Source organism: Pantoea sp. BS_8, assembly GCF_041954965.1.
GTDB classification, from domain to species: domain Bacteria; phylum Pseudomonadota; class Gammaproteobacteria; order Enterobacterales; family Enterobacteriaceae; genus Pantoea; species Pantoea stewartii.
The window spans coordinates 56,631-113,662 of the sequence record NZ_JAVAXU010000010.1; the positions used below are offsets into that span (position 1 = coordinate 56,631).

53 protein-coding genes, 1 other RNA gene and 2 pseudogenes (2 of these 56 cut by a window edge) are annotated in these 57,032 nt (G+C 55.0%); 18 read left to right on the forward strand and 38 right to left on the reverse strand.

The features are described from left to right. Nucleotides 1-104, forward strand: the 3' end of a protein-coding gene (locus RAC65_RS17025; RefSeq protein ID WP_006118315.1) for a glutathione S-transferase family protein. The gene continues 871 nt to the left of window position 1, outside the view; the window shows 104 of its 975 coding nt (coding positions 872-975); its start codon lies off the left edge, out of view; it ends in the stop codon at nt 102-104. 58 nt (nt 105-162) lie between these two features. Here RAC65_RS17025 and tdcC read toward each other — a convergent pair whose 3' ends face one another. From tdcC to rsmI, 5 genes are all read right to left on the reverse strand, one after another. Continuing rightward, a complete protein-coding gene (tdcC, locus tag RAC65_RS17030) occupies nt 163-1,491 on the reverse strand; it encodes a threonine/serine transporter TdcC (RefSeq protein ID WP_054633048.1) in 1,329 nt (442 codons plus the stop codon). Between the two features lie 10 nt (nt 1,492-1,501). Further along, on the reverse strand, nt 1,502-1,648 hold the full coding sequence (locus RAC65_RS17035; protein WP_367143613.1) for a hypothetical protein: 147 nt from the start codon (nt 1,646-1,648) through the stop codon (nt 1,502-1,504). Between the two features lie 431 nt (nt 1,649-2,079). Continuing rightward, nucleotides 2,080-3,690, reverse strand: coding sequence for a glucan biosynthesis protein (locus RAC65_RS17040; RefSeq protein WP_283785780.1), 1,611 nt, complete (start codon nt 3,688-3,690; stop codon nt 2,080-2,082). A 446-nt stretch (nt 3,691-4,136) separates the two neighbouring features. Then, nucleotides 4,137-4,512, reverse strand: an RNA gene (gene rnpB / locus RAC65_RS17045) — RNase P RNA component class A. Between the two features lie 54 nt (nt 4,513-4,566). Then, nucleotides 4,567-5,427, reverse strand: a complete 861-nt coding sequence (gene rsmI / locus RAC65_RS17050; protein ID WP_006118319.1) for a 16S rRNA (cytidine(1402)-2'-O)-methyltransferase — start codon at nt 5,425-5,427, stop codon at nt 4,567-4,569. A 62-nt stretch (nt 5,428-5,489) separates the two neighbouring features. Between rsmI and RAC65_RS17055 the strand changes: the two genes are divergently transcribed. The 4 genes from RAC65_RS17055 to dolP are packed head-to-tail and all read left to right on the forward strand — an operon-like array spanning nt 5,490 to nt 9,071. After that, nucleotides 5,490-7,529 (forward strand): penicillin-binding protein activator, encoded by a 2,040-nt coding sequence (locus RAC65_RS17055; RefSeq protein ID WP_058702671.1) that lies wholly within the window; start codon nt 5,490-5,492, stop codon nt 7,527-7,529. Continuing rightward, entirely contained in the window at nt 7,487-7,882 is a 396-nt protein-coding gene (locus tag RAC65_RS17060) for a YraN family protein (protein WP_006118321.1), read from the forward strand. Before RAC65_RS17055 ends, RAC65_RS17060 begins: the two co-directional genes overlap by 43 nt. A gap of 14 nt (nt 7,883-7,896) precedes the next feature. Then, nucleotides 7,897-8,484 (forward strand): DnaA initiator-associating protein DiaA, encoded by a 588-nt coding sequence (gene diaA / locus RAC65_RS17065; protein ID WP_006118322.1) that lies wholly within the window; start codon nt 7,897-7,899, stop codon nt 8,482-8,484. Between the two features lie 14 nt (nt 8,485-8,498). Next, nucleotides 8,499-9,071 (forward strand): division/outer membrane stress-associated lipid-binding lipoprotein, encoded by a 573-nt coding sequence (gene dolP / locus RAC65_RS17070; protein WP_006118323.1) that lies wholly within the window; start codon nt 8,499-8,501, stop codon nt 9,069-9,071. 203 nt (nt 9,072-9,274) lie between these two features. Here dolP and RAC65_RS17075 read toward each other — a convergent pair whose 3' ends face one another. Beyond that, complete coding sequence (locus RAC65_RS17075) at nt 9,275-9,979, reverse strand: pirin family protein (protein ID WP_058702672.1); 705 nt, start codon at nt 9,977-9,979, stop codon at nt 9,275-9,277. 129 nt (nt 9,980-10,108) lie between these two features. On the opposite strand from RAC65_RS17075, the gene RAC65_RS17080 reads away from it, so the two are divergent. Beyond that, nucleotides 10,109-11,008, forward strand: coding sequence for a LysR family transcriptional regulator (locus RAC65_RS17080; RefSeq protein WP_033739998.1), 900 nt, complete (start codon nt 10,109-10,111; stop codon nt 11,006-11,008). Between the two features lie 38 nt (nt 11,009-11,046). Here RAC65_RS17080 and RAC65_RS17085 read toward each other — a convergent pair whose 3' ends face one another. The 17 genes and pseudogenes from RAC65_RS17085 to yihU all read right to left on the reverse strand — a co-directional run bounded on the left by RAC65_RS17085 (nt 11,047) and on the right by yihU (nt 28,731). After that, nucleotides 11,047-12,960 (reverse strand): transcription antiterminator, encoded by a 1,914-nt coding sequence (locus RAC65_RS17085; RefSeq protein WP_058702673.1) that lies wholly within the window; start codon nt 12,958-12,960, stop codon nt 11,047-11,049. Between the two features lie 118 nt (nt 12,961-13,078). Next, on the reverse strand, nt 13,079-13,819 hold the full coding sequence (locus RAC65_RS17090; RefSeq protein ID WP_033740000.1) for a KDGP aldolase family protein: 741 nt from the start codon (nt 13,817-13,819) through the stop codon (nt 13,079-13,081). Next, complete coding sequence (locus tag RAC65_RS17095; RefSeq protein ID WP_375096934.1) at nt 13,819-14,934, reverse strand: DgaE family pyridoxal phosphate-dependent ammonia lyase; 1,116 nt, start codon at nt 14,932-14,934, stop codon at nt 13,819-13,821. The genes RAC65_RS17090 and RAC65_RS17095 overlap by 1 nt, the downstream gene beginning before the upstream one ends. Beyond that, a complete protein-coding gene (locus RAC65_RS17100; RefSeq protein WP_058702674.1) occupies nt 14,918-16,051 on the reverse strand; it encodes an amidohydrolase/deacetylase family metallohydrolase in 1,134 nt (377 codons plus the stop codon). The genes RAC65_RS17095 and RAC65_RS17100 overlap by 17 nt, the downstream gene beginning before the upstream one ends. Before the next feature lie 53 nt (nt 16,052-16,104). Continuing rightward, nucleotides 16,105-16,749 (reverse strand): DUF4310 family protein, encoded by a 645-nt coding sequence (locus tag RAC65_RS17105; RefSeq protein ID WP_033740004.1) that lies wholly within the window; start codon nt 16,747-16,749, stop codon nt 16,105-16,107. Nucleotides 16,750-16,762: 13 nt separating this feature from the next. Further along, nucleotides 16,763-17,539: a DUF4311 domain-containing protein gene (locus tag RAC65_RS17110; protein WP_006118328.1), complete on the reverse strand. Its 777-nt coding sequence runs from the start codon at nt 17,537-17,539 to the stop codon at nt 16,763-16,765. A gap of 33 nt (nt 17,540-17,572) precedes the next feature. Further along, complete coding sequence (locus RAC65_RS17115; RefSeq protein WP_033740005.1) at nt 17,573-17,869, reverse strand: DUF4312 family protein; 297 nt, start codon at nt 17,867-17,869, stop codon at nt 17,573-17,575. A 3-nt stretch (nt 17,870-17,872) separates the two neighbouring features. Next, the gene (locus RAC65_RS17120) at nt 17,873-18,229 is read right to left on the reverse strand and encodes an SFCGS family glycine-rich protein (RefSeq protein WP_006118330.1); all 357 of its coding nucleotides are present in this window, start codon (nt 18,227-18,229) and stop codon (nt 17,873-17,875) included. A 28-nt stretch (nt 18,230-18,257) separates the two neighbouring features. Beyond that, a complete protein-coding gene (locus RAC65_RS17125) occupies nt 18,258-18,602 on the reverse strand; it encodes a glycine dehydrogenase (protein ID WP_044241509.1) in 345 nt (114 codons plus the stop codon). Nucleotides 18,603-18,899: 297 nt separating this feature from the next. After that, complete coding sequence (locus RAC65_RS17130; RefSeq protein ID WP_375096935.1) at nt 18,900-20,327, reverse strand: MFS transporter; 1,428 nt, start codon at nt 20,325-20,327, stop codon at nt 18,900-18,902. Nucleotides 20,328-20,352: 25 nt separating this feature from the next. After that, nucleotides 20,353-21,747: an MFS transporter gene (locus RAC65_RS17135; RefSeq protein WP_033740007.1), complete on the reverse strand. Its 1,395-nt coding sequence runs from the start codon at nt 21,745-21,747 to the stop codon at nt 20,353-20,355. Between the two features lie 43 nt (nt 21,748-21,790). Further along, entirely contained in the window at nt 21,791-22,702 is a 912-nt protein-coding gene (locus RAC65_RS17140) for a sulfite exporter TauE/SafE family protein (RefSeq protein WP_263757493.1), read from the reverse strand. A gap of 12 nt (nt 22,703-22,714) precedes the next feature. Further along, nucleotides 22,715-24,772, reverse strand: a complete 2,058-nt coding sequence (locus RAC65_RS17145; RefSeq protein WP_375096936.1) for an alpha-glucosidase — start codon at nt 24,770-24,772, stop codon at nt 22,715-22,717. Between the two features lie 40 nt (nt 24,773-24,812). Further along, a pseudogene (locus tag RAC65_RS17150) lies at nt 24,813-25,654 on the reverse strand (aldose-1-epimerase). Nucleotides 25,655-25,680: 26 nt separating this feature from the next. Beyond that, nucleotides 25,681-26,922 carry a sulfoquinovose isomerase gene (gene yihS, locus RAC65_RS17155; RefSeq protein WP_375096937.1) on the reverse strand — a complete coding sequence of 414 codons (1,242 nt, stop codon included), beginning with the start codon at nt 26,920-26,922 and terminating at the stop codon, nt 25,681-25,683. 13 nt (nt 26,923-26,935) lie between these two features. Continuing rightward, nucleotides 26,936-27,811 carry a sulfofructosephosphate aldolase gene (gene yihT / locus RAC65_RS17160; RefSeq protein ID WP_375096938.1) on the reverse strand — a complete coding sequence of 292 codons (876 nt, stop codon included), beginning with the start codon at nt 27,809-27,811 and terminating at the stop codon, nt 26,936-26,938. A 14-nt stretch (nt 27,812-27,825) separates the two neighbouring features. Further along, nucleotides 27,826-28,731 carry a sulfolactaldehyde 3-reductase gene (gene yihU, locus RAC65_RS17165; protein ID WP_054633030.1) on the reverse strand — a complete coding sequence of 302 codons (906 nt, stop codon included), beginning with the start codon at nt 28,729-28,731 and terminating at the stop codon, nt 27,826-27,828. Between the two features lie 166 nt (nt 28,732-28,897). On the opposite strand from yihU, the pseudogene RAC65_RS17170 reads away from it, so the two are divergent. Both RAC65_RS17170 and RAC65_RS17175 read left to right on the forward strand, forming a co-directional pair. After that, nucleotides 28,898-29,794: pseudogene (locus tag RAC65_RS17170) on the forward strand (sugar kinase). A gap of 34 nt (nt 29,795-29,828) precedes the next feature. Continuing rightward, nucleotides 29,829-30,629, forward strand: a complete 801-nt coding sequence (locus tag RAC65_RS17175; RefSeq protein WP_133745666.1) for a DeoR/GlpR family DNA-binding transcription regulator — start codon at nt 29,829-29,831, stop codon at nt 30,627-30,629. Between the two features lie 32 nt (nt 30,630-30,661). Here RAC65_RS17175 and cybC read toward each other — a convergent pair whose 3' ends face one another. Continuing rightward, a complete protein-coding gene (cybC, locus tag RAC65_RS17180) occupies nt 30,662-31,048 on the reverse strand; it encodes a cytochrome b562 (RefSeq protein ID WP_006118342.1) in 387 nt (128 codons plus the stop codon). Nucleotides 31,049-31,143: 95 nt separating this feature from the next. Further along, nucleotides 31,144-32,484 (reverse strand): metalloprotease PmbA, encoded by a 1,341-nt coding sequence (gene pmbA / locus RAC65_RS17185; protein WP_006118343.1) that lies wholly within the window; start codon nt 32,482-32,484, stop codon nt 31,144-31,146. Nucleotides 32,485-32,597: 113 nt separating this feature from the next. On the opposite strand from pmbA, the gene yjgA reads away from it, so the two are divergent. Next, on the forward strand, nt 32,598-33,143 hold the full coding sequence (gene yjgA / locus RAC65_RS17190; RefSeq protein ID WP_033740015.1) for a ribosome biogenesis factor YjgA: 546 nt from the start codon (nt 32,598-32,600) through the stop codon (nt 33,141-33,143). Between the two features lie 84 nt (nt 33,144-33,227). Here yjgA and mpl read toward each other — a convergent pair whose 3' ends face one another. Next, nucleotides 33,228-34,583, reverse strand: a complete 1,356-nt coding sequence (mpl, locus tag RAC65_RS17195) for a UDP-N-acetylmuramate:L-alanyl-gamma-D-glutamyl-meso-diaminopimelate ligase (protein WP_375096939.1) — start codon at nt 34,581-34,583, stop codon at nt 33,228-33,230. 167 nt (nt 34,584-34,750) lie between these two features. On the opposite strand from mpl, the gene fbp reads away from it, so the two are divergent. Next, a complete protein-coding gene (fbp, locus tag RAC65_RS17200; protein WP_006118345.1) occupies nt 34,751-35,758 on the forward strand; it encodes a class 1 fructose-bisphosphatase in 1,008 nt (335 codons plus the stop codon). Between the two features lie 36 nt (nt 35,759-35,794). Here the strand turns inward: fbp and RAC65_RS17205 are convergent, their stop codons facing one another. Further along, a complete protein-coding gene (locus tag RAC65_RS17205) occupies nt 35,795-37,354 on the reverse strand; it encodes a methyl-accepting chemotaxis protein (RefSeq protein WP_039341822.1) in 1,560 nt (519 codons plus the stop codon). A 177-nt stretch (nt 37,355-37,531) separates the two neighbouring features. Here RAC65_RS17205 and RAC65_RS17210 point away from each other — a divergent pair, with 177 nt between their 5' ends. The 3 genes from RAC65_RS17210 (at nt 37,532) to ppa (ending at nt 39,081) form a co-directional block, all read left to right on the forward strand. Beyond that, nucleotides 37,532-37,942, forward strand: coding sequence for a lysozyme inhibitor LprI family protein (locus RAC65_RS17210; RefSeq protein ID WP_058708628.1), 411 nt, complete (start codon nt 37,532-37,534; stop codon nt 37,940-37,942). Nucleotides 37,943-38,000: 58 nt separating this feature from the next. Continuing rightward, entirely contained in the window at nt 38,001-38,450 is a 450-nt protein-coding gene (locus RAC65_RS17215) for a DUF441 domain-containing protein (protein WP_039341815.1), read from the forward strand. A gap of 100 nt (nt 38,451-38,550) precedes the next feature. Beyond that, nucleotides 38,551-39,081, forward strand: a complete 531-nt coding sequence (ppa, locus tag RAC65_RS17220; RefSeq protein WP_006118350.1) for an inorganic diphosphatase — start codon at nt 38,551-38,553, stop codon at nt 39,079-39,081. Between the two features lie 73 nt (nt 39,082-39,154). Here ppa and RAC65_RS17225 read toward each other — a convergent pair whose 3' ends face one another. Genes RAC65_RS17225 through RAC65_RS17235 form a run of 3 tightly spaced genes read right to left on the reverse strand, consistent with a single transcriptional unit; the run spans nt 39,155 to nt 44,990 of the window. Then, nucleotides 39,155-39,508 carry a gamma-glutamylcyclotransferase gene (locus RAC65_RS17225; protein WP_006118351.1) on the reverse strand — a complete coding sequence of 118 codons (354 nt, stop codon included), beginning with the start codon at nt 39,506-39,508 and terminating at the stop codon, nt 39,155-39,157. Between the two features lie 2 nt (nt 39,509-39,510). Further along, entirely contained in the window at nt 39,511-43,278 is a 3,768-nt protein-coding gene (locus RAC65_RS17230) for a translocation/assembly module TamB domain-containing protein (RefSeq protein ID WP_375096940.1), read from the reverse strand. After that, on the reverse strand, nt 43,275-44,990 hold the full coding sequence (locus tag RAC65_RS17235) for an autotransporter assembly complex family protein (RefSeq protein WP_172677636.1): 1,716 nt from the start codon (nt 44,988-44,990) through the stop codon (nt 43,275-43,277). Before RAC65_RS17235 ends, RAC65_RS17230 begins: the two co-directional genes overlap by 4 nt. Nucleotides 44,991-45,503: 513 nt before the next feature. On the opposite strand from RAC65_RS17235, the gene RAC65_RS17240 reads away from it, so the two are divergent. Beyond that, nucleotides 45,504-46,823, forward strand: a complete 1,320-nt coding sequence (locus RAC65_RS17240) for a hemolysin family protein (protein WP_033740022.1) — start codon at nt 45,504-45,506, stop codon at nt 46,821-46,823. A 32-nt stretch (nt 46,824-46,855) separates the two neighbouring features. On the opposite strand, the gene RAC65_RS17245 is transcribed toward RAC65_RS17240, so the two are convergent. Continuing rightward, nucleotides 46,856-47,062 (reverse strand): DUF1107 domain-containing protein, encoded by a 207-nt coding sequence (locus RAC65_RS17245; RefSeq protein ID WP_003855513.1) that lies wholly within the window; start codon nt 47,060-47,062, stop codon nt 46,856-46,858. A 310-nt stretch (nt 47,063-47,372) separates the two neighbouring features. Here RAC65_RS17245 and RAC65_RS17250 point away from each other — a divergent pair, with 310 nt between their 5' ends. Beyond that, nucleotides 47,373-47,936 carry a YtfJ family protein gene (locus RAC65_RS17250; RefSeq protein ID WP_164482618.1) on the forward strand — a complete coding sequence of 188 codons (564 nt, stop codon included), beginning with the start codon at nt 47,373-47,375 and terminating at the stop codon, nt 47,934-47,936. Nucleotides 47,937-47,973: 37 nt separating this feature from the next. On the opposite strand, the gene cysQ is transcribed toward RAC65_RS17250, so the two are convergent. Next, nucleotides 47,974-48,717: a 3'(2'),5'-bisphosphate nucleotidase CysQ gene (gene cysQ, locus RAC65_RS17255; RefSeq protein ID WP_033740024.1), complete on the reverse strand. Its 744-nt coding sequence runs from the start codon at nt 48,715-48,717 to the stop codon at nt 47,974-47,976. 294 nt (nt 48,718-49,011) lie between these two features. Here cysQ and RAC65_RS17260 point away from each other — a divergent pair, with 294 nt between their 5' ends. Beyond that, a complete protein-coding gene (locus RAC65_RS17260; RefSeq protein WP_375096941.1) occupies nt 49,012-50,952 on the forward strand; it encodes a bifunctional 2',3'-cyclic-nucleotide 2'-phosphodiesterase/3'-nucleotidase in 1,941 nt (646 codons plus the stop codon). Between the two features lie 34 nt (nt 50,953-50,986). Here RAC65_RS17260 and fklB read toward each other — a convergent pair whose 3' ends face one another. Then, entirely contained in the window at nt 50,987-51,607 is a 621-nt protein-coding gene (gene fklB / locus RAC65_RS17265; RefSeq protein ID WP_006118358.1) for an FKBP-type peptidyl-prolyl cis-trans isomerase, read from the reverse strand. 220 nt (nt 51,608-51,827) lie between these two features. Here fklB and RAC65_RS17270 point away from each other — a divergent pair, with 220 nt between their 5' ends. Then, nucleotides 51,828-52,493 (forward strand): OapA family protein, encoded by a 666-nt coding sequence (locus tag RAC65_RS17270; protein WP_152607494.1) that lies wholly within the window; start codon nt 51,828-51,830, stop codon nt 52,491-52,493. Between the two features lie 379 nt (nt 52,494-52,872). On the opposite strand, the gene rplI is transcribed toward RAC65_RS17270, so the two are convergent. From rplI to yjfP, 5 genes are all read right to left on the reverse strand, one after another. Then, entirely contained in the window at nt 52,873-53,322 is a 450-nt protein-coding gene (gene rplI, locus RAC65_RS17275; protein ID WP_006120926.1) for a 50S ribosomal protein L9, read from the reverse strand. Nucleotides 53,323-53,361: 39 nt separating this feature from the next. Beyond that, entirely contained in the window at nt 53,362-53,589 is a 228-nt protein-coding gene (gene rpsR / locus RAC65_RS17280) for a 30S ribosomal protein S18 (protein WP_000135199.1), read from the reverse strand. A gap of 4 nt (nt 53,590-53,593) precedes the next feature. Beyond that, nucleotides 53,594-53,911 (reverse strand): primosomal replication protein N, encoded by a 318-nt coding sequence (gene priB / locus RAC65_RS17285; protein WP_006120927.1) that lies wholly within the window; start codon nt 53,909-53,911, stop codon nt 53,594-53,596. A 6-nt stretch (nt 53,912-53,917) separates the two neighbouring features. Continuing rightward, entirely contained in the window at nt 53,918-54,313 is a 396-nt protein-coding gene (rpsF, locus tag RAC65_RS17290; protein WP_006120928.1) for a 30S ribosomal protein S6, read from the reverse strand. Between the two features lie 245 nt (nt 54,314-54,558). Then, a complete protein-coding gene (yjfP, locus tag RAC65_RS17295; RefSeq protein ID WP_054633019.1) occupies nt 54,559-55,308 on the reverse strand; it encodes an esterase in 750 nt (249 codons plus the stop codon). Nucleotides 55,309-55,462: 154 nt separating this feature from the next. Between yjfP and RAC65_RS17300 the strand changes: the two genes are divergently transcribed. Beyond that, nucleotides 55,463-57,032 carry the 5' portion of a methyl-accepting chemotaxis protein gene (locus RAC65_RS17300; RefSeq protein WP_205955722.1) on the forward strand. The gene runs 362 nt beyond the window's last position, so the window shows 1,570 of its 1,932 coding nt (coding positions 1-1,570); its start codon is at nt 55,463-55,465; its stop codon lies beyond the right edge, outside the window.

The following is a 57,032-nucleotide window of genomic DNA, read 5'->3' on the forward strand; positions in this document are numbered from 1 at the left end:
ATATTCGCCATCACTACTACTGCAGCCATAAAACCATCAACCCGCACGGCGTAATCTCTGTCGGCCCGGCGTTCAACTGGGATGAACCTCACGGTCGCGGTTAACAGGATGACGCAGACCTGACATGGGGGACATGTCAGGTCAAAACGGCTGCGCGGCCCGTCAGAAAAACTTATACGCAATATTCAAAATCGTCAGCACGCCAATCGCGCTCACGAAAACGTTGTCAGCGCGGCCTTTATATTTCGCCAGCGCCGGAACCTTGCGGATAGCAAACATCGGTAACAGGCACAGCAGCGAGGCGATAATGGGCGCACCCATCGCCTCGATCAGGTCAAGAATATTGGGATTGAGATACGCCACCAGCCAGGTGGACCCCATAATAAAGACCATACTTACGGTGTTCAGCTTACGATGGGACACGGCGTCTTTATCACCGTGGTAGCGGAACTTGATGATTAACCCATTCAGCCCTTCCAGCGTGCCCAGATAGTGTCCAAAGAAGGATTTAAAAATCGCGACCAGGGCGATGACCGACGCGCTGTATTCCAGCACCGTGGAAAAGGTAGACTTTTCACCCGCCATACTGGAGAAGTGATTCGCCAGATAAGACAGCACAGGAATATTTTGTGCCCTGGCATCCGCCATGTCCTGCGGCGACAAGGTAAACAGACAGCTAAAGGCAAAGAACATGACCACTGCCACCATCAGGATGCTGGCGCGGGAGATAATCTGACTGCACTTGTTTTCTGTGTAGGTCCGGCCCATTTCCGGCTCGTACTCCTCCCGTTTCGACACCACGAAAGAAGACACAATGGGCGAGAAGTTAAACGAGAACACCATGATAGAAATGCCAAGCCATACCGTGACGAGAATGCCATCATGCCCGGTAAAGGCCAGATCGTTCAGGTGAACCTGATCGATAACGGCGCGATTCCAGTACGGGATGAGCGACAGTGAAATCAGCACCAGACTGGCAATAAACGGAAACACCAGCCAGCTCATCACTTTGACCATCAGATCTTTACCAAACCCAATCACAAACGCCATCAGCAGCAGCAGACACAGCGCGACGACGCCACGATTAAGTGCGGGCAACAGTAGCTGATATTGCCAGAACGCCATAAACGTGTTGGTGATGGTGACGCCATAAATCCATAACAGCGGGCAAATGGCAAAAAAGTAAAGAAAGGTGATGACCACGCCGCCGGTTTTACCGAAGTGTTCTTCTACGGTATCGGTAATATTGCCCGATACGTTACTGCCGGACAGGCACAGGCGCGCCAGTGCCCTGTGGCAGAAAAAGGCAATCGGATACGCCAGCACTAACATAATCAGAATGGGGATCAGGCCGCCATAGCCCGCTCTGATAGGAAAGAAAAGGACCCCGGCTCCAATGGCGGTACCAAAAAGTCCCAGTGTCCATGTGGTATCGGACTGACGCCAGATCGACGCTTTTTCCCGGTTGAGAATATTTTCAGAATTACTCATAACTTATCCTTTATGCGTCAGCGAGACCCGAAACCCGGGACAAATCAATATTGCCGCCAGAGAGCGTGTAAACGGTTTTCCGCCCCTGAATGTCATGGTCCACGTTGCGGCTGAGCGACGCAGCGCAGGCTAACGCACTGACGCTTTCCGTAACCATCTGGTTTCGCTGAGTCTGTTCAATCAAACACTTACGAATGTCGCCTTCACTTAGTCACCCCTTCTGATCGACCTGTTCGTTCATAACCGCGAAGGTGAGTTCACCCGAACAGGTGACATCGCGGCCATCCGCAAGGGTACTCGAGTACAACAATGGGGCGTCATGGTACCAGCAAAAATGGAGGCTGCCATACCGTCAGGATCAACAGATTGCGCACCGTTGACGGTAAACGCTGGATTCCTTGATCTCAGGGCAGCCACCCTACCGGCCCTCCGCCCATGGCGAAACCGACACCGAAAAGTTCGTCAGGCATCGCCAGACCGATGGCGCCCTACCCGGCAATACTGGGCATTTTCTTGCCAGCAGGGATAAAAACAGGGGATGAGTGCGCGAAAAAAACGCCCACTGGGTGAGTGGGCGTGATGAGGACATTACTTCTTGTCGCAGGCGACCGGCCAGGGCTTCGCGGGGGAGTTAAACGGATGGTACTGATAACACCAGGTTTCAGATACCACGTTTTCCTGCGCTTTCAGATAAAGCTTCAGCTCCACCGGGTCACCGTCCCCCGCCACCAAATCAAACTGCGCCAGCCAGTTGCCGGAGTCATCAGGCAGCTTAGAGACCAGCACGTTCTCAAACGTCCCGCGCGAGGCCGACAGCACGGCTTCCGGCGCAACGCCTGACGGCAGGTGATTCAGGTTGCCACCGTGGAATTCAACGGTGAATTTACGACTGTCATGCGGACGGTCAGATCCCGGCACGCCGCCACGTCCCAGTCGGGTCGCACCACAGCGCGCCAACGTTGAGGGATAAGGTTCATCGGACAGCCAGTGCAGCCGGTAATGGAAATGATGTTCATCCCCCGCTTTGGCTGGCGCATCCGGCACCCACATGGCGACGATATTGTCGTAAATTTCGTCATCGGTCGGTATTTCCACCAGTTGTACCGATCCTTTGCCCCATTTCCCTAGCGGTTCGACCCACAGGTCCGGGCGACGCTCGTAGTGCGCAGCATCCAGGTAGCTGTCAAAATTCCTGTCTTTCTGCAGTAATCCAAAGCCTCGCGGATTCTCGTCGTGGAAGCTTGAGGTGACCACACGCAACGGATTGTTCAGCGGTCGCCAGAGATGTTCACCGCTGCCGGTCCACATTGCCAGACCATCGGAGTCATGCACTTCGGGACGCCAGTCTGTCGCAGCCCCCTTGACCGTTTTTGAGAACCAGTACATGGACGTCAGAGGCGCGATGCCGAAACGCTGAATATCCTTACGCAGGAAAAGCGTGCATTCCACGTCCTGCACCACGCCTTTGCCACGATGCAGGATAAACTTGTAGGCACCCGTTATGCTCGGCCCGTTGAGCAGGGCATAGACCGTGAGGTTTTTGCTGTCATCTTTCGGCGCTTCGAACCAGAAATCCGTGAAATCAGGAAACTCTTCATCCACACCGGGCTGAACGGTATTCAGGGCAATACCGCGAGCGGACAAACCAAACTGCCCTAATTCACCAATAGCGCGGAAATAGGACGCCCCCATAAAGGAAATCCAGTCATTTTGGGGATTGGTTTTTAACGTGTCCTGGCTTGCCAGCACTCTGAAACCTGAAAATACGTTTCCTTCCAGCGCCGGCAACCTGACGCTTTTATCCGTCGTGGTGAAGTAATCAATATTTTGAATGATTTCGCGCGCGGCGTTATTTTCCACTACGTGCATTTTCACCGGCATGCGGTGCAGGCCGTTAACCATGAAAAAGGTGACAGGAAACCGCCCGGCATTTTTGAACAGGGCATATTCCGGTTTGTACACGGTCTTCATGTAGGCGTCATAGGTGATGTTGGACAACAATGACGGATCGAATTCGGTGGGTTTTTCGTAAGGTTTGGCTGCCAGCGCTTTAGCCCGGGCAATCAATGTCTGAAAATTAAATGTTTCGCTGTTACCCAGTTTGAGCACACCTGCTGCCATCGCGCCGGGAGAAATGCCTAAAGCAGATAAGGCAGCAAACGCCCCGGAATACGTTAATAAATCCCTTCTTGTAACCATGATCCACCTGTTTTTTTAATCTTCATTCAATGAATGCGTGCCCAATGGGGCAAAACGTAAAATCAGTGACGTCTGGCGAGCTGCCTTCAACTATAGACGAGAGAAACCGTTGCCTCCCAAACAGTTGGCAAGCCATCATGTAACACATCGGATGAGCGTATAGGGCATTGGCGAGAAATTGCATGGGATTTGCCTGAGAAACACACCCTCTGGCAACCGGCCGCTTATTTCCCCGATCAAAGGGTATAGCCCGGACGCCCGCACAGAACCGCCCTGCCGCATTTTTTTACCACGGCATCGTGAAACCATCCTGTATGACTCGCGCCTAACAGTGGCTCCCGTGGCAACGTCGTGCGCGTCTTTCCCCTGTGCCTGATGGAGACAGCAAAGCCTGCATAGCTGCGCCATAAAGCAAAAACCCCGCTTGCGCGGGGTTTGCATAAATAAGTCGAAACTGACCGATAAGCCGGGTTCTGTCGTGGACAGTCATTCATCTAGGCCAGTAATCGCTTACTGGCTCAAGCAGCCTACCCGGGTTCAGTACGGGCCGTACCATGTGAACCCCTATTTGGCCTTGCTCCGGGTGGAGTTTACCGTGCCACGGACTGTTACCAGCCGCGCGGTGCGCTCTTACCGCACCCTTTCACCCTTACCTGATCCCATTACTGGGCCATCGGCGGTTTGCTCTCTGTTGCACTGGTCGTGGGTTTCCCCCCCAGGCGTTACCTGGCACCCTGCCCTATGGAGCCCGGACTTTCCTCCCCTTTGCCCGTCTCCCTCAGAGAGGGACGACGACAAAGCGGCGACTGTCTGGTCAGCTTCGGCGCGCATTATAGAGCGTTTAGCCGGCGCTGTCACGCAGGCAAAACAGGCGGCTTACGCCTGCTGATCCAGCGCATATTTATAGAGGGCGTTCTTTTTCACCCCATGAATCTCCGCTGTCAGGGCGGCCGCTTTCTTTAGAGGCAATTCCTGCTGTAACAGGGCCAGTGTGCGCAAGGCCTCCGCTGGCAAAGCCTCTTCATCAGGCTGGTGGCCTTCCACAATCAGCACCATCTCACCTTTGCGGCGATTTTCATCCTCTTTGACCCAGGCCAGCAGTTCCGCCACGGGCGCACCATTGAGATTTTCCCAGGTTTTAGTCAGCTCACGCGCCAGCACGACATAACGATCGGCACCCAGCTCGGTCACCATGTCCTGCAGGCTGTCTAACAGACGGTGAGTCGACTCATAAAAAATTAAGGTGCGTGGCTCGTCGGCAAGGGCCCGCAGCGCATCACAGCGTGCCTTGGTTTTGGCTGGCAGAAACCCTTCGTAACAGAAACGATCAGACGGCAATCCCGCTGCGCTTAATGCTGTAATCGCTGCACAGGCACCCGGTAAAGGAACGATGCGAATACCGGCCTCCCGGCAGCGGCGAACCAGGTGGTAACCGGGATCGTTGATCAACGGCGTGCCAGCATCAGAAACCAGAGCTATGCTTTCTCCCTGTTGCAGCCTGGCGAGCAGGATGTCTGCTTTCTGCTGTTCGTTGTGGTCATGAAGTGCGAAGAGTCGCGCATTGATGGCGAAATGTTGTAGCAACAGTCCGGTATGACGTGTATCTTCCGCTGCGACCAGATCGACGCTGGAAAGTACCGCTAGCGCCCGCTGGGTAATGTCAGCCAAATTACCTATTGGGGTTGGCACGATGTAAAGCGTGCTGGCGGAAATGTCTGCCCGATCGAGTTGTTTCATTGTTTCATCCGAATTGCCGATTTAATATTGAGCATCTTGAAAAAAACATCACTGGATACAGTATGCTTCCTTCAAAAATCGTTCGTCATAAAGCAGGACGCTTTGTGCCTGTCCTTCTTGCTGGTCTGATTTTAGCCGCGTGTAGTGGCCAGGGTCCCAAAAGCCAGTCCGTAGACATTCAGGGGCCAGCCACCAATAATTCTGCTTACTATCTGCAACAGGTGCAGCAAAGCAGCGATGATAGCAAGACCGACTGGCAATTACTCGCAATCCGCGCCTTGTTAAAAGAGGGAAAATATCCTCAGGCCGACCAGGCGATTGGCGAACTGCCTAATCAACTGTCCTCAATACAGCAGCAGGAATTACGCTTGCTGAAAGCCCAGTCGCTGATTGGACAGCAAAAAGTGGCTGACACGCAGCAACTGTTGAGCCAGGTGAAAACCAGTGAACTGTCTCAGGATCAACTGGCGCGCTACTACGATTTGCAGATCGCCAGCGCACAGGGGAAAACCTCTCTGGCCCTGCTCCGTGCCTACATTGCCCAGGAACCGTTGCTGAAGGGTGACGCACGTCAGAAGAACATTGATGCAACCTGGCAGGCACTGACGCAACTGTCACAGCAAGACATGAACGCGCTGGTTATCAATGCCGATGAAAACATTCTGCAGGGCTGGCTGGATCTGCTGACCGCCTGGCACGCCAATGCGCAGGATGCCAACATGCTTAAGTCGGCCATTAAAGACTGGCAGACGCGCTATCCTGACAATCCCGCGTCCAAAACCTTGCCGACGCAGCTGAGCCAGGTGCAGAACTTCACCAAAGCGTCCACCAGCACCATCGCGCTGCTGCTGCCACTCAACGGTCAGGCTCAGATGTTTGCCAGCGCCATCCAGAAAGGCTTCAACGACGCGAAGAACGGTGTTATCCCGGCGGCACCTCAGGCAACGCCGGGCAGCGCACAGGATCCCATCGCGATGAATCAGCAGCAGCCTGCTGATGCCAACGCGGTTGTCAGCCCCTCAGCCGCGCCTACGGCAACAACGCAGACGGGCACGGCGCAGCAACCTGCCACGACCGCCCAGCAGCCTCAACAGCAGCAACAGCCATCGGCGCAACCGGCCAGTAATGCGCAGGTTAAAGTCTATGACACCAGCAGCCAGCCCATCGCCCAGGTGATGCAGCAGGCGCAACAGGATGGCGCGACACTGGTCGTCGGCCCGCTGTTGAAAAACAACGTCGAAACCGTCGCCAACAGCCAGACACCGTTGAACGTTCTGGCCCTGAATGAGCCGGAACACATCCAGAACCATCCCAATATGTGCTACTTTGCGCTGTCGCCAGAAGATGAAGCGCGCGATGCGGCTCACCATATCTGGGATCAGGGTAAGCGCCAGCCGCTGCTGTTGCTCCCGCGTAATGGCCTGGGCGATCGCGTCGCAACGGCCTTTGCGAAAGAGTGGCAGTCACTGGGCGGTGGCACCGTGCTCCAGCAGCGTTTCGGTTCGGTTTCAGAGCTTAAGCAGGGCATCAACAGCGGTGCAGGAATCAGCATGAGCGGGACGCCGGTGGTTATCCCTTCTGCGTCCCAACCGCAGAACGTGTCCGTTGCAGGGCTGACTATACCGGCCCCTCAAACCAGCGCACCGGCAGCCAGCGAATCGGGTGCGGTAGATGCGGCCTATATCGTGTCGACGCAGGATGAACTGCAGCTGATTAAACCGATGATCAGCATGCGCACCGGCAGCCGCAGTAACGTCGCGCTCTACGCCAGTTCCCGTAGTGCTCAGGCTGGCGCAGGCCCGGATTTCCGTCTGGAAATGGAAGGCCTGCAGTACAGCGATATCCCTCTGCTGTCCGGCGCCAATCCAGGCCTGATGCAGCAGGCCGCCCGGTCGTTTAACAACGATTATTCACTGGTGCGCCTGTATGCCATGGGGATGGATGCCTGGACGCTGGCTAACCACTTCAATCAGATGCGTCAGGTGCCTGGCTTCTCTCTTGATGGCAATACCGGCAAGCTCAGCGCGACGCCTGATTGCGTGATCAACAGGAAGTTGACATGGAACCAGTATCGTCAGGGCAATATCGTACCGGCCAGCTAAACCGCCGCCGTACAGGTGCCGAATATGAACAACGCGCCCGCCGCTATCTTGAGCGGGCGGGGTTAACATGGGTCGCCAGCAATGTGTACTATCGCGCAGGTGAACTTGACCTGATAATGCGAGACAACCAATGCTGGGTGTTTGTCGAAGTGCGTTACCGCCGTAACGCACGATTCGGCGGCAGTCTGGCCAGCATTACCCGACAGAAACAACACAAGCTGCTGCGTGCTGCCTCTCTCTGGCTGGCGCAACGCGGCGGCAGTTTTGAAACAGTGAATTGCCGTTTCGACATCATCGCCATTACAGGCCCGGCGCTCGAATGGTTGCCCAATGCCTTTAATGCAGACGTTTAGAACCAGGTGGTCGTGTGCAGGAAAGAATTAAAGCGTGTTTTACTGAAAGTATCCAAACTCAAATCGCTGCGGCTGAGGCATTACCTGATGCCATCTCACGTGCAGCAATGACCATGGTGCAGTCCCTTCTCAACGGTAACAAGATACTGAGTTGCGGTAACGGCGCATCATCCGCCAACGCACAGCATTTTGCCGCCAGCATGATCAATCGTTTTGAAACCGAACGCCCCAGCCTGCCTGCGCTGGCTTTAAGTGCGGATAACGTCATGCTGACTGCGATCAGTAATGACCGCCTGCATGATGAGATTTATGCCAAGCAGGTGCGCGCGCTCGGGCAAAACGGTGATGTGCTGCTCGCCATCTCGACCCGCGGCAATACGCGTGACATCGTCAAGGCTGTCGAGGCCGCCGTTACGCGCGATATGACGATCGTTGCGCTTACCGGTTATGATGGGGGAGAATTAGCCGGATTGCTGGGACCGCAGGATGTGGAAATTCGTATTCCTTCACATCGCAGTGCTCGCATTCAGGAGATGCATATGTTAACACTCAACTGTTTGTGCGATCTGATTGATAACACCTTGTTTCCCCACCAGGAATGACGGAAGGAGCACCCATGAAAGCATTGAACGCTGTAGCCATTGTTTTAACCGCCATGCTGCTGCAAGGCTGCGTCGCGGTGGTGGCCGGTAGTGCCGCTGTCGCGACCAAAACCGCCACCGATCCCCGCTCTGTGGGCACGCAGGTTGATGATGGCACGCTGGAGTTACGCGTCAGCAATGCGCTGGCTAAAGATCAGCAAATCAAAACCGATGCCCGCGTCATTGCCACCGCCTACCAGGGCAAGGTTCTGTTGACCGGCCAGGCACCGAATCAGGAAGTCGCTAACCGCGCGAAACAGATCGCCATGGGCGTTGACGGTGCCACCGAAGTCTATAACGAGATTCGGATTGGGCCGAAAGTCAGTCTGGGTACGTCCTCCGCTGACACCTGGATCACCACGAAGATCCGCTCGCAGCTGCTGGGCAGCGATCAGGTGAAATCATCAAGCGTGAAGGTGACCACTGAAAACGGTGAGGTGTTCCTGTTGGGTCTGGTCACGCCGGAAGAAGCGAAAGCCGCTGCGGATATTGCCAGCCGGGTAAGCGGGGTGAAACACGTCACCACGGCCTTTACCATGGTGAAATAACGCGGAGTTCAGGGTGGTCTTGCCTGCCTGAATCGCGTGAATAAAAAAGCCGTCCCCTTTCAGGGACGGCTTTTCTCGTTTATGGCGTCTGATCCCATGACCATGCTGACGCACACCACTTCGCCCTTTGCTGTCGGCTATCCGTCTCTGCGCGGATATCCACTATTGTGATACCGCCACAACGCCACGCCAGCAGAAGCGCGTCAGACAGGGATATCGATTACCAGCGCCCGCGTCGGTGTGATGGCAGCCAGCCACAGTTGCTGTTCTTCCTGCAAAAACGCGCCATCACCACAGCCGAGCGTTTCCTGATGCGATGCACCTGCAGAGGCTTCAAGCGAACCATGGATCGACTGCAGATAGGCGCGCGCGCCATGCAGCGGCACCAGATGCTGCTCGCCAGCCGCCAGCTCAAGCTGGTGGATCCAGACCTGCTGACGCAGTTGCAAGCTGTTGTCGCGGCCATCCGGCGAAGCCACCAGTTGCGAGCACGTTCCTGCGGTCAGGCTGATTTTCTGCATACGCGGGTTTTCCCGTTCCGGGCAGGCCGCCAGCCAGAGCTGCATGCGGGTCAGTGAGCGCTCTTTACTTGGATTCAGTTCACTGTAGCTCACGCCAGGCTGGGCAGAGAGCAGCAGTGCCTCACTTTCACCGACGGTAATGTGATTGCCTTCGCTGTCGCGGTACTCCGCTTCACCCTGCAGGACAATATTCAGCACATCCACCTGAGGATAAGTGCGTGGCTGAAACGCCGCGCCGGGGGCCAGCACTTCCTGGTTCAAAACACGTAAAGCGGCATAACCCATTAATTTGGGATCGAAATAGTGGCCAAAAGAGAAGCTATAGCGTGCCTGTAGCCAGCCATAATCAGCCTGACCACAATCGGATGCACTGCGTGTGGTTATCATTGTTTACCTCCTGCATCCGTCGGCAAGAATCGACGACGGGTATGATTCCCTTATGGTAAAAGTCTGGACGCCGGATTGTTAGCCAGTTAATCTGCCGGGCATATTCAAATTTCCTGACAGAGAACCAGGATGGCAAAAGACCGTGCGTTAACCCTTGAAGCTTTACGTGTGATGGATGCTATCGATCGCCGGGGCAGTTTTGCCGCCGCCGCCGATGAGTTAGGGCGCGTGCCTTCGGCACTCAGTTACACCATGCAGAAACTGGAAGAGGAGCTGGATGTGGTGCTGTTTGACCGCTCTGGCCATCGCACAAAGTTTACGAATGTCGGACGCATGCTGCTTGAGCGCGGTCGGGTGTTGCTGGAAGCCGCTGACAAACTCACGACCGATGCCGAAGCGCTGGCGCGCGGTTGGGAAACGCAGTTGACCATAGTGACCGAAGCCCTTGTCCCTACCGATGCGCTGTTCCCGCTGGTTACAAAGCTGGCTGACAAGGCTAACACCCAGATATCCATTATGACAGAAGTGCTGGCAGGTGCCTGGGAAAGGCTGGAACAGGGGCGGGCAGATATCGTTATCGCACCGGATATGCACTTTCGCGCCTCAACTGAGATCAATACCCGCAAACTCTACAGCATCGTCAGCGTTTATGTCGCCAGCCCTGACCATCCTATTCATAACGAACCCGAGCCGCTTTCAGAGGTCACCCGGGTAAAATATCGGGGGATTGCCGTGGCCGATACCGCACGCGAAAGGCCGGTGTTGACCGTACAGCTGCTGGATAAACAGCAACGCCTGACCGTCAGTACAATGGACGATAAGCGGCGTGCGCTTCTGGCCGGTTTAGGCGTGGCGACCATGCCCTATAACATGGTAGAGCAGGATATCGCGGAGGGGCGGTTACGGGTCGTCAGCCCGGAATATTCTCGCGAGGTGGACATCATCATGGCCTGGCGTCGTGACAGTATGGGCGAAGCGAAAGCCTGGTGCCTGCGCGAAATCCCCCGCCTGTTAGCAAAGAAACACTGATAACGGGCTGGACGCTATCCAGCCCACCTTGCCCCCACTTACAGCCGACTCAGGCAGTCCAGCGCCACGGTTTTAAAACTGCTGAAGTCAGTGCTGTCGCGCAGGCGCGTCATCGCCCGCTCACGCATAAACGTGACGAAAAGGTCATAAATTGCCATGGCTTCTTCATACTCGCTTTTACTGATTGCCAGCAGAAAAATTACGTAAGCCGTATCGTCGCCCCACGGAATACCCTGTGGAGCCAGCACGGTGTAGACGACCGTTTCCCGGGCCATGAGCCCCAGCGAGTGCGGTAGCGCAATGCCCTCGCCCAGCATAGTACTGACAATGGCTTCGCGTTCCTCCACGGATGCAAAGAAAGCCTCATCCACCACCCCTTCATCCTCAAGCTGATCGCACAATAACCGGAACAGATCCGACTGGCTCATGGGCGCATCAACAATCCGAAAATGCCGGGCATCAAAAAATTTCTCCAACATATAGGGGCGGGTACGATCCACCAGCACCAGCTTACCAATCTGCTCCAGCTGGAATTCGGTCGGGAACGGCGCCACCACCACCACCGGTTTTTCTTTTTCGCTGACCCGCGCGGTAGAGATGACAAAGTCTTCTTCGATACGCTGACGTGCTTCGTATTCGCGCTGAGACAGGCACTGGGTTACCTGCAACTGGGGATAGTTTCGCAGCAGCATCGCTTCAATCATGCGCAGCGTGGAATTCCCGCTGTCGCACACCAGCAGCACCTGAGGGCGACGTTGATAGCCCACGTTGTAATGGCGCTCCAGCCCGACGCCAATATGCAGCACCAGGAAGCCAATTTCATTCTCACTGATGACGTAAGGCGAATATTTGCCCCAACTGGAAACCGCCGCCAGCGTTACGTCATAGGCCATCGGATAGTGCTGCTTGATATTACTTAACAGGGGATTGGGAATATGGATCTGATAACGCACCCGCGTGATCATGGTTTTAATATGGGTGAGCAGATCGGCACGCAACTGAGGATCGTTCTGCAGATCGTAATAGTAGTGTGTGTTAATAAAGCTGAGCAGATAGTCGACCAGCGCATCCGCGTCATCCGCATTGATCGTGCTGGGTGCGCTGTCCTGAATGCGCCGGGCAGCGATATTAACCTGTAGCCAGCTCTCCTCCGCCGGCGAAACGGGCTTGCCGATAAGCGGCAGCAGCGAATGAATCAGGGTTTGTGCCGCGTCGCGTATCGCATCGTCCATCTGTTCCGTGTCCGCGGGATCGTTAACCGGATAACCTTCGCTGATGCGCCGGACCGCCACCGCACAGTAAAACTGTAAATAGCGTTCACCTTCGTCACTGAGACGGATATGGTGCTGGGCAAAACAGCGTTGCAGGCACGGTTCCAGACTTTCCAGCAGGCCACCTTCCAGGGATTCCGGCGTGATCAGCGGGCTGTCTGGCTGCGACTGATCGATCTCGATCAACAGATCGGTTAAGCAGGTGCGGATCGCCACCTCGCTGCCAAACAGTTTCATGCCGTGGTGCGGTTTGCTTTCAATGCTGAGTTGGTAGCGTCCGAGCCATTCACGTACGTCGGCCATGTCATTCTGCAAGGTCGCGCGGCTGACAAACCATTCTTCTGCCAGCGCCTCCAGTTTCAGCGAATAGGCGGCGGTCAGGAAGCGCACCAGCAGATAGCGGATCCGCTCCTGAGAGGTACGCGGCACCCGGAGAGGGGCACGCGTTTGCTGCTGGAGAATAGTAAAACGCTGCGCGTCGGCAATTTTAAGCTGATAACCGGCCCCGCGATTCAACACAAACTGCGCGCCGTGCTTTTCCAGTAAGGCATTCAGGGCGGTGATATCCGTGCGTACGGTACGCGTTGACACGGCAAAGCGCCGGGCCAGCTCGTCCTGAGGCAAGGTTTCGTTTTTCAAAGCGTCAAACAGTTGCGCAAGGCGCTGATTAGGAAATCTCACGGCGGTTTACCTGACTGAATGGAGAAAAGAGCAACACTCACAGAGTGCAGGAAACGCGGCTGTACGTCCAGGAAAGGGCGCGCCGGCCACAGTTTTCTGCGCCAGCGCACAACCTACGTCAGGCCAGCAAGGACTTGCTCATTGCCAGAAGCTGTTTGACGTCATCCACGCGGGTTTCACCGCTGGCCTGATCAATGATCGAACTGTAAATATGCGGGATCACTTTGCTGACGCCCGCATCCAGCGCAATTTTTACGATCTCGCTAAAATTTGCCAGATCGATCCCGCCTGTCGGCTCCAGCCAAAAATCCTGCTGTGCACAGGCCTCCGCCACGGCGCGGTATTCTTCCACCCTGTCCAGACCGCCCATGGGGAAATATTTTACCGAGCTGCCGCCCATATCGATCAGCATGGCGATGGCGGTGTCGATGGGCACGATGCCGTCGTTGCGCTGTGAGCTGAGCGGACCGGTCGAAATTTTTACTTTTCCTGGCGTCCCCGTCGGCGAGATCAAGCCGTTCACCACCGTTTGCGACTGGCCAAGCAGCGCCCGGCTGGTGCCAACGCCGGTAAAGACCTGGTTAACATGCTGAGGCTGTAGCTCAGCGGCCAGCTCGCTGACCATGCGTGACTGCCGGGGATCGCCCGCGCCCAGGCCAATCGAGAGCGCATTATTGATCAGCGCAGCATAGTCGCGCATATCCGCGATTGCGGCGTCATGACTGGCGTAATTCTTCGATAGCACACCGACCAGAACGTGCCCTTCTGCCGCCTGCCAGATAGCGCGCGCATTTTCTTTTGAGCCGGCCAGCACGTTGAGGCACAGCCGGTCTTGATAAAAATCAGGGGTAAGCGTCATTAGTGTTCTCCGGTTATCAGCGCCTGAATACGGGTAAAAATGATATGCAGTTGCTCAGCGCTGACGCTACGCACGTCGGCTTCGATAATGCCTTCATTCGCTTTGTAGCCACGGAAGTAAATGGCGATATCACCGTTTTTCAATGCCTGAACCAGATCGCCGGTTTGACGCGCAATTTTGGCTTCATCAAAGTGTATTTCGGCGCGTGCAATATCGCGTCCGGCCGCATCCCAGACGACGCGCGCAGTTACGCCGTCCAACCCATTGAGGTTGTTAATAAAGGGCGTCATTTTTTCTACCATCTGTGCGCCGGTCACTTTCGGCTGAGTCAGATAGGACTCAATGGCCTGCGTCAGCCCCAGAATCCCCTCTTTGCCCACTTTCATGGTGCGGCCAATGCCGTTGCTCTGGCGCTTTACCCACTCAACAAGCTGGTGCTTACCGATAACCAGGCCGCTGGTTGGGCCTTCAATCGCTTTGGCGCCGCTGTAGATCACCAGATCGGCACCGGCCTGGTAGTAACACTGCAAGTCCTCTTCGGCGGCGGCATCCACAATCAGTGGCACACCATGCTTACGTGCGACTTCTGCGGCCTGTGCAACGCTCAGGTGGCTCTTTTGTACGCAGTGATGTGACTTCACGTAGAGAATGGCGGCCGTCTGATCGGTCACCGCGGCGGAAAGCTGCTGAGCCGAGCATTCATTACTGTAACCCGCTTCAACCGTCCGGCCCCCACCCAGCGCGATCATGCTGCCCACCGGCGCACCGTAGTTCACGTTATGCCCTTTTGGCACCACGATGTCGCGCGGCACGGTCAGCGGTGCACTGTGTAAATTATCCAGCAGCCAGTCATCATCTTTCACAATGACGGCGGCCACGCCCTGGGCTATCCCTGCCGAGGCGCAGGAGACCACCAGCGCATTTTCCACTTTCAGCAGGTTAGCAATATACGCGCCGGTTTTATCGACCAGATCCTTTACTTCAAAGTAGTGCGCCAGACCGTACTTAACCGTATCGATCACCTCATCCGATGGCGTTGAAACGCCCAGTATGGTCATACGACCGGAGGCGTTGATGACCTGCTTCAGGCCATATTTTTCATACAGAGAAGACATGGTATTTTTTTCCTTGTTCAGTAATCCAGCACTCGCCGGCGACAATGGCGGCAAGGGGAATCAGGTGACGATCGCCCTGTTCCGCCAGCCCTTCCGCATCTACAAAGGACACCGGCTCTTGCGCGACGGTAAACAGCGTAAAGTCGGCATCGTAGCCGGGCTCAATACGGCCTTTGTGGCGTAAACGCAGGCCGCTGGCTGCCTGGTGAGTCACACAGGCGATAATCTGTGGCAGGGTCATGCCGACATTGAAAAACTTCGACATCACATGGGCCAGGGTATAAACCGGTCCATTGAGGCGGTTACGGCAGTAAATATCCGAACTGATGGTGTCAGGCAAAATGCCCCGTGCGATGGCCGCACGCGCGACCTCGAAACTAAAGCTGGCGCTGCCGTGGCCGACATCAAGCCGTACGTCGCGTGCCAGCGCATGTTTGACGGCGGCACGCAGTTCGCCGTCGGGTGTCAGGATGCGATTGGGTTTGCCGTTATAGCAGTGAGTGATGATGTCACCCGAGGTCAGCAGTTCCGCGATCTCATCAAGGTTGGGTGGGTTGTTACCGATATGCACCATCAGCGGCAGATGGCCGTTTTCCTGCTGAATAGCTTTCGCGAGGACCAGCGGCTTAATGCCGTTTTCGCCCACTACACTGCTGCTCATACGGGCTTTAAGCCCCACAATAAAATCGGGGTGACGTTTTACCGCGTCGGCAATGGCCTGGCGATCAATCTGCGTCATGTCCGCCAGTTCATTTTGGGTAATGATGCCAGTGCGCGCGATATTCAGCAGCGCGTAAACCTGCGTGCTCACCGCTCGGGTGCGCTGCCAGAAATCGTCAATGTCATTCGCGCCAGTGCTGCCTGCATCCACCACGCAGGTGACGCCGCTTTCCACGCCAACCCGATCGGGATGATCGTGGTAGACAGGGGATTTTTCATAGCAGTGCACATGCGAATCAATCCAGCCCGCACTGAGATAACAGCCTTCTGCCAGCGTTTTCTCGACGGTTGCGTGGCCGCTGATTTCACCTGTGGCGGCAATCTTGCCGTCACGTATCGCAATATCGATCAGGGTTTCATCCGGCAAACGCGCACGCCGCAGAATCAGATCGTACACAGGAACCTCCTTAACTGCCCCGATCGGCCTGAACCGATCGGGGGATAACAGGGTCAGATCGCCACAGGAAAGATCGCGCCCAGGATCATGGCACCCAGGATCGCACCGCCCGTGATCGGTTTATTCCACAGATAGAACACCAGCGCGCCCAGCAAGGATCCGAGGCCGATAGGAATTGAGGCACTCATCGCGGCCAGAATGATCAAGGGTCCCAGGAAACGGCCTGATGCATTGCCCGCCCCCATCATGACGTCCGCACCGTACGTGCTGTTGCTCTGATTGATGGTGAACTTACGTGCCAGGATAATGACGTAACCGATTGCCACACCGAGAATCAGGCCGGTGACCAGCGAAGCCGCAAAGTTAGCGACGGGGAAAACAAAACCCGCCCCGAGCAGCAACGCCGGCACGCCCAGACCGACACCGGTCTGGATCGCACCACCGATGTCCAGAATCCCGACCAGCGATCCTTCAATGATGCGGGCGAACAGGAAGCTGGCTCCGAAGGCAGCCACCGCCCCATAGACGCCGGTATCGATTCCGGCCCGGAGCATGGACACGAAAGCGACTTCGTTAAACGCTCCAATGCCGTACAGGTAGTACATATGTGTCCCGGCAAACACGCCGGAGGAGAGCAAACCGACAAAAATCGGGAATGACCAGTCGGCATACCAGAAACCTTTGTTTGATTCTTCCATTGCAGACGCTCCGTTATTTGCCGCTCAGGCTGTTATGAATACTGTCGAGCCAGCCGGGAATGCCGAGCTGGAAGGATTGCAGCATCTTCATATCGAAACCGCGGAAGAAGGCGCTGAGGACAAACAGGGCAACGATGGCGGTCATCATGACTTTGGTCACTTTGTGCCAGCCGCTCTCTTCAACCCCTTTACCAATCAAAATACCCAGCACCAGGCCCGGTACTGCATTGCCCATAATCAGCTGCGCCAGACCGCCAAAAATGGTGGCCCAGAAGCCCGATTTCTTACCGGCATCGATTGCGGCCAGCCAGAAGATCACGGGCATGACCGTGTTCACCAGCAGATTCGCCGCAGGGACCAGTACTTTGACCGCCGTAACCTGCAGGGCCGCCGGAACGGCAGAGGCCGTTGAATTCAAAAACGCGACCACCACCATGCCGATGATGCCGCAGGCGATAGCCATCTTTTTTGGATCGTGCAGCGTTTGCGCGACGTTGCGGTTTTTGACCATGATGGCCGCCGCGCCCCAGTTGGGGATGATGCGGTGATCCACATCCTGGGTGAATGCACCCGCCGCAACGGAGGAAGCCCAGGCATTGAAAAAGAAACCCAACCCAAAAGAGAAGTGAGAAGCGGGATCGCCTTCACAGGAGTTGAGTTCACCCAGTGTGCGAAACGCGCCCATACCTTGTGTCGTCGGCGCGTGGAACATGCGGGCAGCGCCAGCACCCACACCGACGCCCACAAGGCCGCCGATGATTAACGACTTGAGCAAAATGATGAGAAACATCCTCTTTCCTTATTTATGTTGTTTGAGGCTGACTTACACGCGGGTGAACGCAACTTTATCGCCGTCCAGACAGGTCACGTTGATGGTGACCTCCAGATCGACACTGAAGTGCCTGCGCTCGCGTGCCAGGAAAAAGAAAAGAAATTTTTCGGTTCTGACGCGCTCCTGCGCGCGCACCACCTTTACGTCCTGGGGTTCGATGCGCAGCAAAATCTTGTTGGCGTTGCGCAGGACTTCGTGCTGCACCCGGCTGAGCGCATCAGAGAACGCTTTCGCTTTGGTATCGCCTTTGCCGCTTACGGCTACCGAGGTTGTAAAGGTCTCTTTCATTCCTTATCCACCGTGTTTTTTGTGCCAGGCCTGAACCAGACGTTCACCCAGCTCTTCTTTATCCATAAACCCGAAGCCCAGCACGGTGGCGCCTTCGTTGATGGCTGTCACACCTTCATCCACTGAGCGCATGCCGTGTTTGGCTTTGTAGCCATACTTGTTTTGTGCCGTAATCGCCCCCGCACCGCCGCTGCCACAAAAAGAAATGCCAAAGTCGGCATTCTCAGCCTTCATCACATCGCCCAACTTCATGTCAGCTGCCACGCCGGGCACGACAACAGCACGCCCGCCCGCTTTCTCAACGCCGGCCGCCACTTTCTGTCCTTTACCTAATCGATCGCCTATTACTACGGTTACCATATGTCTGTACCTCTCATGGTGGTGAAAATCAGTCGTTCTTAGCCACTTCAAAGTGGACGGAGAGCAGCCAGGCTTCTTCCGGCGGTAAATTGCCAAACAGATCCACGACCTGCTGCGCCAGTGCCATTGACGCTGGCGAGATCTCATCGAACAGATCCGCCTCCACCTCCGGCAGCCCTTCACCGGTTACCGATCGCAATGCCATTGCGCGGACATGCGAAGCCAGCATTTGCAGCTGTACCGCATTCGGCTTAATGGACCGCTCGGCAAACAGCGCGCCGATCTGGGTCATTACGCGATCCGCCAGGGCCTGAATCGTTTGCTGCTCGTCTTGTGACGCGTTCATCGCTACCGCTCCATTACACGTGCTCATCGTCTGCATCCCGTTACGCATTCAGCGTGATCACAAACTAAACAGAGTCCGCGCGGCTGTGGAGAACGACTTTTTCCGTTTCGAAGTGGAAATCCTGCACCTGAGCGTGATCGGTGCCGCAAAGTGGGGAGTGAACAGGGGGAGAATGGAGAGTCGGGTTATGTAAAACAACAGGTTAGGCTGTCTTACCTGTACGCAGTGATGCGCCTGTGAACACATAATGCGCGATGGCCGGTACTGTACCGCTGTCACAAAACTGGCAAACAGTTACCTGCCATCACGTCTTAACAGAGAAACTTATGGCTTTTCCGCCCCCGTCACCTGAACGCAGGCCTCGTTGCGCGTAGGGGCAAGAGCGTGCCGTTTACGTTGATTAATGGCCGCGACAATGCGCGCGAAACGCGCTTCATTGAGCCTGTAACCCCATCCCATAATCAGTGCCGCCGCGATGGCCAGCGTACAGGGCCAGATAAAGATCAACTGCCGCAGCCCCGCCAGCGTGGCATCCGATTGAAGGGCATTCGGCACATAGCCGATTTGTGTCAGCATCAGGCCCGGCAAAAAACCCGCCATGGCGGCAGAGATTTTACGGAAGAAGGTGTAGCCGGTATAGCAGGCGCCCTCTGCGCGGATACCGGTTTTCCATTCACCGTACTCGACGGTATCCGGCACCAGCGCCCAGTTAAGGCTGTTCACAAACGCTGTGCCGAAGAACGCCATACAGGAGAACAGGACGAACATTAGCGATGTGCTGCCCCAGAGAAAATTGCACAGATCGCCGACAGCCCAGAATACTAAACCACCGAGATACACCTGCTTTTTACCCCAACGTTTCACCGCAGCGGGCACCAGCAGCACACCGGCCAGAATACAGCCCATGCTGAAGAAACCCATCCAGGAGAGCAGACTGACATCGTTCAGCACGTACTGGGTGTAATAAACCTGAATCGCCAGCTTGATGTTGAATGCCGCCAGGGTACACAGGTTCGCCAGGCACAGCGTCCGCAAGGGCGGATTGTGAAAGATGGCGCGAAAGGCGGTTGCAACGCCAGGTTTGTGATGGGCGGGCGTGACCTCGACATAGCGTTCTTTCACGCCGCTGTAGCAAAGCCCCATGCACAGCAATCCGCCAGTGACAAAGACGGCAGCCGCCACCTGATAACCCAGCGCACTTTTGCCCACAAACAGCGACTGGATGGGCATAAAGCCTACGGTACAAACCAGCAATCCTAACGTGGCTCCGCCCTGCCGCCAGGCGGCAAGATGAGCGCGCTCGGTGGGATTCCTGGTGATGGCAGGCACCATTGCCCCGTAGGAACAGTTCATCAGACTGTAAAACAGGCCAAACAGCATAAACAGCGCGGTGGCGACAGCCGTTTTACATGTCAGGCTGAGGTCATGCGCCACAAACTGCGCCGCCGCCACCAGCGCGACCGGCAGCGAAAAATACAGGATAAACGGCCTGAATTTTCCTTTTGTGCCAATTGTCCGCCGTGAATCCAGCACGATGCCCGTAAACATATCGGTAAGGGCCGTAAAGAATTTGGCGACGAGGAAAATCATGCCGCCATACCAGGCCGGCATCCCCAGTTCATCGGTGTAAAACTTAAGTAAGTAAAGCGTCCCGATAGCCAGCATCAGGTTGGAGCCGAAATCACCGATGCCGTAAGCAAACTTCTCACGCAGAGGCAGTTTCAGCGTTAAGGGATCAGAACCTGTGTTCATAACGGATCCTTATCACAGAGCCAAATCAGTGCTGACGCTTACGGGCGTCAATCTCGTCAATGATGCGGACATACATCTTTTCATTGAGGTTGTAGAAACACCCCATGGCCACAATCGTGACCACGGCTAACGCACCGGGATAAATAAACATCAGTTGCTTCAGGCCCTCGACCGTACCGGCGCGCTGGACAACGTTAGGCACGTAGCCAATCTGGGTCAGCATCCAGCCGGGGAAAAAGCCCGCCAGTGCCTGTGAGACCTTACGGAAAAAGGTGAAACCGGTATAAACCGTGCCTTCAGAACGCACGCCCGTCCGCCATTCCCCGTATTCGACCGTATCAGAGACCAAAGCCCAGTTAAGACTGTTCACAAAGGCAGATCCAAAAAAAGCCAGACAGGAAAACACGATGAAACTGACGGAACCGCCCCCATAGCAATAGTTGAGCAGATCGCCCACGACCCAAATCAGCAAACCGCCGATATACACTTTTTTCTTACCAAAGCGCCTGACGGCGCCGGGCATCATAAAGACACCGATAAAAATGCAGCCCATGCTAAAGAAGCCCATCCATGACAGCAGGATGGGATCGTTCAGAACGTACTGGGTGTAATAGACCTGAATCGCCAGCTTGACGTTGAACGCCCCCAGTGTGCACAGGTTGGCAATACAGAGAATAAACAGCGGACGGTTACCCGCGATAGCGCGGAAGGAGGCTAACAGGCCCGGGTTTTGCGTGGGGTGGGCAGACGGCTGTTCGACATAGCGCTCCTTTACACCGGCATAGCACCACCACATAAAGAACAAACCAAATGCCGAGAAAAGTGTGGCTGCAGCGATATAGCGGAACTGCGCGCTGCCTTCTGCCAGGTTCATCACCGGCACAAAACCCACAGTACAAATCAGTAACCCCAGCGTTGCACCGCCCTGCCGCCAGGCGGCCAGGGAGGCGCGCTCATCAGGATTTTTGGTGATGGCGGGCACCATCGCCCCATACGAACAGTTCATCATGCTGAAGAACAGGCCATACAACATAAACAACACCGTGGCGACGACCGCTTTACCGGTGATTTCAAACGGCGTACCGATAAAGTTGGCGACAGCCAAAAGCGTGACCGGAAACGCGGCGTACAAGACAAACGGCCGGAACTTCCCTTTCGGGCCAATCCTGCGCCGCGAATCCAGCATGATGCCCGTGCCCATATCGGTAAACGCCGTGAAGAATTTGGCGACCAGAAAGATAATTCCGCCGTACGTTCCCGGCAGCTCCAGCACATCGGTATAGAACTTCAGTAAGTAAAGCGTCCCGATATCTAACAGGATGTTAGAACCCAGATCGCCCATGCCATAGGCCACTTTTTCCCGGAACGGCAACCGCAGCGTCGCAGGCTCGCCGGCAGAAGATACAGTTTGCTGATTCATGATGGTTCTCCGGTTTACCCGCCCGCCTGGCGGGTAACCTTGCTCAGGATGAAGGGGAAGCGTTTTGCTGCTGTGTTTCCGCTTGCTGCTGTGTTTCCGCGCGTATCGCCGCAACTTTTTTGCCCAATACCCACTGCATAATCGCCAGCAGGCCAAACACCGGCACCAGTACCGACCATGCCGGAATCGCCAACGCCCCCTTGACCAGCATGGCGCCGGATGCGATCAGCAGCAGGAGTACCATCAGCCGGAAAGTGCTGACAGAGATGCGTTGGTGAACATACTGGCCCACCAGCGAGCCCAGGATCATGGTGGGCACGCAGAACAGCACCAGCTTGACGGTTGACAGCGTTAAGATGCCGCTGGTCGTCAGGCCGCCAATAATGGCGATGTTACTGGCGGTAAAAAACGCATTGAGCGTGCCACGAAACGCCGCCGGAGCCAGATTTCTCAACATGCCATAAATCACTACCGGCGGGCCGTTGGTCGCAAAAGCCGACCCCAGAGCGCCGGCGATGATGCCCGTCGGCACCACTAGCCAGTTTTTGTCACAGACGGGCAGACGAGGAACAAACAGGCTGTAAAACGCGTACAGGATCAGGAAAGTTCCCAGCCCGGTTTTCATGATGTTGTCCGGGAAACTGGCGAGCGCATAAATCCCCAGGGGAATGCCGGCAAAGGAGAACAGGATAAGCACCAGCGCAGATCGCCAGTGGGTTTCGTTACGTGACAACCAGGTGGCATATAACGCAGTGGCTGTCCCGACAATGACCGACATAGGTGCCGCCATTTTGACCGGCAGCAACAAGGTGATCAGCGGCATCGTCACCAGCGCGCCACCAAAGCCTGCGCAGATACCGATGAAGGTATACAGGAACATGATGGCGATGATGATGCAGACAACCTCAATACTCAGCTCAAGCCCGTCGGGAGTAAAAAGCGTGAAGAAATCCATACCCTTTCTCCTTTATCGCGTCGAACCGGCACTGTCGATCAGCCGTAATGAGGCAAATAACGCCTGCCATTCACTTTCAGCCCGGTAAAATACGGGCGGCTGACCAAGCGGTGCGTCCACCGTGATCTCGCCACCGCTGGCCGCTTCACCGGTCCAGAGGTTTATCCAGCGATCCTCCGGCAGATAGAGCGTCCAGTCGTGGCGGCCCTCTTCATACACTGGCGCGACCAGCAAATCACGACCAAACAGGTACTGGTATTTCAGCGAATAAGTGCGGGCATCCGCTTCATAGTGCAGGAAAAGCGGCCGCATAACAGGCAGACCACTGCGGGCATTCTGCGCCATCGCCTGCCTGATGTAAGGCTTTAAGGAAGTAAAGATCGTCGACATACGGGCAAAATGCGCCATGGTTTCGTCATCGCTGTCAAACTGCCAGTTATCGCCGGGACGGTTACCTTCATGGGTGCGCATCATGGGCGTAAAGGTGTTGAAATCACACCAACGCAGCAGCAGTTCTTTGCTCCGTTTCATGCCGTAGAGCGTGGTATAGCCACCAATGTCACTGTGATGCAAACCGTGCCCACTCATTGCCAGCGACAAGGCGGCAGGCACTACCGACGCGAGGCCATCGTCCAGACTCCAGTCAACGTTTTGATCCCCGGCCCACATCATCACGGCGTATTTCTGACTGCCGGTATAACCCGCGCGCATAAAATAGAGCGTTTCGCCGAGCTTGCCGGTTTCTGCCAGCGCGTCGTAGTTACATTTTGCCCACAGCGCAGGCCAGGCATTATGCATAATCTCGGCGTGGACACCGTTATGCAGAACCGTATCGGTTGGGAGATATTCGCCAAAATCCGCCATCCAGCCGCCACAGCCCAGGCCGATCAGATTTTGTTTGATAACCTCTTTGAACCAGTTATAAGCATCAGGATGAGTCAGATCGACAACGCCCGCATAGAACTCACCAAATTCAACGTGGTAGTCCTGACCGGAAGCCGTTTTGGTGAGATAGCCGTGCCGGGCGGCCTCGTCACACAGAGGGCGATCGCTGGCGACATAAGGATTGATATAAGAGAGAAACTGGACACCTTCGGCTTTCCATTGCTGAATGCGTGTATCCAGTTGCGGATAGAGTTCGCTGTCCCACTGCCAGTTCCACATGACACGTTTGCCAAACGACGTCATGCGAATACCGGACCAGTCCTGAGCCCAGATACCGTTAACCTTCACACCCGCCTGACGCATCTTGTCTAACTTCTGCTGACACACGTCGGTGCCGCCCTGAATGCCCAGAATCACGCCATCGTAAACCCAGTCAGGCAATTCAGGCTGGCGGCCCAGCAAGGCGCTCAGTTTTTCCAGCAGCGCAATATAGCTGTCGGCGCATTCAAAGCGTAACGTCGCGCGGTTTTCCCAGAACGCCAGTTCGTGATAATCGGGTGCGCTGAAGTCAAAATTCATGTAGCCGCTGTTGTCCACATGGCAGTAATACTTCTGGCTGCTGACGAAGGTGGGCTGAGGGAAAAACGTCCAGTAATAATCGCCGCCGGCATTCTCCGCGCAGTCCGCCTGCCAGGTAACATAACTGTTTTTATTCCGTCCGACGCCCTGCTCACTGGTCCAGAGCGGGAACGGTTTCCCGCGCAGGTCAAAACAGGAAAACTGTTCGCCGCAGCCGTAGATGTGATCCGCCTGCTGCGCTGCCAGCCGTAGCCAGATGCGGTTATGACTGTCGGCGTCATTATTTAGTGTGAGCAGTAAACGCCCGCCGGCATCCAGCCCAACCGTCAGCGTGGCGCTGATGACGTTGCCGCGCGAGAAACGGATGTGCCAACAGTCGGCCTGCGACGTCATGGTGACCTCAGTCAGAGCCAGCTTTTCATTCAGCCGATCTTTGATACTGAAGTTGCCACGAAACATTTTAATGTCGGCCCGACCGTGCCCCATCCACAGACAGGGCGCTTCCGGGCTGTGGCTCAGAATAACGCGGCCGTGATAAACCAGTGAAAAGCCGTTATCAGTGGCAGTGAGTTTTACCCCTGCCGTTTCAAGATGTTGTAAGTGCATACTGGCCTCTTAGTTGTAGGGTAAGGCGGTAAGGTGATCTTTATCCGGGGCGATCGCAGCCAAGGGTGAAGGCCAGCCGATGCGTCGCCTGCGGTGCGAGCCAGACCAGATCAACGCCGGAGTTAAACGCATCAGGCGGGCAACTCATGGGCTCGGTTGCCAGCCCGGTGCGGCCCAGTTTTTCGCCGGTGTAAATTTGCAGCCAGGGCTGATCGCTACGTAAGTAAACAGAAAGGGACGGCTTCCGGCTGGTCAGGCGCACTTCCCACTGCTGGCCGTCCGTGCCTGTGCGAAGGCTGTCATCAATTTGCGTTGCGCCGAGCAGACGTGGGGAAAGGAAATCGCCTTGCGCTATCGCGGCAGGCAACGTGAGCAGGCACTCGTCCAGCGGCATTCTGTTGCAGGTCAGATACGGGTGCGCACCTGCGCCATAAGGAGCAGGTTCACGTCCTGTATTTTGACTGTCGAGCGTCACCAGCAGGCCCTGCATGGCATCCAGCCGGTACGTCACCGTTGAAACCAGGGCAAACGGATACCCGTAGCTGGGCGGTAAAAAGATTGTTAGCCTCGCTGTGCTGTCGGTATGTTCCGTAATCTGCCAGTCACGCCACGCCAGCAAACCGTGAATGGCGGTTCCCCTTCGTGATCGTTGATCGGTAAATGAAGCCATTTACCGTTATGGTACCAGGTGCCCTTCGCGACGCGATTGGGCCAGGGAATCAGGACTTTCCCCATGTGCGCCAGCGGCAGGGTTTCAGGGGGATGGGGGAGCACCAGATGCTGACCTGCGTATGTCAGTTCAGCCAGACCCGCGCCCACGGTGACAAGGGTGGCCTGATAGTCTCCGGCCCGCAGTACAAGGGTTTTTCCGCTGCTGTGCATAGCTGGTACTCCCGTCTGTTTTGGAATTATTTTGCGTTACAGTCCAGTAATCCGGCGGCGACAGCGGGTGCCAGGCCCGGTGCCAGCGGAAGGCGTGGGATGACCAGGCAATGCAGCAGGTGATAGATATCCTGTTTGCCGTCCCAGACTTTGGTCGTCACCTTGTTTTCGCAATCCAGTTCCTGCCACCAGGAACCGTTTTCGAAGTCCATCAGGTAGGTCATGCAGTAGTCCCACCACTTCTGATACCAGGCTTCGTATTGCGCCTCACCGGTGACGGTATACAGCGCATAGGCGGTTCCCATCGCTTCGACGATAGGCCAGCGTACCCGCTCGCGCACCACGGGCTTGCCGTCCCAGTCCACGGTATAAACGAAACCGTCTGCGCCATCGGGCGCCCAGGCATCACGCAGGGTGGCGTGAAATAACCCTTTGGCATCTTCCGCTAACCAGGCCGGTGGGGTTTCAAAGCGCGCTTCAAGCGCGGCGTGCAGATGCAGCATCAGTCGCCCCCACTCAATCCAGTGGCCGGGCGTGCCACCATAAGCACGGAAGCGGTGGGCAGGGTTGTCTTTGTTGTAATCGCGCAGTGGCGTCCAGTGCGTGTCAAAGTGTTCATTCACGCGGTAATTATTTTGACGCGCGACATCATGGATGATTACGGACGTGACGCGCAGCGCGCGATCCAGCCATTTCTTATCGTGCGTGACGTCATACACGATCAGGAACGCTTCAACGGCGTGCATATTGGCGTTCCCTCCCCGGTAGTCTTCGGTCTTGCTGAATGCCTCGTCCCAGGATTCCAGGCACATCTGCTCGTCTTCACTCCAGAAGTAACGTTCAATGACCTTGATCGCCTCATCCAGCAATGGACGTGCCGCCGGATGGCCGGTGGTAACGGCGCTGGCGGCGCCCAGCAATACAAAAAAATGCTGGTAGCCCTGCTTGGAGGCATCGAGAACGCCTTCATCGTTGACGCAGGCGTACCAGCCGCCATATTTTTTATCGCGAAGCGCACCGTTTAACGCATTGATACCATGTTCAACCAGTTGATAAGCCCCGGGCCGCCCCATTGAGGCCGCCACCGCATAGACGTGCAACATGCGGGCGGTAATCCACAGGTGCGTTCCCTTATCGGGTTTGACCTGACCGTTATTACCCAGCCAGCCAAATCCGGTTGGCACCGCCGCATGCTTGCCAAAACTGAAAATCCGATCGGTTTCCTGTTCGAGCCAGCGATTGTGGCTTAAGGTGTTAAACCATTTCATCTGCTTCTCCCTATTAACGTTTCGCCATCATTTCATCTACGATCTCGCCCAGCCGTTGCAGTCTGGGAACAGAGATATCCCGCAGCATCAGGTCGGTATCGGGCAAACCAATAACCGAAGACCAGACTGCGCGGCCCGCCAGGAATCCGGAGGCACCCGCCTGCATGGCGACTCTGACGGCTCGTGGGAATAATTTTTCGTCAATGCCAGAGGAGAGGATGACCCACGGCATCATGATCAAATCGTTAAGTTTCTGCGCGGCCGTCAGCAGGTCGGCTTGTGAACCTTTGCCGTACAGCGGCATTTCCACCTTATAAAGATCCGCTCCGCTGTTACCCAGTTCCTTCGCTGCAGCGAGGATCGCCTGCTCGCGATCGAAGCGATCGCCCCGGCGCGGCGGTCTGACAACGGGTTCGATAATGCTGAGCAGACCATGGCGGTGACAGCGCGCAGTGAAGGTATTCACCATATCGAGCCGCTGCTGTGCGTCTTCATCGCTGCGCCACAGCACCAGCAGCTTGAGCGCCTTTGCCCCGTCACGCTTGACGGCCTGAGGATCGACGCGGTGATCAATCTCCACACTGTCAACCGGAATGCCGTTGCCCGGGATAAACGCATCCGCCGCGACAATGATGCCGCAACCGGGCGACACAGCCCGCTGCTCCACAATCTGCTGAAAGCAAAATTGCTGATCCACCAGGATGGCGGAGGCATAAGGCGATAACACGCTGGCGGCATTCACTTTGAATCCGGTCAGAACCCGATCGCTGACCGGCTGTGGCGCACCCGCGGCGGCAAACATCAGCCGCATCGCTTCACGCTGATCCACAGCCAGCATGGCGAAACCACCTGATGGCCGGGCGATGTCTTTAAGGGTGTAATGAGTCATGTGCTTTCCTCTGATTAAGCGTCACAAGGGGTTGTCGAAGGTGAGAGGCCTGCGCTGGCGCGCACGTGTTCGAGAAGGGCGGTCCAGTCCTGACGTCCGCGTCCGGCGGCGCGCGCCTGGCTGTAAACCTCACGTGAGGCGGCCCCGAGCGGCATGGGCACATGCAGCTGGTTAGCCACATCCAGCGCGATGCCCAGATCTTTATGAGCCAGATCGATCATAAAGGCCGGTGACAGGTCGCCTTTCAGCACCTTATTTGGCCAGGTCGTGGTGAAGTGCCCCTTCCCTGCTGGCGTGCCGTTCATGACCTGTAGCGCAACGTCCAGCGGCAGCCCCAGCCCTTCACACAGCACCGCCGCCTCTGCAGAGAGCGCATTCAGGGCGATACTCATGTAGTTATTAATCAGCTTGACGCGAATCCCCATGCCCGGTCCGCCAGCCACCACCACCTCATTTCCCATGGCCAACAGCAGCGGTTTTGCCCGCTCAATCTGTTGCAGTGTTCCGCCTGCCAGCAGCAACAGCGTGCCGGCGATAGCATGATCGGATGTACGCCCAACCGGCACGTCCATCATGCTGAAGCCGCTCGCCCGCATCTCGTTAATCATCTGGTCGGTCTGTAGCGGATGGATCGTCGACATATCGATCACCAGTGCCGAAGGCGACAGCGTGGTACAGACGCCCTGATCACCTGACAGGACAGCGCGCACCAAATCGCCATTGGGCAGCATGGTGATAACGAATTCAGCCCCTTCGGCGGCCTCGGCTGGAGAACGGGCAGCCTGTGCGCCTTTTTCCACTAACCTGGCAACCGCCTCGGGATTGACGTCAAACACCCTGAGCTGATAGCCCTGCTTAAGCAGATTGCTCGCCATCGGCGCCCCCATTTGCCCCAGTCCAATAAACGCTACTTCCGCCATACCGCTCTCCCAAACCCGATGAATGTCACATTTTGTCCGATATATGATTTTTACTGTCTTTTTTGGATCATATTTGTAATTTATGGTCAAAAAATTGACAGGTGTCACTTTTAAAACATTTGATGAAATTAAAATGACAGCACGAGAAAATGTCTGAGGAAGAGTGATGACGCGCATAGCTTGTGTAGGGATCACCGTACTGGATCGCATCTGGTACCTGGAAACGTTACCGCATCAGGGCGGAAAATATGTCGCCAGCAACTATCGGGAAGTCGGCGGTGGCCCGGCGGCCACGGCAGCCGTCGCGGCTGCAAAGTTGGGTGCGCAGGTAGATTTTATTGGCCGGGTCGGGGACGATGACACCGGGAAAAGGCTGCTGTCCGAGTTAAACAGTTACGGCGTAAATACACGTTATACAAAGATTTTTAACGCTGCCCGCTCCTCGCAATCTGCCATTCTTGTGGATGCTGAAGGCGAACGTATCATCGCCAACTATCCCAGCCCGGATTTACCCGACGAGGCCGACTGGCTAACGGAAATCGATTTTTCTCAGTGGGATGCCGTGCTGGCGGATGTCCGCTGGCATCAGGGCGCAAAATGCGCCTTTACGCTGGCACGCAGGTCCGGCGTTCCCACCATTCTGGATGGCGATGTGACGCCACAAAACATTGCTGAACTGGTAACGCTGAGCGACCACGCGGCGTTTTCCGCACCCGGTTTGCAGCGTCTGACCGGTATGGAAAGTGACGCCAGTGCGCTGAAAAAAGCACAAATGCTCACAAAAGGCCATGTCTATGTGACACAAGGCGTTTAGGGTTGCCTCTGGCTTGATGCGGGCACATTACAGCATCAGACAGCTTTTCATGTCAGGGTGGTCGACACGACCGGTGCCGGCGATGTTTTTCATGGCGCACTGGCATTCAGGCTGGCCCAAAAGCCCGCCGTGGCGGAAGCGGTGCGCTTTGCCAGCGCTGTCGCGGCCTTAAAATGTACGCGCCCGGGTGGCCGGGCCGGTATTCCCGATTATGAGCAAACCTGTTCTTTTATGTCAGTTAATGGTTAAACTGACAGCCAAAGTGGTCTTCAGAGAGCAGCTCATGATCCTTACGGACGTAACCGGTAATCCTCGCCACGATCGTTTACTCAGCCTGATCGCCGAACGTGGCTACATGAATATTGATGAACTTGCGGTGCTACTGGATGTGTCGACGCAAACGGTACGCCGCGACATTCGCAAACTCAGCGAACAGGGATTGATTACCCGTCATCATGGCGGCGCAGGCCGCGCATCCAGCGTGGTCAATACCGCCTTTGAACAGCGCGAAGTCTCACAAACCGATGAAAAACGATCTATCGCTGACGCCATCGCTGACTACATTCCTGATGGTTCCACGGTGTTTATTACGATTGGCACCACCGTGGAGCATGTGGCCCGCGCCCTGATGAACCATAAGCATCTGCGGGTTATCACCAACAGCCTGCGGGTGGCACATATTCTGTATAAATGCCCCCAGTTTGAAGTCATGGTGCCCGGCGGCACGTTGCGCCCACACAATGGTGGCATTATTGGTCCGGTGACCACGGCCTTTGTGGCCAGTTTCCGGGCGGATTATCTCGTCACCAGCATGGGCGCCATTGAGAGTGACGGTGCGCTGCTGGAATTTGACGTCAATGAGGCCAACGTTGCACAAACGATGATGGCGCATTCGCGTCATATATTGCTCGCCGCCGATCATACTAAATTCCAGGCCTCGGCCGCGGTGGAGATGGGCAGCGTGGCGCAGGCGACAGCCCTGTTCACTGATAAACTGCCGGGTACGGCGCTGCAAAACCTGCTGAAAACCCATCAGGTTGAAGTGATCCTGGCTAAGCCGGGTGGCGATGAGGGGGCGGAATAATTAACCCCGGCAGTGCCGGGGTTAGCGTGTGTTTAGCGGAACTTCTTGTGGTTTTCGTTACGGATAGCAGCCAGTTTTTGCGCTTCTGCTTTGGCTTCATCCAGCTTGCCCTGTTTAGCCAGTGCATCGGCTTTATCAATCTGGGCAATCAAATCATCCATGCCTTTGTGAAAGTCTTTCATTTCCGGGCTGTCCGGTGCTTTGCCTTCCAGTTTGTCCGGGGTGCCTTTTTTGGCATCTTCGGCTTTGGCGCGCAAATCACCTAACATTTTGTGCAGCTGATCGGCGCTTTTCGCCCCATCCAGCGACTTGTAAATACCCGCCATCTCTTTCATATCGTGCTCAAGAGAAGCCGCACCGGCGGTGACATTAACAGATAACAAGGCAACAGCTAACAACGACATAAACGCTTTACGCATGCTCAGCTTCCTTTTTATTGTGAAAACGCTGCTTATAAAAAAGCGGAGGGTCGATGCCCTCCGCTTGCTATCGCCTACACAACTTAAAAGAGATTTTACTGTCCGGCAATATACATTTCGGGTAACAGAACAGAACCACACTGAATATTGCTGCGGGTTTCAATGTCATCGCCTACGGTAACAATGTTCCGCCACATATCGCCTAAGTTACCTGCAATCGTAATTTCACTTACCGGATACTGAATCTCGCCATTCTCCACCCAGAAACCGGCTGCGCCACGCGAATAATCGCCCGTGATGGCGCTGACGCCCTGTCCCATCAGTTCGGTCACGACCAGCCCGGTGCCCATCTGCTTCAGCATGTCGTTGAAGCTGTGCCCCTGACCGGCGATGCGCCAGTTATGAATGCCGCCCGCGTGACCGGTGCTGGTCAGGCCCAGCTTGCGCGCAGAATAGCTGGTCATCAGCCAGGTTTGCAGCACGCCATCTTTAATGATGTCGCGGGCCTGTGTACGTACGCCTTCGCTGTCAAACGGCGTGGAGGCCAGGCCTTTTAACAGATGCGGCTGCTCCTGAATGGTCAGCCATTCAGGCAGAATCTGTTTGCCCATCGCATCCAGTAAGAATGTGGATTTACGATAGACGCTGCTGCCGCTGATGGCGCCGACCAGATGGCCGAACAGGCCGGTCGCGACTTCCGGCGCAAAAATGACCGGCGCTTTCATGGTATCGAGCTTACGCGGTGCCAGGCGCGACAGCGTCCGGCGAGCGCACTCAGCCCCAACCCAGTCCGCGCTCTTTAAGTCCTCAATGGCGCGGCCAATGGTGTACGCATAATCACGCTCCATATTGCCGTCCTGCTCAGCAATGACGCAGCTGGACAGCGAATGACGGCTGGAACAGTAGCTTTGCAGCATGCCGTGGCTGTTACCAAAGACTTTGATACCGACATGGCTGTTAAAACTACCGCCTTCAGTATTGGTGATGCGTTTGTCTGCCTGCAATGCCGCCTGCTCTGCCTGTGCCGCCAGCTGGATAGCATAATCGGCATCGATCTCCCACGGATGGTAGAGATCCAGATCCGGTGCGTCATAAGCCAGCAGTTCGGCATCCGCCGGGCCGGCAAAGGGATCCGGCGAGGTATAGCGTGCGATATCAATCGCCGCCTGCACGGTTCGTTTAATGGCATCCGGGCTGAGATCGGTCGATGAGGCACTGCCTTTACGGTTTTGGTGGTAAACGGTGATGCCCAGTGCGCCATCACTGTTGAATTCGACGTTTTCCACTTCGCCGTAACGGGTACTGACACCAATACCGGTGGTCTTGCTCACCGCGACTTCCGCGCCATCCGTACTTGCTTTTGCCAGTTCAAGCGCCTGTGCAATTGCCTGTTCCAGTGCTTTTCGCTGTTCTGCAACTTGAGTTGATACGTTCATCGACCTGCCGTCTAATCTTATGGTTGAATAATTTGAGTCTATCAGAGTCAGAGAACAATTTCGCAGTCACCCGATAAACTGGTAGGATTAGCCTCTTTTTTTTGGAGCCAGATATGACTAAGCAGCCTGAAGAGTGGCTCGATGATGTGCCCGATAATCACGAAGAAGAAGATGAAGAGATTATTTGGGTTAGTAAGAGCGAAATCAAACGCGATGCTGAAGAGCTGAAACGCCTGGGGGCCGAACTGGTCGACCTGGGGAAAAACTCGCTGGATAAAATTCCGCTGGATGAGCGTTTGCGTACCGAGATTGAACTGGCGCAGCGTATTAAGAAAGAAGGCCGCCGCCGTCAGTTACAGTTAATTGGTAAGCTGCTGCGCAGCATCGACGTTGAACCGATTCGTACCGCACTGGATAAGCTTAAAAACCGTCATAACCAGCAGGTTGCGCTGTTTCACAAGCTGGAAATGCTGCGCGATCGCCTGATTGAAGAAGGCGATGAGGCGATGACCGACGTGCTTGCCCTTTATCCTCAGGCCGATCGTCAGCAACTGCGTAGCATGATTCGTAATGCACAGAAGGAAAAAGCGGGTAACAAACCGCCAAAATCAGCCCGTCAGATTTTTCAGTACCTGCGCGAATTAGCAGAAGCCGTCTGACCCTGGCGGTGATGTGCGGCTGAGCAGTGCCCAGCCGCAGGGTTTTCTCTCCCCTCGTTCGGGGAGAAAAGGATCGGCTACCGGTTAACGAGCCAGACGATCCAGCAGCTTCTGATGAATCCCACCAAAGCCCCCGTTGCTCATTACCAGGATGGAATCGCCCGGCTGCGCCGTTTTGGCGATTGTTTCTACCAGCGCATCAATATCCGCGCTGCAGTGCGCAGGCTGCATGCAGGCTTCTGCGACATCCGCGACCTGCCAGGGAATATGGCTCGGCTGGAACAGAAACACTTCGTCGGCACGCGCCAGTGACGGGGCAAGTTCATTTTTATTCACGCCCATTTTCATGGTGTTTGAACGCGGTTCGAGCACGGCCAGGATACGCGCCGTCCCGCCCACTTTGCTGCGCAGCGCGCTCAGCGTGGCAAGAATCGCGGTCGGATGATGGGCAAAATCATCATAGATCTTGATGCCGTTGACCTCGCCGCGCAGTTCCAGACGACGACGGGCATTGATAAAGCTGTCCAGTGCCTGGCTGGCATCCTCGGGTTTCACGCCAACATGACGGGCTGCCGCAATGGCCATTAAACCATTGTGCATGTTGTGTTTGCCGACCAGTGCCCAGTTCACTTCACCCACTTTGTTGCCGTCCAGCCAGACTTCCCAGTGTGAGGCGTCAGGCGTCAGTTTTTTCGCCTGCCAGTGACCGCCGTCGCCGACATGTTCCTGCTCGCTCCAGCAGCCCATCGCCATTACCTGCTTCAGGTTATGATCGTGCTCCGGCAGCAGGATCTTGCCCTGGCCCGGCACGATGCGCACCAGGTGATGGAACTGTTTCTGGATCGCCCGCAGATCGTCAAAAATATCCGCATGATCGAATTCCAGGTTATTCAGAATCAGCGTACGTGGGCAGTAATGAACGAATTTAGAGCGCTTATCGAAAAACGCGCAGTCATATTCGTCAGCCTCAATCACAAAGAATGGGCTTTTTCCTAATTTTGCTGAAACATCGAAGTTGCCGGGTACACCGCCGATAATAAAGCCCGGTTCCAGACCACACGCCTCCAGAATCCACGCTGCCATGCCTGCCGTCGTGGTTTTACCGTGCGTGCCGGCCACGGCCAGCACCCACCGGTCACGCAGCACGAAATCATGCAGCCATTGGGGACCTGAAAGGTAGGGAATGTTGCGTTCCAGAACCGCTTCCACACAGGGATTACCGCGCGTCATGGCATTGCCGATGATGACCAGGTCTGGTTGAGGATCAAGCTGACTGGCGTCATAACCCTCTGTTAATTCAATACCTTGCTGCTCAAGCAGGGTGCTCATCGGCGGATAAACATTGGCATCTGAGCCTGTCACCTGATGGCCAAGGGAGCGTGCCAGCATCGCCAGCCCGCCCATAAACGTGCCACATATCCCGAGGATGTGAATGCGCATAAAAACGTCCATAACTCAAAAGTTCGGCGCACAGTGTAACCTCGGTTGCGAGCGGAAGAAACGGATTAGGACTATGGTTTTTGAAGTTCAATCGGCTAAACTGCGTACGCATCCGTCGGCAGTGAAGTATGCCGCTGCCACTCCATCGATGATTCAGGGAATGTGTTATGAAAACGTTGGGCGAATTTATCGTCGAGAAGCAACACGACTTTCCGCACGCTACAGGTGAACTGACGGCGCTTATCTCAGCGATTAAGCTGGGTGCCAAAATTATCCACCGCGATATTAACAAAGCCGGTTTAGTGGATATCCTGGGGGCCAGCGGCGTCGAAAATGTTCAGGGTGAACAGCAGATGAAACTGGATCTGTTCGCCAACGAAAAACTCAAAGCCGCACTGAAAGCGCGCGGTATCGTTGCCGGTATCGCTTCTGAAGAAGAGGACGAATTTGTCATCTTTGAGGGCGAGGAAAACGGCAAGTACGTGGTCTTGATGGATCCGCTGGATGGATCATCAAACATCGACGTTAACGTCTCTGTCGGCACCATTTTCTCAATCTATCGTCGCGTCAGTGAACCCGGTACACCGGTCGTCGAAGCGGACTTCATGCAGCCGGGCAACAAACAGGTCGCGGCCGGTTATGTGGTTTACGGTTCGTCTACCATGATGGTTTACACCACCGGTTGTGGTGTGCACGCGTTTACCTACGATCCGTCACTGGGCGTGTTCTGCCTCAGTCACGAACGGATGACGTATCCGGAAGTGGGCTACACCTATTCCATTAACGAAGGTAACTACATTCGTTTCCCGCAGGGCGTGAAAAAATACCTGAAATTCTGTCAGGAAGAGGATGTGGCAACGCACCGTCCTTACACCTCACGCTACATCGGTTCACTGGTGGCGGATTTCCATCGTAACCTGCTGAAAGGCGGTATCTACCTTTACCCCAGCACGGCCAGCCATCCGAAGGGTAAACTGCGCCTGCTGTATGAGTGCAACCCCATGGCCTTCCTGGCCGAGCAGGCGGGCGGTAAAGCCAGCGACGGGCAAAACCGTATTCTGGATATTCCCCCCGTAACGCTGCATCAGCGCTGCCCGTTCTACTGTGGCAACACCGCCATGGTGGATGACGTAGAGCGCTTCCTGGCAGAGTTCCCGGAGTGTCGTCAGGGCTAAACATAAAGGGCGCGGGTGTCGCGCCCTTATTTTGTCTTATGCCTGCTGAAGCCGGAACAGCGCCATAGCAGCCTGCAACTGCTCTGACTGCGCCTCCAGTGAATGCGTGGCGGCGGTGGCCTGCTCCACCAGCGCAGCGTTCTGCTGCGCCGCTTCATCCATCTGCGTCACCGCATGGTTGACCTGATCGATGCCCCGACTTTGCTCTTCTGAAGCCATCGAAATCTCTTTCATCAGTGCCGTCACGCGCATGACTTCACCAGCGATATCATCCATGGTTTCGCCTGCACGCGTGGCCATTTCACTGCCCTCTTTCACCCGCGTTTGTGAATCGCTGATCAGCGTGCGAATCTCTTTCGCCGCGCTGGCACTGCGCTGCGCCAGGGTGCGCACCTCATTCGCGACGACGGCAAAACCGCGCCCCTGTTCACCGGCACGTGCCGCTTCCACGGCGGCGTTTAACGCCAGAATGTTGGTCTGGAAGGCAATGCCGTCGATCACGCTCAGAATATCGCCGATGCGATTGGCGCTCTCGGTGATCTCACGCATTTTTTCCATCACGTAGTTCACCACTTCCGCCCCGCGATCGGCACTGTCAGAAACGGCATTTGCCAACTGGTGAGCCTGCTGCGCGTTACTGGCGTTCAGACGAACCGTTGCGGTCAACTGTTCCATACTGGCCGCCGTTTGCTCCAGCGACGCGGCGGATTCTTCGGTACGTTGAGAAAGGTGAACGTTGCCCGCCGCCAGCTCGCGGCTGCCGCTGTCGATTTTCAGCCCGGCCTCACGCACCTTATTCACCGAGTCACGCAGAGCCTGCTGCATACCCGCCAGCGCATTGTTAAGACGACCCAGTTCGTTGTTGCCCGCCAGCGGCAACGGTTGAGACAGATCGCCCGCCGCCACCTGCTCAAGGTGAATAATCGCATTGTTCAACGGCGTCAGTAACATGCGGCGCAGCAGCACCCAGGCCAGTACCAGCAGCAGCACGGAGAGCCCCACCGCCACGGCGATCAGCACTTTCATCATGATTTCATTGCGCTGAGCTTCAACTAACTGTGCCTGGGTAATTTCGTCGGCTTTTGCGCCAAAGGTCTCTACCGCTTTGGTGTACTTCGCCGATAAAGGCTCCAGTTTACCTTCCAGCAGTTGGTAATATTCATCGTTATACTGCTTGTCGAGCGCCTTCATCATCGGCAGGATGCCCTGATCAAGGTAATCCTTATAGCTTGATGCAATGGCATCGGCCATGATTTTGCCTTCCGCCGTCACGGTTCCGGCATCCACAAAACGTTTTAAATTGCGCTGAGAGGACTCGACATCGGCCTGCGCCGTTTTGGTGACCTGCGCGCCCTCATCCAGTAAACCAATCTCAATCTTGCGTACTGCAAGCGCAGCACTGGCACGCGCGCGCATTAAATCGGCGTTACTGCGATACAGACTGTTTAACTCAATCCCCTGAATGCGGTTAATCACATCCAGCGAGCGGTTGCCCTTGTTGATTGCCACAATGCCCATCACACTCACCGCCAACAACAGCAGTGTCATGAATGCCAGCAACGCCAGCAACCCCGTGCGTAGTGATAACTGTTTCATCTTGATCGTTTCCGTATGAGTAGTAAAAGGCGAAATAATTTCGACAACCCTTAAACGGAGAAAGTATCGGCATTGCGATTCGCAAACTTTAACGCCTGTGAATGATTAATCCCGTGCTTGCCGCTAACCTGTTAATGAAATTGAAGGTATTTTGTTAAGGAAACAAAGGGGAAATCGATGAAAAAAAGGGTAATGTTGATAGCGCTCTTGAGTTGTAAGCTTGCAGTGGCTGAGCAGTCCACGATTGATGTCACGTTAAATCAATGCCTTAATCAAGCCGATACCACGCTGGCCTTGATGCAATGTCAGGATACGGCAACCCAGCAATGGGACGCGGAAATGAACGCGCAGTACAGTGCATTGATGAAAAAATTAAGCGGAGAACCCAGAGAGAAACTGCGTATCGCCCAGCGCGCCTGGCTGCGTTACCGGGAAGCCTGGTTAGCGGTGAGCCGCAGCCAACTCAACACGCAGGGCACTCTCGGCCCCGTTGCGCTGGCCACCCAGAGCACCGCGCTGGTCCGCAATCAAACTCTACAGTTGCAATCTTTAGCCACTGGCAGTTGCGCGAACCCCGACGATTGTTGATTAATGTAACCCTTTAAAGTCAGTCATAACTGTCTTCATTCATTTTCAGGGAAAAACTATGGTTGCTTACGCCTCCACGCTGATCTTGATCTGCCTTGCTGTACTGAGTTACTTCGTCCACAACACTGCCGTGACCCTGTCCATTCTGATCCTGCTGATCATCAAAATGACACCGCTGTCGCAATTCTTTCCTTATGTGGAAAAACAGGGCATTACAGTGGGCATTATTATCCTTACCGTAGCCGTAATGGCCCCGCTGGCCAGTGGTTCGCTGCCTGCGTCATCCCTGCTGAAATCCTTTGCCAACTGGCAGTCGATTGTCGCGATTTTGGTAGGCATTTTCGTGGCCTGGCTGGGCGGGCGCGGCGTGAGTTTTATGAGTGTACAGCCTTCCGTCATTGGCGGATTGCTGATAGGAACAGTAATCGGCGTGGCGTTTTTCCGTGGCGTTCCGGTAGGGCCACTGATTGCTGCGGGCATTGTATCCCTGTTTGTCACGGCCAAATAGCGTTGAGGAGCATTCTGAAACGCCAAAAAGGGGGCGTACTTTCACAGTCAGTTGGCTATAATAGCCGACACTCAACATACGACGACTGAAGGAATACCCGATGAGTTTGAACCAGGTGCCAGCAGGTAAAGACCTGCCAGAAGATATCTACGTAATTATTGAGATCCCGGCGAATGCCGATCCGATCAAATATGAAGTTGATAAAGATTCTGGAGCCCTGTTTGTGGATCGCTTTATGTCTACGGCAATGTTCTATCCATGCAACTATGGTTACATCAACAATACGCTGTCGCTGGATGGTGACCCGGTAGACGTACTGGTTCCAACACCGTACCCACTGGAGCCCGGCTCAGTGATCCGCTGCCGTCCGGTTGGCGTGTTAAAAATGACCGACGAGTCTGGCGAAGATGCCAAACTGGTTGCTGTCCCGCACACCAAACTCACCAAAGAGTACGATCACATCAAAGATGTAAACGACCTGCCAGAACTGCTGCGTGCGCAGATCACCCACTTCTTTGAGCACTACAAAGATTTGGAAAAAGGCAAATGGGTTAAGGTTGACGGCTGGGATAACGCCGAAGCAGCCAAAGCCGAGATCGTCTCGTCTTTTGAGCGTGCGGCGAAGAAGTAATTCTGCCCGGCTAACGCAGGTTTACCTGAGGTAAACCGTTAAAAAACACCGTCCAACTGGACGGTGTTTTTATTCAGACTTCCGACGCCTCATCACGCTTCAGCCAGTCTCCACTCTGGATACGCTGGCGACCCGCGACCGAACGCTGATAGACATAAAGCCACGCACTACCAAACGGCGTCTGAATCAGATGGCGTTTGTACTCACCACCTTTGGTCCGAAGCGCATCTAACTCGGCGAGAATGGAGGCATCAATTCGGTAGACTTCGCAATATACCGTTCCTTCGCCCGTGATCACGCCAGGATAGTGACCCAGACTGTAGAGTTCATAACCCTCAATCTGGTGATCACCCAACCATTGCGCATGTGTCATCCAGTGACTGTTTCCCTGTTTGCGCCGTAAACTGCCATAGACAATTATTCGCATTACTAAAACTCAAACTGATAGAGCAAATCAAGAGCCTGATCCACACCGGACACGGCTTCCAAATAGAGTTTGGGCATCAGTCGGTAACGTAAGGTTAACGTTGCCAGTGAATCAAAGATGCCAACCCCGTATTTTACTTGTAGACCCGGCAACACATAGCCACTGACCTGTACCTGCTGACTGTCGCCAACGCCGGTCGTATCAAGGGCAAGATTACTGACACCGAATGTCTCGCCGATTTTACCCACAACCTGCCCACTTTGTGCAACCCCTAAGCCGACTAACGCTGACGTTAACGCGTTACTGTCGCCGTCGCTATTCAGTCCCTGACCGCGTAACAGGTAAGAAAGGGCCTCCTGCTGTGACATCGCCGGATCGGAGAACACTTCCACTTTCGGTTCATCCGCCAGCCCCGTAACGCGCAATCCTGCCGTTACGCCATCCTCGGTCGCATCCGGATTACGAATCGCTTCCAGGTTGAGATAAGGCTGGTCTGGCGGGCCCGCAAACTGCAGCTCGCCTTTACGCACGATCAAGTCCTGACCGTAAGCATGGAAACGGCCGGATGGAATATTGATCTGTCCGTTGAGTCCCAGTCCTGATTTATCCTGGACCATTTTCAGATCGCCATTCAGACGGGCTTTCAGTCCAAAGGCCGACAGACGCACATCGTTTCCAACATGAATGGTCAGGTTACTGTTAATCGGTATTGAGGCCGTTTTAGGCGCAATCGGTTTAAGGTTTTTATCCAGCATAACTTCATCAGACGATACGCCGACTGCGCTCTCAGGAACCTCCTGTACCGTGATACGTGCCCAGGGAATATCGACGCGCCCGTCAAGATTAAAGGCGGCTGGCGTGGCTTCAAATACCACATCCGGCGACACATCCATGCGCACCATTGGCGGCACCGTGACACGGACCCGGCTGCCTTTGGCGGCTACGCGCGCACGCCAGTTATCCAGCTGGCTCCAGTCCGCATCGCCGCTCAGGTTGATATTGCCCTGTGCGGTCTGTAGCAGGCCATTCAGCGTCGAACTCATGCCGTTAAACACCATGTTCAGACTGGCACTGGTCAGATCCACCGGCATGAAGTTGCCTTTCACATTCACATCTTTCAGACCCAGTTGCCCAAAAAGCTGCGGCTGCTGCACTGTGCCGCCCAGGCGCAGATCGCTGTTCAGCAGGCCTTTGATGCTCTCGCCCTGCATTAAGGCGGGATTGATCATCGCCAGCGAGATATTGCGGATATTCACATTGCCACCCAGCTCACGGCGCTGTTGCGGATCGGTAATCTGCACATTGCCATCCAGTTGGCCGTTATTGACGAGGCGAATCAGCCAGTCGAGCTGTGCACGTCCGTCCCGCAGTGCCGCATTGACATTAATTGTGTTAAACGCGATGGGCAGCGTATTGCCCTGCACATCCTGCGCGACTTTCACGTTATTACTCTTCAGCGCCAGCGTGCCGACGGGCAGCTTGCCATCCGCCGTCCAGTTAACGCGGGCATCACCGCTGAACACGCCGCTCAGTTGGGTCTGGTCAGTCAGGAAGGGTTTTAGCATCGCCAGATCGAAGCGGTTTAATACCACATGAGCGTGACCGCTGGGGCCGGCTTCAATCGGTTCTGGCACACAAAGCTGCGCGTTGGGGTTTTGCCAGCAGTGCGGGCCGATTGACGCAGTCTGCTTCTGATTAACATAGTCGATCGCCATAGCGCGCGTCAGACGCCATTCTCCGACGGGCGTATTAAAACGCGTATTGTTCAGGCTGCCTTTCCATGTCTCCGTCTGGCGGTCAAAGCTACCGTTCAGCGCGAGCTGACCCGATACCGGCTCGCCCTGCACGTTAAGTTTAAGCTGATGCTGCTTTTCGTCGCCATCAGCATTGAGCGTCAACAGATTAATGTTAAGCGCATCCTGCTTCAGTTGTTCAACGCGCAACTGCAGCTTACCGGCGATCTGGTCGCTGGAGCGTACATCGCTTTTCAGCGTTACGCGCCGGACCAGCAGTTGCTGCCAACGTAAGCCAGTGGCCGTCAGATCCGCCAGCAGCTGAGGGGCTTTCAGCGAGCCGCGGGCTTTGATATCCCCTTTGACCACACCGCCCAGCCCCGGCAATGCGTTATCAAGATGGGGGGCATCCACGTTGGCATCCAGGTTCAGCGTTTCGCCCAGACTGCCTTTGATATCCAGATGATTGCGGCCCAGCGCAATCTTAATACCCGGAATATCCCACTGGTTGTAGCTGTTGCCCCGTAATGTTCCGTCCGCACTGACCGCGTTCTGTTTGACGTTACCCTTCAACATCAGTTGTGGCACACTCAGCTGCCAGCTGCCGCCATACAGGCTGCCGCGCGTAGTGATTTTACCCTCCAGTCTGGCTGGCCAGTCCGGATACTGGCGGGCGGTATTGATGCCCGCCAGCGTCAGTTCACTGCGCCAGCTGATGGCTTTGCTCCAGTCCACCAGCGCCGTCAGATCGATAGTGCCCTGTAACGCTGCCACACGCAGCTTGTCCAGGCTGAACTGTTCACTATTCCCTTTACCGTCCAGCGTAATCGTGGCAGGCGGCACCGCTTCGCCTTTCACCGCCGTGCGCAGCGACATCACGTAGTCGGTCGCCTTGCCTTTGAGCTGATAGTCGAGATTGTCCGCCTGGTACTGAACCGCTCCGGTGAGCGGCCAGCGCAGTTGCGGACTGGTCAGGGTTAATGCTAGCGGAAGACCGGCAACGGCGGGCTGAGCACGGGCATCCAGCTGCGCCCTGACCGGGCCAGAGAGGTTGAGCGCCAGCTTCAGCTCGTCACGCATCGCGCCCTGTAAGGTCAGACTCAGCTTTTCCCCTTTAACCGGATCAACATTCACATCGCCATTCAGGGCAAAATCAACGGGCCAGTTGTCTGCGAGCGTGGCCTGGCCGCTGCCGTTGAGCCTGCCGAGGTTTGAGTCCACGTCCAGCGTTTGCAGTTGTATATGGCGGTCAAGCGTTTTGGCCTTCACACGCAGCTGATTCACAACGATATCGGTATCGCCGATAATGCGGAGCTGTTCGCCCACGATGTCCTGAACATCGATATCCAGCGGTAACTGGAAGTCCGGCAGTGTCGGTAGCAGGGGTTTGGCAAACATCGCCTGCAGCGTTTCGCCCAGCGGCTTCTCGTTTGGCTGCGGCTGCTGGACTTTCGGATCGACCACCTGTTCCTTCGCGACCGCTGCCGCTTTAGGCAGCGCAATTAACAGGCTTTGAATGTGGGTAGGATTCAGCGTTAACGCCCGCGCCTGCCAGTGTAAGCCGGTGGAAAAATCCACCAGCGAAATCGCGGTATCATCGACTTTCACACTGATGTTATGCAGCCCGACGTGGCGCAGGCTGATGGGGTACGGCGTACTGAGATTGGTCGCGCTGTTATCGTCTTCGGGTGCCGCCGCCGACGGCGTCATCTTTTTACTGTCAACGACCACACTGATATCTTTTAGCGTCAGGTCATCGACGCAGACCGACGAGTGCAGCAGGCAATTGAGATTTAATGCCAGATGGATATTGCCCGCGTTAACGCTGACGCCCGGCATGTCGTAACGCAGACCGCTGAGCGTAAGATTACGCCAGCCGCCATCCACTTTGTTGATGGATAATCCCGGTACCCAGCGCGACGCGCCGTTTAACACTAAATGCAGGCCCGGCGTCGTACCAATCAAAAATGCCACGCCAGCCAACAACAAGACCAAAAAAATCAGAAAGCCAGTCAGGACCTTTTTCCAGCGCTTCATAGTTCAGGCCCCAATCCTACGTAAAATTGCAAACCGTGCTCCTCCCTGTCGCCAATGGGACGCGCAATATCAAACTTAATGGGCCCCACAGGCGATGCCCAGCGCACGCCGATACCGGCACCGGTTTTAATATCGCTTTGGCTGATGTCATTGACGGCCTCACCGGCGTCAACAAACACCGCGCCCCACCATTTTCCGCTGACGTTGTACTGGTATTCCAGTGAACCGGTTGCCATTTTTGAGGCCCCGGTCAGTTTGCCATCACTGTCACGTGGCGAGACGTTTTTGTACTTATAGCCGCGAATACTGCGGTCACCCCCGGCGAAGAAGCGCAGATCCGGCGGCACCTTATCGAAGTCGTTGGTTTCAATCCATCCCACCGTGCCGCGTGCAATAAAGCGGTTCTTTTCGCCCAGCGTACGAATCCAGACGTTTTGCGCCTGCAGGATCAGGAAATCGACATCCGATCCCCAGGTGGTATCGGACACATCGACAGAATAACGCTGCGAGTCGCCCCAGGTCGGCATCAGGCCACCGCGTGAGCGCGTGCGGTTCAGACTGACGCCGGGATAAAGCAACATCGTGGTATTGGTGACATTCCCCTGGGTAAAGTGGTCAAGGCTCCAGCGCAGATTGACGGCCCTTTGCCAGCCACTGCTGCTGTCCCAGTTACGCGATACTGCCAGCGTGCTGGTGTCCGCTTTGGTGTCGTTCAGATCGGTGCGTTTGAGCCCGCCTGAAAAAGTGTAGTACTGCTCCAGCGGGCTTTTGAGTAACGGAACTTTGTAGCTGAGATCCACCTGCTGCTCAGGCGCAGAAATATAGGCACTGGCCATCATGCTGTGGCCACGGTCGTTAACCCAGGGCTTTCTCCAGGTGCCTTTCAGGCGCGGCCCGACATCCGTCGAATACCCGACACCGGCTTCAACAATATTTTTTGCCCGAGGGGAAACGGCCGCATTTAACGGCAGAACTTTGGTTTTACGTCCCTCTTTAAATTCCGGCGCGACGACCACCGACTGGAACCACCCCGTAGCCGACAGGCGGCGATTCAGTTCAGCCAAATCACGGGAACTGTAATAGTCGCCCTTTTTAAACGGCACCAGATTTTGCAAATAGGCGTCACGGATCTGTGAGCCCTGGAAGGTGACATCGCCGAAGCGGTAACGCGGTCCGCTATTGTAGTCGATATCCCAAAAGGCTTCGTGGCGCGCCACGGAAACGCCTAACTGACTTTTTTCAAATTCGCCATCGAAATAGCCGTTGCGCAGCGCCAGGTTGGTAAAGCCACTTTTGAATTTATCGTACTGACCATGATTAAGGATTGTGCCAACTTTAGGGCGGCCCTGGGCGATCCAGTTTTTATAGTCCGCATCGTTTTTCGCCTGACCGGTGACAATGATCGTACTACCGGCAATCTTTACCGGCTGGCCAGGCGTCACGCGCGCGATGAGCACCGGACGGCCACCTTGCGCAGGGGCAGGGCGTGATTCAAAGTCGATATCAGGCTCATAGTAGCCGAGCGCGCGAAGCCCTTCTTTGATAGCGGCCGATACACGCGCGCGGAAACGGCCATCGTTGGTGACTTCGTCGCTGCTGATGGTCGACAGGCGTGCCCTGACGTTTTTTTGCAGTTCGCCGGTCAGCCCTTCAAGCTGTAGTCGAACCGGTGCCGCCCCAAAGGCGGGCGCGACGAGCAATAAGCCCGCCATGCAATAAACATAAAATCGTGGCACCTGTACTCCTGTCTCTCATGCCCGCCCCATTCCGCAGGGCGCGTGTTAATCCTTGTTGCCGTCACAATCGCAACGGCAACTTACTCATCATAGCCGCACTTTTTGCCAAAGGGCAGTCTGTAACGCGTTCTAAGTCAAATTGCGCATTATTGTCGGTAAAACGGACGCACGATACAACGACCTTGTTGTCCAGACAGGCCGCACGCCAGTAGACCGCTCTCCTGCATTACACATGCATCCTGAGCTGAAAACCTCATTATAAGCCACTGTTTGCCCTCTGGCGGCGGCCTCCTCGCTGCTGCTATAATCACCCACCGCAGGCATCCCGCCTGTCTTCATTTCTGCCCCTTTCCCCTTACAACCTTGTCGAACGGGCGCAGACATTTTTGGCACGGATAGCTCCTCTGCGTCGTACGTACAGGGAATAAGCGCCTCAACCGCACGCTGCCCAGGCCAAAAATGACAAGTGGATAACTCTTTGGATTACTTATGCTTGATAGCTTACTTGTCATTCTGCTACTGATCGTAATCAGTGCTTTTTTTTCTCTCTCCGAAATCTCGCTGGCCGCCGCCCGCAAGATTAAGCTGAAACTGCTGGCTGACGAAGGCAACGTTAACGCTCAGCGGGTATTGAAGATGCAGGAAACGCCCGGCATGTTCTTCACCGTGGTGCAAATTGGCCTGAACGCCGTCGCCATTTTGGGTGGTATCGTCGGTGATGCGGCCTTTTCCCCGGCATTTTCCGCCCTCTTCAATCGCTTTATGTCTCACGAACTGGCCGAACAGCTCAGTTTTATCTGCTCATTCACCATCGTCACCAGCCTGTTTATTCTGTTCGCCGACTTAACCCCAAAACGGGTAGGCATGATCGCGCCAGAAACCATTGCCCTGCGGATTATCAATCCCATGCGCTTTTGTTTACTGGTGATGCGGCCGCTGGTCTGGCTGTTTAACGGCCTGGCCAACGTCTTTTTTCGCGTCTTTAAGCTGCCGATGGTACGCAAAGACGATATCACGTCCGACGATATTTACGCGGTTGTGGAAGCCGGTGCGCTGGCTGGCGTGCTGCGTAAGCAGGAACACGAACTGATTGAGAACGTGTTTGAGCTGGAATCACGCACCGTGCCCTCCTCCATGACGTCACGTGAAAATATCGTCTGGTTTGATCTGCACGAAGACGAAGTCAGCCTGAAAACAAAAATCGCTGAACATCCTCACTCGAAATTCCTGGTCTGTAATGGGGACATCGACCACATCGTTGGCTATGTCGATTCGAAAGAGCTGCTGCTGCGCGTACTGGGCAATCAGAGCATGGCGCTGAACAGCGGCGTGCAGATTCGTTCCGCGCTGATTGTTCCGGATACGCTGACGTTGTCTGAGGCGCTGGAAAGCTTTAAAACGGCGGGCGACGACTTCGCGGTCATCATGAACGAATATGCGCTGGTGGTCGGTATCATTACGCTGAATGATGTGATGACGACGCTGATGGGCGACCTGGTGGGTCAGGGCATGGAAGAACAGATTGTTGCGCGCGATGAAAACTCCTGGCTGGTGGAAGGCGGGACGCCGATTGATGATGTTATGCGCGTGCTGGATATCGATGATTTTCCGCAGTCGGGTAACTACGAAACGATTGGCGGCTTTATGATGTATATGCTGCGTAAAATCCCGAAACGTACCGACTTTGTGAAATTTGCGGGCTACAAGTTTGAAGTGGTCGATATCGACAGTTACCGCATTGATCAGCTGCTGGTGACACGGATTGATGAACGACCGCCGATGCTGAACGTGACGAAAAGCGAAGAATAGAAACACTCAGGGCGCCATCGGCGCCCTGTTTTTTAGTTAAACTCTAGCTTGAGACGAACGACCTGGCGGTTAATTTCTGACATCACGCTCAGGTGCTGTTTGTCTTTGACCCGGGGGATCAGGACTTTACCTTTATCAAACTCAAACGCGCCCACATCCTTGATGTACAACCTTCCTTTAAACAGCGTCTTAACATATTTTGCTATCTGTAGCGGATTATAGCGCTGGAAGATTTTCATACTTCTTAACTCCTTAATTTTTAAGCACGCTTCACCGTTGCCAAATTCGGTACGGGTCCATGAAGCGCGAATGCGAGATAAACTATAGAACACTCTGCTTACTTCGCACGACCAGAAATAACTTTTTTTACCGTGCTGACAGAACATTACAGAATACTCTGTTATTTACTTTTCACTATTCAGTATAAACCTTCGTTCGTTACAGAATTGTGTGGTTGATAACAAAGCTGACAGCTTTTTGAGACAGCCGCATCATCCCTGCTTACTATTACAGTTGGATGACTAACTGGTCTGATCACTGGAGAAAATAATGAGGCGTATCACTCTGGCCGCACTGGCCTTGTCACTGCTGCTTCCTGTAAGTGCGTTGGCCCACAATCTTGAGACGGGAAAACGCGTGCCGCCCGTGGGCGTCAATGACAAAGGCGAGTTGATCCTGGCGCAGGAAAAATTCAGTTATCAAGACTGGAACAGCGCGCAACTGAACGGAAAAGTACGTGTCATACAGCACATTGCAGGCCGCTCATCGGCTAAAGAGATGAATGCAGCGTTGGTTGAGGCCATCAAGTCAGCGAAACTGCCGCACGATCGCTATCAGACCACGACGATTGTGAACACCGATGATGCCATTCCCGGCACCAGCCTGTTTGTTCGCAGCAGCATTCAGAGTAATAAAAAGCAGTATCCGTGGTCGCAGTTTATCGTCGACAGCAAGGGCAATGTGCAGCACGCCTGGCAGTTGCAGCAAGGCGGATCGACCATTGTGGTGCTGGATAAAAACGGTCAGGTGAAATATGTCAAAGACGGGGCACTGACGCAGCAGGAAGTCAAAGAAGTCATTACGTTGTTAAAAACGCTGTTAAAAGCATCCTGACAGGTGAAGTCGGGAGGCGAGTGCCTCCCGTCTGACGTCAGAACAGCGATACACGGAAGCCCGGATTCAGGAAAGATTCACGCGGCGCATAATCCAGCGTTCTTCCCTGCCAGTCGTGGACGTGAGCACCTGCCGCGACAGCAACGGCATGACCCGCGCCGGTATCCCAGATATTGGTGGGTCCAAAGCGCGGATAAAGCTGGGCCTTACCTTCAGCGACCAGGCAAAATTTTAACGATGAGCCGGTTGCCACCGTCTGATGTTCCCCTAGCTGCTTCAGATACTCTTTCATCTCATCATCATCGTTGTGGGAACGACTCACCACCACCAGCGGTGGACGTGCATCCAGAACGTGAATCGGCTGCTTTTCTCCGCCCTCTTCCTTCCAGGCTTTACCTTCTGCTGCCGAGTACATCACGCCCAGCGCAGGCGCGTACACCACGCCCATGATCGGTTTGCCCTGCTCGATCAGCGCAATATTGACCGTAAACTCACCATTGCGTTTGATAAACTCTTTGGTGCCGTCAAGCGGATCCACCAGCCAGTAGCGCTGCCAGTGCTGACGGACTTCCCAACCGGGCGGATCTTCCTCTGACAACACCGGAATATCCGGTGTCAGCTGCTTCAGGCCCTTCACAATCACATCATGCGCGGCCAGATCGGCTGCTGTGACGGGCGAATCGTCTGCTTTATGCGAAACATCAGCGGGAACCGAACCGTTATAGACCTGCATAATCGCGTCGCCTGCCTCACGCGCCAGTTGGCTTATTTGCTCTAACATTTGTCACCTCATGTATGCGAATGCTACGCGTTAACTGTTATGCCTGTTGGGGTACATTTTAGCAGTTTCATGCTCGCCCCTGGTTTCAGGTAAACATTTTGAAGCCTTTTTCAGCTATATCAACACAATAGCCCACAATGGCAAAGACCTCTTTTCACGCTGGCCTCTGCACTGATATGACTGAAGCAGCACCAGTCAGGCTCAAAACGTTATTTGCATCACGTTTTAATCTGCCCTTTCATCAGCCTTTTACATTACTTTTGTAGCCTTGATCTTTTAACGTTGGGAGTGAACATGGTTAAGGCGGGAATGATGTTACTGGCACTGAGCGTTTCAGTTGCAGCACAGGGAGCCACCGTGGATTTACGCGTGCTGGAAACGACCGATCTGCACAGCAATATGATGGACTTCGACTATTACAAAGATACGCCCATAGAAAAATATGGTCTGGTGCGCACTGCGTCCCTGATCCATGCCGCGCGTCAGGAAGTCACGAACAGCGTGCTGGTGGACAATGGCGATCTGATCCAGGGTAGCCCGTTAGGCGACTATATGGCTGCAAAAGGGCTCAAACAGGGTGAAGTCCATCCCGTCTATAAGGCGATGAATACGCTGGATTACAGCGCGGGCACGCTGGGCAATCATGAATTCAATTATGGTCTGCCCTATCTGCAAAAAGCCCTGGCGGGCGCGCATTTTCCTTACGTCAATGCCAACGTCATCGATCTGAAGAGCGGTAAGCCACTGTTTACGCCTTATCTGATTAAACCCACCACAGTGACCGATCGCGACGGCAACACGCAGACGGTGAACATCGGCTATATCGGCTTTGTCCCGCCGCAGATTATGGTGTGGGATAAAGGCAACCTGCAGGGCAAAGTGCGGGTGGACGATATTACAGAAACCGCCCGGCGCTACGTGCCCGAAATGCGCGCTAAAGGAGCGGACGTGGTTGTCGTATTAGCCCATTCAGGGTTAAGCAGCGAGCCGTATCAGGCGATGGCAGAAAACTCGGTTTATTACCTCAGCGAAGTTCCGGGCATCAGTGCCATTATGTTTGGTCATGCGCATGCCGTATTCCCGGGGAAAGAGTTTGCAGGGATCAAAGGTGCAGACATTGAGAAAGGAACATTAAACGGTGTGCCTGCGGTCATGCCCGGCATGTGGGGCGATCATCTTGGTGTGGTGGATCTGGTGCTGAGCAAGGAAGGCGATCACTGGCAGGTGACAAGCGGTACCGCGCAGGCGCGTCCGATCTACGATATCGCGCATAAAACTGCGCTGGCTGCTGAAGATCCTGCACTGGTTAAGGTTCTGAAAGACGATCATGATGCTACCCGCACCTTTGTCGCCCAGCCTATCGGAAAATCTGCGGATGTGATGTACAGCTATCTGTCGCTGGTGCAGGACGATCCTACTGTGCAAATTGTGAATAACGCCCAGCGCGCCTACGTCGAGCATTTTATCCAGGGCGATCCCGATCTGGCGCACTTGCCGGTACTGTCTGCCGCCGCGCCGTTTAAAGCCGGGGGACGTAAAAACGATCCTGCCAGCTATGTGGAAGTTGAGAAAGGCAACCTGACCTTCCGCAACGCAGCCGATCTCTATCTGTATCCGAATACGCTGGTGGTGATGAAAGTCAGCGGCGAGCAGGTGAAAGACTGGCTGGAGTGCTCTGCGGGTCAGTTTAACCAAATCGATCCGACCAGTCGCCGCACACAGCCGCTGATCAACTGGAATTTCCGCACCTATAACTTCGATGTGATTGACGGCGTGAGCTATCAGATTGATGTCACACAACCCGCCCGTTACGACGAAGAGTGCAACCTGATCCATCCGGACGCGTCACGCATTAAAGATCTTCGCTGGCAGGGAAAACCCATCGATCTTAAGGCGACCTTCCTGGTGGCAACCAATAACTACCGGGCCTACGCGGGCAAGTTTGCCGGAACGGGCGACAAATACATTGCCTTTGCCTCGCCTGATGAAAACCGCGCGATTCTGGCGGCGTATATCAGTGCCGAAACCAAAAAGCACGGTGAAGTGCGCCCACAGGCGGATAATAACTGGCGACTGGCTGCAATACCTGCCGCGCAGCCTCTTGATATTCGCTTTGAAACCGCACCCGGCGATAAAGCCACACACTTTATTCAGCAGCATGCGCAATATCCCATGAAGGCGACAGGGAATGACGAGACGGGATTCGCTCTCTGGCAGGTAAACTTACAGCAGTAGAGGGGTAAGGGCGGCATCGCACCGCCCTTTATCCTTACAGGATTTCCAGCAGCTCAACTTCAAAAATCAGGGTGCTGAATGGCGGGATGGACGCGCCCGCTCCACGCTCGCCGTAGGCGAGGTTGTGGGGAATCACCAGTTCCCACTTCGAGCCAACCGGCATCAGCGTCAGCGCTTCGATCCAGCCCGCAATCACGCCGGTGACCGGGAATTCCGCCGGCTCGCCACGTGCAACAGAGCTGTCAAACACCGTGCCGTCGATCAGTTTACCGGTGTAATGCACGCGTACGCGGTCCTGGCGCGAAGGAATCGGGCCTTCGCCCTGCGTAATCACGCTGAACTGTAAACCTGACTCGGTGCTGCTGACGCCTTCACGCTGAGCATGGTCCTGCAGGAAAGCCTGGCCTTCTGCGGCCATGGCTTCCACGCGCTCACGACGCACGCTTTCCGCACGCTCATGTACTTCACGCAGGGCGCGATGTACCACATCGACAGGCACCGCAGGTGAGTTCCCTTCCAGCGCGTCGCGCAGGCCCGCGAGCAGTGCTTCTGGCTGCAGCCCCTGCAGACCAGATTCCAGCAGCTGCTGGCCAACCTGTAAACCAATACCGTAACTTGCTTGTGCTTCGACGCTGTCGAAAGAAGGGGTAGTCATCTTCGTTCCTTTCACTCTCGGATATAGTAAGACGGGCAGCATAACAGCGCAGGCCGCTGGCGTAAAATCCGCAGCGCTACAGATGACTTTTGTCGGCGAAAGAGAAACAATACGCAGGTCAAATTTACCAATGCTGGCAGGCACTTCGCGTCCACATTGCCCATACTGTATAAGTGACAAGTTCCCCCTTGTCAGTGGCACTATAAGAAAGAGAGAGAATATGGGCCAGATAGCCCCTCGTCGCCGCAGGACGCATGCACTGCGTATTTTAACCCGGTTACAGAACTTACTGCCGCAACGAACGCGGTCGCAAGGTGCCGGAGCGGAGGAACCCGATATGACTTCAGACGTCCCGTCTCGCCTGCCCAGCTGGCTGTATCGCCTCTGGCATTTTACAGACGATATTCGCTGGATGGACCCGCTCCCGGCTTTCCACCGTCGGGGGATCGTCATTGCCGTCATCGTACTGCTGCTGGCCTTTCTCTGGCCCTCCAGTACGCCGCAGTATCCGGTCGAACGGCCTGTGACACCCTCGGCCGAAAAAGACGTGCCGATGCAGGCGGATATCTACGATAACAAACCGTCTCGCTCCTCTGCCCAATCCGAACCGAAGGCGGACACGCAGGGTGACTGGCACAGCTACCAGATTGCCGCCGGACAAACGCTGGCACAGCTGTTCCGCGACAATAATCTGCCGGTCAATGATGTGTTTGCCATGGCACGCGTTGAGGGCAACGATCAGCCGCTCAGTACGCTGAAGCAGGGGCAGCAGGTGAAGATCCGTCGCGATGCGAATGGCGTCGTTACAGGCTTAACGCTGGAAGGCGCTAACGGTCCCGTCCTGTTTACCCGCCAGCCGGACGGCAGCTTTTTACGTGTAGAATAAGTCCTCCCCGGTGGCGGTCCGTCACCGGTTGCGCCCTTCATGGCCGTCATTTTATTTGCCCGCCCGGTTTCCGGGCAGACCAACCGCAACGCAAGCGGATAGCCGCGTCAGCACAGATGACGGAGTGTGGTCGGTGATGTCGCATCGTCACCCTGATGCGCTGAGGGTTTAGCCGCACATATCATCGTCACCTCTTAATCGGCAAACAGCGCGTTAATCGCATGAGGATCGGGCTGTCCGGTACACCTTTATGTGATGGTGAAGATGCGGGTGCCGGTGAAGAGGGATGGGGCCGGGCAGAAAAAGAAAGGGTATTAACGACTGAAAACAAAAACGCCGACACAAGTGTCGGCGTTCAGGTGCGGCAGGCTAATAAAAATTAACCTGCAACCACGTTCACGATCAGTTTCGCGAATACTTCGCTGTGAACCTGGAAGTCCACTTCGTGCTCACCGGTGGTGCGCAGAACGCCGTTCGGTAAACGAACTTCGCTCTTAGCAACATCAACGCCAGCTGCAGTAACAGCGTCAGCGATGTCGCGGGTACCGATGGAACCGAACAGTTTACCTTCATCGCCTGCTTTAGACGTGATGGTAACAGTGCCCAGTGCGTTGATTTTTTCTGCGCGCGCGTTAGATGCTGCCAGAACGTCAGCCAGTTTGGCTTCCAGTTCTGCACGGCGTGCTTCGAAGAATTCAACGTTTTTCTTGGTAGCAGGAACAGCTTTACCCTGTGGAACCAGGAAGTTACGAGCGTAGCCCGCTTTAACGTTAACCTGATCACCCAGGCTGCCCAGGTTTGCTACTTTATCAAGCAGAATAACTTGCATTACCTTATCCTCTTAAAGTCGTTAATGGACAGTTGCCGATTACTGATGACGATCAGTGTACGGCAGCAGAGACAGGTAACGCGCGCGCTTGATAGCACGAGCCAGCTGACGCTGGTATTTTGCGCGAGTACCAGTGATACGGCTTGGTACAATCTTGCCGCTTTCAGTGATGTAGTTTTTCAGCGTTGCGATATCTTTATAATCGATCTCTTGAACGCCTTCCGCGGTGAAACGGCAGAACTTGCGACGACGGAAATAACGTGCCATTTGGCTAGTCTCCAGAATCTATCAATTCAATCTGCTCGGCATGTAACACCATTTTACTCTGACCATTTCGCGCCTGATGGCAGCTAATAAAGCCTTCGAGAATGAGTTGCGTGCCGACCGTTATATGTTGAGTAATCACCTGATGGGCGCTGCCGCTAAGAATAACAGGCATTCGACACCAGGCTTGCCGGTGAAATCCGGCTTCCATCTGCACCGAGTTGTGCTCAAGCACGAACTGACAGTGCGGAATTCCTGACGGGCTAATTTTTCGAACTGGCGTCTTACACACGGTGCCAGACAGGCGCAGCCGATTAACCGTCACGATGGATTACTCTTCAGAATCCCCAGCATCTGAGTCATCAGCGGATTCGTTAGCAAAATCTTCGCGGCGCTCACGACGCTCGTCTTTCGCTTTAACCATCGGTGATGCTTCAGTTACCGCGTTTTTAACGCGCATAACCATGCTGCGGATAACGGCGTCGTTGAAGCGGAAGTTCGTTTCCAGCTCGTCAATCACTTCCTGCGGCGCTTCTACGTTCATCAGAACATAGTGTGCTTTGTGCAGTTTGTTGATTGGGTAAGCCAGCTGACGGCGGCCCCAGTCTTCCAGACGGTGGATCGTGCCTTCTGCACCAGTGATAGCACCAGTGTAACGCTCGATCATGCCAGGAACCTGTTCGCTCTGGTCAGGATGAACCATAAATACGATTTCGTAATGACGCATCGAAATTGCTCCTTACGGATTATTCAGCCTCCTGTCAGGGTCAGCTGCGGCCCACGGAAGCAAGGAACGTTATAGGTTGTGAATCACCGAAATGACACACACCTCTGAATGCAGCTGAAAAATTGACGCGTAATCATACTGGCGTGGGCGGACAAACTCAAGCGGGGATTTCATTTAAATCGGCGGGAGACCGCCCCGCTCCCGCGCTTATGTGTGAAAAGCAAGAGGGCGGTTTCGTTAACGGATCAGAGTTGACGCTTAAAAAAGCTGACCAGCGCGGTCAGACCTGACGGCGTAATTTTGTGTCCGATATGCGTTTCGGACAGCGTGGTCAGATGGGCATCAAGCCCCTTTTCGCGTAATGCCCGATCCAGGCGCTGAGTTTCAGCAAAAGGCACCACTTCATCGGCATCACCGTGCCACAACAAAAGTGGCCGGTTCGCCAGGTTCTGCAGCCGGGCTGAAGGATCATAGTCTGCCAGCGATGCCATACGTGCTGTGAACTGGGCTTTCTGTTCTTCATTCGTTACCACCACAGGCGGAAACAACGTATGACTGAGCTGCATAAAGTAGCCTGACCCCATCATGCAGGCAACGCTGTGGATGTGTGAATAGCGCGCCATAATCCCCAGCGCCGTCATGCCTCCCATTGAGGCGCCAGCAACGGCAAAGCGCGCATCGGCAATCAGATCGTCGGCACGTAAGGCGGCCTCAATAGCCGGAAATTCATCAATGTTCTGTCTGAGGATGTCCCAGAAATGGCGCAACCGCGTCTCGGCATCACCGTTATAACGCGCACCATGCATGTCGGCATCGGGCATAACGGCACGGAAGCCTGCCTGCGCCAGCGCAACGGCAAAGTAAGCGTACACCTCTTTGGATGAGGTAAACCCGTGATAAAAAACGAGGGTGGGTAAACGCTGGCGACGCTGACCCGCAGGCGCAGCATGCAGGCACTCGATTCCTGCAAACCTTTCCGTGGTGAGCTCAATCATTTTTTCTCCTCTCCGACGACAAATTGAGACGACATATTAGGGGTTTAATGTAATTCCGCGCTTCACAACATCATAAAGGCAATAATTTCTTAACTAAACATTTGCGCCGCGCTGCCGTTGTTAGTGCATATTTGACAAAAAATAAAGGTACTTTATGAAACGTTTCTCTCTCAGCAGAACAAGCCTTGGAGTGAAGCTGTGCGCCATAACTTCAGTAAGTGTAGGCGTTTTATTGTTAGTTTTGACGCTGATTCAAAGTCAAAATGCTTCACGCCAGTTGGAAAGTCTCGCCATGGATGACATGGTCAATCAGGTGCAGGGCATTACTGAAATGGCGTCCATGTTTAACGCGACGCTGACGCAGGAAGTGGGCAATTATACTCAACTGTTTGTCAGCTTTTTGCCTAAGCGTTTCAGCCGCGATGAAACTTCACGTATTCAGGTGGGCGAGTTTTCAACACCGACCCTGCGCGCCGGGCTCAAAACGCTGAACCTCGATCAAATTGCCGTAGATGATTTTACGGATCGTACGTCGGCCGTCGCCACCATCTTTGTGCGTGATGGTGATAATTTCATTCGTGTTTCCACCTCGCTGAAAAAAGAAGATGGCAGCCGGGCCATTGGCACCCAGCTTGATCGGACCAGTGGGGCCTGGAAAAAAGTGACGCAAGGCGAGATCTACCGTGGACTGGCCACCCTGTTTGGTCACCGTTATATCACGCAGTATCAGCCCGTTAAAGACGACAGCGGTACCGTGATTGCCATTATTTTTGTTGGCGTACAGATCGATAAACAGTACGGCCTGATGCGCGAAAAAGTGCTGGCACGTCGTCTGGGCGACAGTGGGCATTTCTACGTGTTAAACGGCACGCCAGGTGCTATGCAGGGGCAGTACCTGTTTGATAAACAGGCTGAAGGTAAACGTCCCGACTGGCAGGAGGGCGTGCTGAACGCGATGCTGACGCAGCCTGAGGGCGTACAGCAAGCCGATATTGATGGGGAAACCAAAATGCTGGCCTGGCAACAGTTGCCTGGCTGGAACTGGATTGTGGTCGGTGAGGTCAACCGCGACAGCCTGCTGGCACCGGTGATTCACAGCCGCAATATGTTCCTCATAACCGGCCTGATTCTGGTCTTGCTGTTTGCGCCGTGTTTTGTCTGGTACAGCCGTCGTGCCATTACGCGTCCGTTACAGCAGGTCATCCATTTGGCTGAGCAATACGCGGCCGGCAACTTACTGGTTCATCTGGCTACGACGCGCCACGATGAAGTGGGTCAGTTGATTAATGCCATTAACGGGATTGGCGAAGGGCTGGAGAAAATAGTCGCGCAGGTTCGCCGTGCCGCGCAGGAAATCAGCGATGGCACGGATACCATTGCCGCCAGCAGTCACAACATCAGTGAGCAAATTGGGCGCCAGGCAAGCAGCGTTGAAGAGACATCGGCCAGCATGGAGCAGTTTGGTGCGACCGTTGAGCATACCGCCGACAGCCTGCGTCAGGCCATGTCGCTGGTGGCCGAGGCCAGCAGTATCGTGGATAACGGCAACCAGACGGTCACCCGTTCGGTCAACACCATGTCCGCCATTAACGTTTCGTCGCAGAGCATCGCTGACATTACGCACGTTATTGAGTCCATTGCCTTCCAGACCAATATTCTGGCGCTGAACGCCGCGGTTGAAGCCGCCCGGGCGGGTGAGCACGGGCGCGGCTTCGCCGTCGTTG

Bases quoted from the DNA above. Each gene is read 5' to 3' on its own strand.
- RAC65_RS17130 (WP_375096935.1), bottom strand. From the start codon at position 20,327: ATGAACACAGGTTCTGATCCCTTAACGCTGAAACTGCCTCTGCGTGAG.
- rpsF (WP_006120928.1), bottom strand. From the start codon at position 54,313: ATGCGTCATTACGAAATCGTATTTATGGTTCATCCTGACCAGAGCGAA.
- RAC65_RS17250 (WP_164482618.1), top strand. From the start codon at position 47,373: ATGAGGCGTATCACTCTGGCCGCACTGGCCTTGTCACTGCTGCTTCCT.
- dolP (WP_006118323.1), top strand. From the start codon at position 8,499: ATGAAAGCATTGAACGCTGTAGCCATTGTTTTAACCGCCATGCTGCTG.
- yihS (WP_375096937.1), bottom strand. From the start codon at position 26,922: ATGAAATGGTTTAACACCTTAAGCCACAATCGCTGGCTCGAACAGGAA.
- RAC65_RS17245 (WP_003855513.1), bottom strand. From the start codon at position 47,062: ATGAAAATCTTCCAGCGCTATAATCCGCTACAGATAGCAAAATATGTT.
- ppa (WP_006118350.1), top strand. From the start codon at position 38,551: ATGAGTTTGAACCAGGTGCCAGCAGGTAAAGACCTGCCAGAAGATATC.
- tdcC (WP_054633048.1), bottom strand. From the start codon at position 1,491: ATGAGTAATTCTGAAAATATTCTCAACCGGGAAAAAGCGTCGATCTGG.
- fklB (WP_006118358.1), bottom strand. From the start codon at position 51,607: ATGACTACCCCTTCTTTCGACAGCGTCGAAGCACAAGCAAGTTACGGT.
- RAC65_RS17110 (WP_006118328.1), bottom strand. From the start codon at position 17,539: ATGTTTCTCATCATTTTGCTCAAGTCGTTAATCATCGGCGGCCTTGTG.
- RAC65_RS17135 (WP_033740007.1), bottom strand. From the start codon at position 21,747: ATGAATCAGCAAACTGTATCTTCTGCCGGCGAGCCTGCGACGCTGCGG.
- RAC65_RS17140 (WP_263757493.1), bottom strand. From the start codon at position 22,702: ATGGATTTCTTCACGCTTTTTACTCCCGACGGGCTTGAGCTGAGTATT.
- RAC65_RS17205 (WP_039341822.1), bottom strand. From the start codon at position 37,354: ATGAAACAGTTATCACTACGCACGGGGTTGCTGGCGTTGCTGGCATTC.
- yjfP (WP_054633019.1), bottom strand. From the start codon at position 55,308: ATGATTGAGCTCACCACGGAAAGGTTTGCAGGAATCGAGTGCCTGCAT.
- RAC65_RS17035 (WP_367143613.1), bottom strand. From the start codon at position 1,648: ATGGTTACGGAAAGCGTCAGTGCGTTAGCCTGCGCTGCGTCGCTCAGC.
- RAC65_RS17240 (WP_033740022.1), top strand. From the start codon at position 45,504: ATGCTTGATAGCTTACTTGTCATTCTGCTACTGATCGTAATCAGTGCT.
- RAC65_RS17210 (WP_058708628.1), top strand. From the start codon at position 37,532: ATGAAAAAAAGGGTAATGTTGATAGCGCTCTTGAGTTGTAAGCTTGCA.
- yjgA (WP_033740015.1), top strand. From the start codon at position 32,598: ATGACTAAGCAGCCTGAAGAGTGGCTCGATGATGTGCCCGATAATCAC.
- fbp (WP_006118345.1), top strand. From the start codon at position 34,751: ATGAAAACGTTGGGCGAATTTATCGTCGAGAAGCAACACGACTTTCCG.
- pmbA (WP_006118343.1), bottom strand. From the start codon at position 32,484: ATGAACGTATCAACTCAAGTTGCAGAACAGCGAAAAGCACTGGAACAG.
- RAC65_RS17060 (WP_006118321.1), top strand. From the start codon at position 7,487: ATGGAACCAGTATCGTCAGGGCAATATCGTACCGGCCAGCTAAACCGC.
- yihT (WP_375096938.1), bottom strand. From the start codon at position 27,811: ATGACTCATTACACCCTTAAAGACATCGCCCGGCCATCAGGTGGTTTC.
- RAC65_RS17055 (WP_058702671.1), top strand. From the start codon at position 5,490: ATGCTTCCTTCAAAAATCGTTCGTCATAAAGCAGGACGCTTTGTGCCT.
- RAC65_RS17090 (WP_033740000.1), bottom strand. From the start codon at position 13,819: ATGACGCTTACCCCTGATTTTTATCAAGACCGGCTGTGCCTCAACGTG.
- cysQ (WP_033740024.1), bottom strand. From the start codon at position 48,717: ATGTTAGAGCAAATAAGCCAACTGGCGCGTGAGGCAGGCGACGCGATT.
- RAC65_RS17270 (WP_152607494.1), top strand. From the start codon at position 51,828: ATGGGCCAGATAGCCCCTCGTCGCCGCAGGACGCATGCACTGCGTATT.
- RAC65_RS17075 (WP_058702672.1), bottom strand. From the start codon at position 9,979: ATGATAACCACACGCAGTGCATCCGATTGTGGTCAGGCTGATTATGGC.
- RAC65_RS17235 (WP_172677636.1), bottom strand. From the start codon at position 44,990: ATGGCGGGCTTATTGCTCGTCGCGCCCGCCTTTGGGGCGGCACCGGTT.
- rpsR (WP_000135199.1), bottom strand. From the start codon at position 53,589: ATGGCACGTTATTTCCGTCGTCGCAAGTTCTGCCGTTTCACCGCGGAA.
- RAC65_RS17095 (WP_375096934.1), bottom strand. From the start codon at position 14,934: ATGTCTTCTCTGTATGAAAAATATGGCCTGAAGCAGGTCATCAACGCC.
- rplI (WP_006120926.1), bottom strand. From the start codon at position 53,322: ATGCAAGTTATTCTGCTTGATAAAGTAGCAAACCTGGGCAGCCTGGGT.
- RAC65_RS17145 (WP_375096936.1), bottom strand. From the start codon at position 24,772: ATGCACTTACAACATCTTGAAACGGCAGGGGTAAAACTCACTGCCACT.
- mpl (WP_375096939.1), bottom strand. From the start codon at position 34,583: ATGCGCATTCACATCCTCGGGATATGTGGCACGTTTATGGGCGGGCTG.
- RAC65_RS17115 (WP_033740005.1), bottom strand. From the start codon at position 17,869: ATGAAAGAGACCTTTACAACCTCGGTAGCCGTAAGCGGCAAAGGCGAT.
- RAC65_RS17125 (WP_044241509.1), bottom strand. From the start codon at position 18,602: ATGAGCACGTGTAATGGAGCGGTAGCGATGAACGCGTCACAAGACGAG.
- RAC65_RS17120 (WP_006118330.1), bottom strand. From the start codon at position 18,229: ATGGTAACCGTAGTAATAGGCGATCGATTAGGTAAAGGACAGAAAGTG.
- RAC65_RS17260 (WP_375096941.1), top strand. From the start codon at position 49,012: ATGGTTAAGGCGGGAATGATGTTACTGGCACTGAGCGTTTCAGTTGCA.
- RAC65_RS17215 (WP_039341815.1), top strand. From the start codon at position 38,001: ATGGTTGCTTACGCCTCCACGCTGATCTTGATCTGCCTTGCTGTACTG.
- yihU (WP_054633030.1), bottom strand. From the start codon at position 28,731: ATGGCGGAAGTAGCGTTTATTGGACTGGGGCAAATGGGGGCGCCGATG.
- RAC65_RS17040 (WP_283785780.1), bottom strand. From the start codon at position 3,690: ATGGTTACAAGAAGGGATTTATTAACGTATTCCGGGGCGTTTGCTGCC.
- RAC65_RS17080 (WP_033739998.1), top strand. From the start codon at position 10,109: ATGGCAAAAGACCGTGCGTTAACCCTTGAAGCTTTACGTGTGATGGAT.
- RAC65_RS17225 (WP_006118351.1), bottom strand. From the start codon at position 39,508: ATGCGAATAATTGTCTATGGCAGTTTACGGCGCAAACAGGGAAACAGT.
- RAC65_RS17230 (WP_375096940.1), bottom strand. From the start codon at position 43,278: ATGAAGCGCTGGAAAAAGGTCCTGACTGGCTTTCTGATTTTTTTGGTC.
- cybC (WP_006118342.1), bottom strand. From the start codon at position 31,048: ATGCGTAAAGCGTTTATGTCGTTGTTAGCTGTTGCCTTGTTATCTGTT.
- RAC65_RS17105 (WP_033740004.1), bottom strand. From the start codon at position 16,749: ATGGAAGAATCAAACAAAGGTTTCTGGTATGCCGACTGGTCATTCCCG.
- rsmI (WP_006118319.1), bottom strand. From the start codon at position 5,427: ATGAAACAACTCGATCGGGCAGACATTTCCGCCAGCACGCTTTACATC.
- RAC65_RS17175 (WP_133745666.1), top strand. From the start codon at position 29,829: ATGATCCTTACGGACGTAACCGGTAATCCTCGCCACGATCGTTTACTC.